We start from the raw sequence: 57,671 nt of genomic DNA, 5'->3' as shown, positions 1-57,671 counted from the left end.
CCACAGCTGTTTTATTCTATTACTTCAAATATGTATTGGGTCAACCAACTCAATTCTGGATCGTGGGCTTAGTCGCAGCTTTATTAGGATTAGTTGCTGTACCTTTATTCCCAGCTCTTACTCGTCTGATTTCTCGTCGTTACGTTTACCTTGGCGGAATTACTATGATGATTCTTTCTTACTTCTTCTTTTCGATCGCAAACAATAGTCTACCTGTAGTCATTGTGGGACTTGTCTTGTTTTACTTCCCTCAACAATTAATTTTCTTGTCAGCGTTAATGACGATTACTGATTCTGTCGAATATGGTCAATGGAAAAACGGAATTCGTAATGAAGCAGTAACTCTTTCGATCCGTCCATTATTAGACAAGATAGCTGGCGCTTTATCAAATGGGATCGTTGGTTTCGTAGCCATTGCAGCTGGTATGACAGGAGATGCTACTGCAAATGATATCACTGCTCATGGAATAGCTACTTTTAAGGCCTACGCTTTTTATGTTCCTACAGCTTTAATGATTTTTGCCGCACTTATTTTTGCTTGGAAAATCACTTTGTCCGAGAAAAAACATGCACAAATCGTCAAAGAATTAGAAACAAAGCTTTCATCTGCCGAAACAGTTGAAAACGATTTTATCGTTCCTCAACCTTAAGAAAGGATAGATATCATGTCAATTACAATCAAAGATTTTGGAAAAGGATATCATTTATTGATTTTAACCAATAAACGGGGTCTGCAACTAGCTGTTACAGATTTAGGCGCTCGAATCGTCAGTTTGAAAGCTTTCGATCGAGAATTGGTATTAGGATTCGACACACCAGAGGAATACCTAGAAAAAGATGCTTACATCGGGGCATCGATTGGTCGAACAGCTGGTAGGATCGAGAAAGGACAGTTCACGCTTGGTGAACACACGTATCAGCTAAGTACCGATCCTGCTACAGGTCACTCCTTACACGGAGGTTCTCCAGGTTTTGAAGCAAAGAAATGGGCTTATCAGACGATTGAAGATGAACAAGGAGATTCTGTTATTTTCACTACCGAAAGTCCTGACGGAGAACATGGTTTTCCAGGTAATCTAAGAGTAGAAGTTCGCTATACATTGACTCAAGATGATATCTGGCGGGTAACCACTCGCGGTATAAGTGATCAAACGACCCTATTCAACCCGACAAATCATGTCTACTTCAATTTAAGCGGTGATATCACCCAACCAATCGATCAGCATGTTCTTTGGTTGGACAGTGAAGAGTACGCCCCTTTGAGAGCAGATAGTATCCCATTAGGAAAAAAATCTTCGGTAGCCAATACGCCATTTGATTTTCAAGAGCCAAAACAGCTTGCGACTGTTTTTGAAAGTGATTTTGATCAAAAAATGCTTTTCGATGGCATCGATCATCCGTTTTTCTTAAAGGAACAAGGATTAGACAAAGTAGTAGCTTTTCTTGTCAGTCCAGATGAAAAAATCAAAGTAAGTGTAGCAACAGATTCGCCAAGTATTGTGGTATTTACAGCAAACTTTGGAGAAAATACACCTGAAATGCGGGGAAAAAATCTGAGTGATCATGGTGGGATCACATTTGAAACGCAAATTGCTCCTGGGGCAGAACAGTTCTCGGATTTTGGAGATATCAAACTTCCACCAAATACCCCATTTGAAACAACAACAGAATTTAAAATCGAAACAAGAAAGGCTTTTTAATAATGGAAATCAAACGTAGCTTAAATACAAAATTTGCAGAAATCTTCGGGCCTAAACAGACAGCTCAATACTTCTCACCCGGAAGAATCAACTTGATCGGTGAACACACTGACTATAATGGTGGGCATGTCTTCCCAGCTTCGATCACTTACGGCACTCAAGGTGTCGCAACTTCTCGAAAAGACAATAAAGTCTTAGTGTATTCAACGAATTTTGAAGATGACGGCGTAATCAGCTTTACATTGAATGAGTTAGATTATGATAAACAAGCTGGTTGGGCAAACTATGTCAAAGGAATGATCCTAAAGTTAAAAGAAACAGGGTATACATTCGATCATGGCTTCGAATTATTAGTGGAAGGAACGATCCCTAATGGTGCTGGCTTATCAAGTAGCGCTTCTTTAGAATTATTAGTAGGTGTCGTATTAGAAGATTTGTTTGATCTAGCTATAGATCGTCTTGCATTAGTGCAAACAGGAAAAAAAGTAGAGAATGAATTTATCGGTGTCAACTCAGGGATCATGGATCAATTCGCCATCGGATTTGGAGAAGTGGACAAAGCAATTTTACTCGATACAAATACCTTAAAATATGAGATGGTTCCAGTGAAATTAGATGGCTATGCAGTGGTTATCATGAACACAAACAAACGTCGTGAATTAGCAGATTCTAAATACAATGAACGTCGAAGTGAATGTGAAGAGGCGCTTAAACGTCTACAAACACAATTAACGATCGATGCATTAGGTGACCTAGACAGCGAAACCTTTGAAGCTCATACAGATTTGATCAACGATGATACTTTGATTCGCCGAGCACGCCATGCAGTAACAGAAAACCAGCGCACACTAGAAGCAAAAGCAGAATTAGAAAAAGGAAACTTAGCTGCGTTTGGCAAATTATTGAATGCTTCTCATTATTCATTGCGTCATGATTACGAAGTAACTGGGATTGAATTAGACACTTTGGTAGATGCCGCCCAAAAACAAGAAGGTGTCTTAGGTGCTCGAATGACTGGTGCTGGATTCGGCGGATGTGCCATCGCATTGGTCAAAGAAGAAAACATTCCAGAATTTGAAAACAATGTCTACGATGCTTACTTGAAAGTTGTTGGTTATGCACCAGAGTTTTATGTCGCTCATATCGGTAATGGCACGACTAAAATCGATCCTGATGTAGCCACTGCTTGATTTCAGTCGAATTCAAATCAATACTAAAAAGAAGTAGAACGATCCTAGATTATCCCTTGGATTCGTTCTACTTCTTTTCTTAGTGAGTTTCGATCTACTTGATTGATTTTATTGAAATAAATACGTATTGTTTGTCTGTTCTTCAATCATCTTCTGCCACTCCGTATTCACACAAGACTCTTGTTTTTTTTCTGTGAATTTATACGTTCCTAAGTCAAAAAATTGTTTTAGGATTTGGTTGACTTGTTGATACAACTCTGGGGTCTCAATCAAATTTTTGACAGTCAACGCTTCATGATCCTTTTGAAAATGAATCAACCCATCTTCTTGCCGAACCTCCACGCATTTTCCTGCATGTCTTAATTGCCGTATCTCTCCAAGCATCTCGTAAATATCTTCCCCTTCAAATCCCTCTAACAAGGCCAAGCTATCAACTAATGATCCTACGGACAATTCTGCTATCGTTGCTTTTTTCCCACATAAGTCAAGCTGATAAATCGTAGAGTCAATGATTCCACACGCATTACAGCCACCTTCTGTCAGATCACTTTTCTTGGTTAATTGAACTTCTTTCATTATGGACTCCTCCTTTTTTATGATGATTTAGATATTTTTTTGCTTTGTAGTTCTTCCTTCTCTTCATTTCTCGTCTTGCAGCGTCTCTTAAACAACGAACCTGACAGTCGACATACGACAATACGATCTCATCTGATTCTTGTTCAAAGCCCCAAAAAGACATAATGATCCTCCATTCACATTTATTTATACGAAATCCGCTAGTGGGCTTTTTTTACTTTTACCGTACCATTTCTCATTTTTTTCAGCATAAGAAAAAAATTTCCACTAGTCAATAAAAAAAAAGCAAGTATAAAAAAATAAAATAGATATATTTCTTTTGATTATGAACCGATACATTCAATAAAAATAAGGAGTACCGCAGATACCGTCTCATTAGATGATAAAAAAAGAAAACACGCGAGACAAAAGCAAGGAATGCTTTTACCTCACGTGCTAAACAAAAACAAATGACAGAAGCAACTCTTTCTCAAATAAATCGATAGCCAATCGGGCAAGAAATTTGCATGTATCCTTCTTCTTTCTCGGAGTTAGCCTCTTCTGCCACAACCTCTTTTCGTTCAATATCATTCCTTACTTCTCATTCAAAAAAGAATGATTGTCGAAAAGTAAACAGCCACTTATAATTTTTCTACTAATTCTTCTAGTTCATTCAAGCGTTTTTCAAATATGACCATTGCATCTTCGATATAATTTGCTTTCGTCATATCGACACCCGCTTTTTTCATTACTTCAACGGGATAATCACTACTTCCAGACTTCAGATAAGTAAGGTAGTTTTCTAATGCTTGCGGTTCTTTCGTCCAGATTTTCTTCGCTAAAGCAGAGGCAGCTGAAAATCCAGACGAATATTGATAAACATAGTAATTGTAATAGAAATGAGGGATACGTGACCATTCATACTTGATTTCTGGATCTTCTTCTACAGCTGGTCCATAATATTTAGTATTCAGTTTCCCATAATTTTCACTCAAGTATTCACTTGTCAACGGAATACCTTTTGCATCTTCTTCATGCATAAAATGTTCAAATTCTGCAAATTGAGTTTGACGGAATATCGTACCTTTGAATCCATCAAGGTAATGATTCAAAACATACGCCCGTACTCGAGGATCTTCTTCTGTTTCCAACAAGTACTCCGTTAAAATATTTTCATTCGTTGTTGATGCAATTTCAGCTAAGAAAATCGGATAATCCCCATACACATAAGGTTGGTTTGAACGAGTGAAGTAACTGTGGACACTATGTCCCATTTCATGCACCAATGTGAATAACTGATCCAAGGCATCATGCCAATTCAATAGAATGTATGGATTTGTATCATAGCTTCCTGAAGAATACGCGCCACTACGTTTGCCTTTGTTTTCCACTACATCGATCCAGCGTTCAGAAAAGGCTTTTTCAACGACTGCCAGATATTCCTCACCCATTGGTTTTAAGGCTTCCAATGCTTTCGCTTTTGCCTCTTCATAGGTAAACTTGATTGGTGCTTCACCTAGAACTGGTGTATATAGATCGTACATGTGTAGTTTGTCTACACCTAAAAGACGTTTACGAACAGACATATAACGGTGTAATAATGGCAAGTTTTTATTGACAACTTCAACTAATGTATCATACACGCTTTCTGGAACATGGTTGTTACTTAAAGAAGCTTCACGAGCTGACTTGTAATGACGAATTTTTGCTTTATAATTATGGCCTTTGATATGCGCACTCAATGTAGATGCAAATGTATTTTTAAATTGTTCATATACACTATAAAATCCTTTGAATGCCGCTTCACGAACATTACGATCCGTACTTTCTAACAATTGACCGTAAACACCGTGAGATAGTTGGATTGCTTTTCCATTTTCATCTGTGATCGTAGGAAACTCTAGATCAGCATTGTTCAATACCGCAAAGATATCACTAGAAGCACCAAATATTTCACCTGCTCCTGCAAGTAAAGATTCTTGTTCAGCAGATAGGACATGCGCTCTATTATCTACCATTTGTTGGATATAATGGCGATAAATTTCTAGTTTTGGTTCTTGTTCAAAGTACTGCCAGATTTGGTCATCTGAAAGTTGAAGTACTTCTGGTTCGTACCACGAAATAGCTTCACTCACTTTTGCTAATAAGCTGCCAGCTCGGGCATACAACGCTTGAGAAGTTGTATTTGCAGTATCTTGATCATTTTTCATACTAGAATAAACATAGATACGTTCGATTTTTCGATAAACATCTAAAACAAATTCAAGTGCATCCAAAAATTCTGTAGTACTATTTGCCAAAGTTCCTTTATATTTATCAGAATTTTTTAATTCTTCAGTCAATTTTTCATAAGCCTGATCGAATTCTTGATCGTTTGCAAAGATTTTCGTTAAGTCCCATGTTAGTTCTTCAGGTAATTCTTCTCTTTTTGGTAATTTGGTCGTTTCACTCATTGAATACACTCCTTTTTTTCAATCCTATCGCATCTTTTTTACAATCAAGATGTCCACCTTCATAGCACTAGCTATTGAAATCCATTTTAGCACAACTTAATTCGGTTTACACATAGAATATAGGCGACATTCTTCATAAAATGAAGAATAAATGATTGATTCCCTAACAAGCGGGAATTGCCAGCTTTTTTTATACGCAAAAAGTTTTTGTAACCATCTTAGGTATCGCCCATGACTGCTTTTATGTGCCTCGCTAATAGAAACCTCCTCATACAAGATTCGATAAAGAAATACTAACTCTTTAAAATAGAAGAAAAAGTAACTATCACGATACATCCAATCTGGTAAATACAGCAAGTGCCTTTGATAGGTGTAACAGATACCTTGTAACTTGATATATTTAGGATGTCGCGAAAATAGTTGATGCTGGAGCCATCTTTTATAGGTTACTCTTTTAGATAATATTTCAGGTTTTATATCGCAAACGATTTCATTAAAAAGATTTGGCAACACACCACTGAAAAACAACCACGATTTTTTTTCATAGGTGATTTTACCATTAATCGTTTCTTTCATATGATAACGCAGAATCAATTGTTTTTTTTTCCAGTCCAATTGCCATAGATGAAGCCCACAACTTTCATTAAATGCACAAAAACGTTTTTCGATCATCGTTAATTTTTTATTTTTTAAAAAGTTGTTTCCTATGATCCACCACACTCCATAGCCATTTTTTCGATATGTGTTTGTTCGTTCTTCTAATCTTCTGTATGGTAATGTGGAACACTGAATTTCTATTGCTAATGTTTCGTAAAGAACGTCCGGTCTTTGACGAATTTTCGGCAAGTATCCCTCTAGATGAATCGCTGAATTTGGTGAATGTCTCTGAAGCCAATCAAACACGACTTGTTTTAAGTTTAGGTGTTCTTCCGTTTCGCCTTCACTAAAACCAGTACATACTTTACAGCTTTTATGCGCAAAGTGCGCACTTTTTTGTTTCCCATTTTTTAAAATCACCCGCCCTTGACACACCGGACAAAAAAGCAAATGCTCTTTCGTCACTTTTTGAGCAGGAAACTGTTTTCCCTTCTTATCGATGGCATAAAGCATTATTCTCACCTCCAAAAAAACATACGCAAAAAAAGAGCGTGGGACAAAAGTAAAAAACACTTTTGTCCACCCTCTTCTTATCTATTCTAAACTGGTGGAGAAATTTTATTTTGATCAAGCAAAATAAAATCGTGTTCGTTCTAATGCATTTCTTTCCATAATGAGTTTGGCATACTCATTCAGTGTTTCATTTGTACGATCACTTTTTTCTGCGTACTCCAAAATGCGTGCAATTTGGTTTTCAACGTCCATTTGGGATAAATTTTCCATCCAAAAATGAACAACTAAGTAGTACACATCATCTAATAGGTAGATATCCGTCCACGCTGATTCTAGTTCTACATTATTTGCCAATTGAATCATTTGTTCAAAGTCGTCAAAAGCAAAAATTGCTTGGTGTTCAATTTCATCGGAAATGCGTTCGTCCGATTCTTCTACTTCATTATTCAGAATTTGTTGTTGAATAAACTCAGTCACATCATCAGAATCCAACGAATTTTCATCATTTTGGAGCATTTCTTCATTTGGAAGATTTTTGCTGATAAAAAGTTCTAAGCCATCTCCTTTTGGCAACACCTGAAAAGTAACAGCCTCACTGCTGCGAAACTCATCTTCAATATCCACTTCTTCCAGAATACTATAGAAAAAGTTTTCAATTTCTCTATGGTTTCCAAGTAGATCCAAAAATGAGACTCCTCGCTCTTCTAAGTCTTCATGCCCAATCATTACTCGTATTGTATTTTCGTTAATATGTTCCATTTCCATTTTGCTACACCTCACTTTGCCACAACAGTCAATATATCTTCATTGTATCGAAATAAGCTTAAATGTAAAGAAAAATAATTATCGCTTAAAAACAAACTAAATTTTTTCCATTTACTTGACACTCTTGGCAAATCCTTCTTCTTTTCTCTCATGCCACCATACAAAAAAATGATTACTTTTCTAGTATTCCATCTGTTGATCATAAGGATATAAAAAAAACTTAGAAAAACTATTTGAAAGTTTTTCTAAGTTAAGATTTTTTTCTATAAACCAGCCATCAATTGTGCTTGACGCAATTCTAACTGACGTACATCTCGTGGTAAGAAACGACGGATTTCATCTTCATTAAAACCAACTTGCAGACGTTTGTCATCGATCATAATTGGACGACGCAACAATCCAGGGTTATTTTGTACAAGTTCCAATAATTCTTGCAACGGTAATTCATCAAGATCCATGTTTAGTTTTTGGAAAACTTTAGATCGTGTTGAAATAATTTCTTCTGTGCCATCTTCTGTCATTTGTAAGATTGCTTTTAATTCTGAACTGTTTAGAGGTTCAGAGAAGATATTACGTTCAACAAATGGAATCTGATGTTCTTGCAACCACGCACGAGCCTTTCTGCAGGAAGTACAACTTGGGGAAGTATATAGTGTTAACAACGTGCACCACTCCTTTTTGTGGCTATTGCCACTTTTTTGTAACAGAAGATCATTATAATCTTCCATCTGTTTCTATTATACATAATCAACTTTTAAATAGCTACCTTTTTTCATAAATTTTTTTCAAAAAATGAAAGTTATCTAAGATTTATATTCCGTAAAACCAGCGTTTAGACCTTGGTTAACCATTTAAAAATGAGAGTTTTCAAATCTAATTCAAATGAACAAAAACAGTAAAACAGCTATTAAATCTGTGTCATTATTTTATATGAACTACTATCAGGTAACGTTTTCATTAGGATAATTATGTTTTTTATTTATTTTTATCCAAAATAATCTTGATTTGCAAGTACTGATTAGAATTAATATAACGCTTATTTTCTCAATAATACAACTGATTTTTTTTATTGCTGGATGTATCATACAGAATAAAATTTACTTATTTTTTCATATTATCGTTATTTTATTTTTTAATTAATTTATTTTTTCTGTATTAGAAAAACAAGTGTAACTGTAAATATACCCTTTCTTGAATTAAAATTCTTGATCGACTTTAGTCAATAATGATTAGTTTGTTCATCAAACTATGAATCATTTTTCTATTTTTAGTGAAAAAAACTGAAATTTTAAAACCTTATCCTGTCAACTAATTCGAAATATAGTAATAAAAACCTTTATTTAACAAGCTTTTAAAGCTTATTTTTCTGTTACAATAGTCGAGGATTTGTGAAAAAAATGATGAAAACCGAAAGGCGTGTAAAATTTGATTAAGTCAGTTGTGTTTGATGTTGATGATACGATGTACGATCAGCAACAACCATTTAGAAATGCGGTAAAAAGAGTCGTTCCGCTTGTTTCGGATGAAGATATGCATCCATTATATATCCGTTTCCGCCATCATAGTGACGAAAATTTTCCTAAAGTAATGGCAGGTAATTGGACATTGGAATACATGCGAGCACACCGGATCAGTCAATCACTCAAAGATTTGGACTATCCCCATATCACTGAAAAAGATGGCCTTTATTTCCAACAAGTTTATGAAGAAGAGTTAGGTAATATTTGTCTTCATAAAGAAGTAAAGAAAACATTAGATTTTTTGAAAGCAAAAGATGTTCCTCTTGGAATCATCACAAACGGCCCTACTGATCATCAAACAAAAAAATTGAATCAGCTTCAATTAAAAAAATGGATTCCTGCTGAAAACATGATCGTTTCTCAAGCAACAGGTTATCAAAAACCTGAAAAAGAAATTTTTCAACTCGCTGAAAAGCAATTCAATATGACAGCATGTGAAACATTATATGTTGGCGATAACTACGATAACGATGTGCTAGGCGCAAAAAAAGCAGACTGGCAAGCTCTTTGGTTCAACCATCGCGAACGAAGAATTGATGAATCACCAACTTGCGACATCGAAATCACCTCTTTTGATCAATTGTTAGAAACAATGCAAGCTATTTTTAGCTGATGTCGTTACCCTAACTTTATAACGCAAAAAAATAAGCCAAATAATCTTTAAAATAGCATTTGCAAGCCAAAAGATAGTCACTCTATCGTTTGATTGCAATTCAGGAAAGCTATTTTAGATTATTTGGCTTCATTCATTTTAGTAACTTATCTTCTAAATCTAACAGTTTATGATACTTCCTATTCTTCCAATTCTCCAACACTGAGGATCATACGAATATCTTCTTCTGTTAATTTAGTCAATTGTTCCTCATTCCCTTGGATGACTTTTTGGAATAATTCTCGTTTCTCTTGTTGCAGAGAATCCATTCGTTCCTCGATCGTTCCTTCTGCGATCATTCGCCACACTTCAACGACATTCTTTTGGCCGATCCGATGGGCTCTACCAGCTGCTTGTTCCTCAATTGCTGGATTCCACCATAAATCGTAAAGAATCACGGTATCTGCGCCAGTCAGGTTCAATCCAGTCCCTCCTGCTTTTAACGAAATCAAGAAAACATCTCTTTCTCCTTCATTAAACGCATCAACCATCGTTAAACGATCTTGTGGCTTAGTACTTCCTCTCAAATAGAATGTGGAAAGACCCAATTCAGCTAATTCCTCTTGCAAAATTGTCAACATTCCTGTGAATTGTGAAAACAATAGGACACGACGATTATTTTCTTTTGCTGCTACAAGTAAATCTTTTACTTGCTCTAATTTGCCAGAACCACCTTGATAATCATCAATGAATAAACGCGGATCACAGCATATCTGTCGTAATCGAGTCAGTCCTGCTAAAATACCGATTCGATTCTTTTTGAATGTTTCAGAATCCATTGAGGTGATTTCTTCTCTCATTTGACGCAGATAGGCTAGATATACCGTTTTTTGTTCTTCAGTTAATGCTGAGTAAAGATTCATCTCAGTTTTTTCAGGTAAGTCTTTGAGTACCGTTTGTTTATCGCGGCGCAATACAAATGGCCGGATCATCTTCGCAATTTCTTCTGGAGTCAATTCCCTAAATCGTGTTTTGTTCGGGAAAAATCCTGGCATGATTGTCGCAAAAAGTGACCATAATTCTTCTAGGTTATTTTCTATTGGTGTCCCACTCAACGCAAATCGTTGTGGAATACTTAGTTCTCGTAGAGCTTGAGCGGTCTTTGTACTACTATTTTTAACCATTTGTGCTTCATCTAATATCAGATAGTTGATTATTTTTTCTTGGTAATCTGCTAGATCTTGCCTCAAACTTGCATAGGATGTCACTCTTATATCTGCTTCAAGTGATAATAGCTCTTCACGTTCTTTTTTGTTGCCGTTAATCACTTGGATACTTAAAGAAGGCGCAAATTTTTTCACTTCTGCTTGCCAGTTGTAGATCAAACTTGCTGGTGCAACGATCAAAGCAGATAGATTTCCTTTTCCTTCTTTTTCAGAAAGTAAGTATGCAATCGTCTGCAACGTTTTCCCAAGTCCCATTTCATCTGCTAAGATTCCGCCAAATTGATAGTTTCCTAACATTTTTAACCATTTAAACCCTTGTTTTTGGTAATCTCTGAGCTCAGCATGCAATATTTCAGGTAATTCTACCTGGTATTGTTCCGGTTGGATCAGATCCTGGATCATTTTTTGGAATGAATCACTAAAGGTTGCATTACTACCTGACAATTTATCTTGGATGATCAATCCTTGATTTTTCGGTAGATGTATTGTCCCTGAATCTGAGCGGATAGATTCTCTAAATTGTTGTAATACTTGACTGGTTTGTTGAAATTCTTCTGAATCGAATGATAATACTTGACCATTTTCTAGGGTATAAAAAGCATCATTACGTAATAAACTTTGTAAAACTTGGTCAATCTCATGTTCATTGATCCCCGTCACGTCAAATCGTATATCTAACCACGAGCTTGTTTCTTCTACCTCTATTTTTGGTTGATGTCGCTGCGCATCTAAGTACAATTCACGAAGCTTTTTACCAAGCCGGACTTCACCAAATTGACGGAAAACTGCCAATTCTGTACGGAAAAAAGCATACAATTCTTCGCCTGATGGCAAAGCACGTTCATAACCAGTTTCATTTTTTCGGTAACGATACATCTTGAATAAATCCAGAACTCGTTGTTCTTGTGCTTTATCCCTCAATACTTCTGAAGAATCCCCAGCACTCACTTCATGTTTTGCATCGGTTGAAAAAATCACTTTATCATAGACGAAATCAATACGTGTTTGTATCTTTCCTTTTGATTTACGGAAGTAAAAAACAAATTCAACAGGAATATCCGTCACTTCTGCTTTCACTTCATCAGCTACCTCTACCTCACCAACCTCGGAAAGTAACGGAATGATCTCTTTAAATAAAGAAGAAAGCTCTTTTTTCTCAAATAATACTTCTGGTTCTGTAAATCTTCGCATGAGTTGTTTCCAAGTTAAATAGACAGCTTGCTGCTGCTTATTTAATGAATAAAAAGTTCCTTGGATCATTCCCCACTGGTAATGTGTCAAAAATAAATCAAAATCATTTTGTGCAACTAATCGATAAGACTCATTTTGCTTTGTTACTGTGAATATCAATGGTTTCTCATTCTCAGAAAATTGGATGCCTTGAAACTTCAACTCATTGATTTGTACTTGCAAGCGTGTCGTTTGATTCATCTTTGACAGCAACGATTTAGCTTGTTCGATCGGCAATAGTAGAAAACGTTTATCAAGTTTGCCTTTCACTTGCATCCCACTTGAGCCTAAAAGAAGTTGCGTTTGGGCACAACCTGCTAATTGAGATAAAATCTCCTGATCCTCACTCTGGAACGCACGATGATCTAACTGAAATTGATACTGCTTATTAACGGTATAGTTCTCATTTTCAGTAAAGGATTGAAGAAAATCAAAAATATTTTTGACGATATATGTTTTCTTTGGATTATCTAAATAACCAATACGTAAATAGAGCCCTAAGATAGCTAATTCTGGGTGATAATGATTTGTTTCGATTGCCTCTACCTGATATTCAACAATCAAGGGTTGTATTCTTTGAGCAGTATTTTTGATTTTAAGCCGCGAAAATCCTTTTGATAAGATCTCTCCCTCACTACTTCTTTTCACTGGTTCGATCATTGCCTGATCTGCTTGAATGATTCGTGAAAGATTCTTGGATCGCAAGTACAACTCCACTGCCACAGTATGCTTGCAATACTTATGCTCTTCCCAGTAAGGACATTGACAAAAATCAACTTCTTTTGCTGTGCCATCCAAATCAACCATGTATAGTTCGCTACCTAAAACTTCTGCATGCCATACTTTTTCTTCTTGGTCAGGGACTACCGATAACACCCGTCCTTCTTGCAGGTACTGACGTCCTCTTGCAATGACTTTTTCCGGTATACTCCATTTCATCGTTGTTCATCCCCCTATTATCCAAGATGATAGCGTACCTTACTTTGGCCACTACCTTCTGTACTGATTCTTATTTGTTGTACAACTCTTTCCTTTAATTCCCTTACATGACTGATGATACCAATCATTCGTCCTTCACTTTCAATCGTTTCCAATGCCTCAATAGCCATTTCAAGTGCTTCTTCATCTAAAGAACCAAAGCCTTCATCAATAAATAAGGCCTCAATGGTTACTCCACCTGTTTGTGCTTGGATCACTTCGGCTAATGCTAATGCTAATGAAAGAGCTGCAATAAAACTTTCCCCACCTGAGAGAGTATGCGCACCTCGAGACATTCCCGCTTCATCATCGTAGATATTGATTTCAAGACCCGTTTTACCACGATAACTACCTACTTCTTCGGCTAACTCAAATTGATACCGATTTTTTGTTAAACGTTGCAACTGTGAGTTGGCCACTTGAAGTACTTCTTGTAAGTAGACTTGTAGCACATATCTCTCTAAGCTAGTCTTTCGAGGGTTCTCACCATTGATCGTTTGTGCAAGTTGTTGCAGTTCGATCAGTTCATCTAACTGTTTCTGACTGGTTTGATAAATCGAAGAAAACTCCTCAATAATCTGTTGATTCTGATTCTTTTGTTCTTGCCAACGATAGCAACTTTCTTGCTGTTTCGTTACTTCTTCTTTTATTCTTTCTAACTGTTCCTTCAAATCATTTAAATCCTGAAGCTCTTCTTCCAGAGAAATCGTTGCTAGTTGTGCAAGTCGGTCATCTACAATCAAGCATTCTTCTTCATAGGCATCGGTGGATTGAACTGCTTCATTGTATACTTCTTCTTGTTGCACAAAAGAAAGAATCTCCTCAGTTTCTTTGAAGTAGTCCTGTTCCTTCATTTTTTCTGAAATTTTCTCTTGGATGCTTTCAAGTTTTTGATCATTTTTTTTCTGCTGTTCATGGATCGTATCAAGCTGTGTTTTCAATAAGTTGATTTCTTGTGAATAACTAAGACCTTGCTCCATTTCTTTCGATAGCCACTGCATTTTTGAAGAGATTTGTTCTTCTAAGTATTTGACGTCCGCCGATAATGTATGGGTATCGATCTTTTCCAACTGCTTGGCCAAACTGGCTGATTCACCTTGTGTTTGTTGGATTTTTTCTTTATTTTGATCAATGTATTGTCCGATTTCTTTTAACCTATCCGTGATTTCTGGTAATTTCTCCAGTATTTCTTGTTGGGCTTTCTTTGCCTGTGCAATAACACTTATCTGAGCCGTTAAATCACGGTTGATTTCCTTTAAGGATACAACAAGATCGCTCACCTTCGCAAATCTGAAAGTTTTTTTGATTTTCGTTTTCAATATTTCTTCGTTTTTAGCAATTTCTTCTCTCTTAGATGAACACCATTCAGTAAGATTTGTTAGTTGCTCAGAAATTTTCGTTCGATCTGCTTCGTTTCGACCAATTTCTTGATGGATTTGATCGATCGTTGATTCTGTTTGCGCTAATTTTTGTTCAAGTGCCACGATTTCTTCTTTTTCTGGCAGCTCATGCTGATCCTGTTGATTAGGATGTTCTATCGCCCCACATACTGGACAAGGTTGTCCTGGAAGTAATAATAGCTGTAGTCGTGCAATTTGTTGGCTCGCCCACTGACTTTTCAAGCGGTCTAACAGTTCTGTCTGTTGACTTAGATACTCTTGGTTTGCTTCAAACTGACTATTGATCTCATTTAACTGTACTCGATAACTTTCAATCTGTTCTTTCTTTTCGTTCCATTGTTCGATCATCTCTTGATGTTTTTCATATTCTTGGCGGAGTTTTTCATAATGAAGTCGATTTTCTTGTAGCTCCTCTTGTTCTGCCAGTTGTTCTTGGATTTTTTGTTGTTCCAATAGAATCTGCGCTTCTTCTTGGCTGATGACCCTTTTTTTCTCTTGTAGCGCTTGCTCTTCCTCTTGTAACTCTTTTAGGTCCACTTGCTTTTGTTGCCATTGATCAGTGATTGGCAATAATATTTTTTTCTCCTGAAAATCTTTAGATAACCCGTTGATTTCTTTTTGGAGAGCCATTCGTCTTTCTTCTTGTTCTAACCATTTTTTGTAGAGCTGTTCTTTATGCGTAAGTTGTTCAAAATAAGTTCTTTCTTTTGTTGCCATTTCAATCTGATCACTTACGTATTCCTGACTTCTTGCTATAGTATCCTGTAATTTTTGGGCAAATTCATATTGTTTGATCCATTGCCTTTTTTCAGCGATCACTGTCTCTTTTTCGTCTAATTCTTTTTTTCGTTGGATCAATCTTGTTTTTTCTTTATAGCTTTTATTCAAAGATTCTGAAAGGTAATAATCATTTTCTATTTGTTTTTGTTGCTCTTGTAATTTCAAAAGTTTGGCTTTTTCAGCCAAGATGATTTCTTCAAGTGCTGTCTGTTCATGCTGCCAAAGAGCAATCGTTTCTTCATAACTCACATTTTCAGTTGGCTCTTCATTCATCCTCACAAAACGTTTTCGAAGCAACGTTAGTTCTTGTTCCAGATGGTCCAACTTTTGCTGTTGTAACTTTGCCTTTTCTTTCAATTGTTCATTAAATTGCTGAAAGAATTGTGAACCAAATAAATTACGGAGAACCCCTTCTTTTTCACTACTTGAAGAAATCAAAAAATTACGAAATTCGCCTTGCGGTAATAACACGATTTGCGAGAACTGCTTCGCATCCAGATTCAACAATTCTTTGATCAATTGATCGGCTTCGCTACGCTTCGTGTACTGTTTGACTTCTTTGCCTTTCTCATCAAAAATTGTTAATGACACTTTAGCAGCTTGCTTCCGATTGCCATTGCCTTTACGTTTCGCAAGTACCTGTTCTGGTTTTCGTTCTATTTCGTAACTCATCTGCTGATGTTCAAAAGAAAACAAGACACTCGTTTCCTCTTCCGGTGTTGCAAAAAGGGAACGCATTTCTTTCGCTGAACGAATCTTACCCGAAGTTTCGCCAAATAGTGCGTAGGTCATACCATCAAAAATCGTTGTCTTTCCTGCACCTGTTTTACCTGTGATCAAGAAAAGTGGTGCATCCGTAAGTTTAGAAAAATCAATGGTCTCATCAATAAATGGACCAAAATTTTTTAATGTTAATTTTTTAGGTTTCACTATTGATCATTCCGTTTCCGTAAGTTCTTGTAATGTTTCTGTCAGCCACTGGTTTTGTTTTTCTGTCAATTCTTCATTTGTCATCTCTTTGAAGAATCCCTGCACTAATTTTTGCGGATCTTTGGTCACCGCTTTTTTCGAATTTCTCTTTACTTGAACTTCACGACCATTTGATCTTTCTACCCCTAGGATCCTCGGATAGATTTTTCGTAGTTGGTTCATCATATTCGGAATGATCGTTCGGTCTTCCAAATAAATCTGTACATAATTTTCTCGATTGATTTTCTGATAAAATGTTGGATCTAACAATTCTTTGAAGGGTGCAGTGATTTCTTCAATTTCAAATAGCGGCGTCAATTCGCGAAAAGTTAAAGATAATTCTTCCTCCAGATCAACGATCCACACGCCCTTTTGCTGATTGATTTCTGAAAGAGAAAATTTTAGTGGAGAACCGCTATAACGAGCGTTTTTTTGATGCAACGCTGACTTATTGTGCAAATGTCCTAATCCCACATAATCGAAGGGTTCAAACAGTTCTCCAGGGACCGCATCTAGCCCACCAACTTCGATCTTTGTTTCCGAATCCGATTTTGTACTTCCCATGACACAAAAATGACTAATCAGTATATGTTTTTTATTCGGATCAAATGCTTCTTGCATTCGGTCCACTACTTTTTCAATGGCTTGTTGAATCGTCTTGATCGTGTCATCTTCAAAATAAATCCTTGCTGCTATCGGTTCAAAATAAGGCAATAAAAAAAATTGACTGTTTTTAAATTCGATCGGTTGGAATGATTCTTCAAATCGTGTTTGTAAAAAATAATTGGAGTGACTAAACCAAGGTGTTCCCGCAGATAAACGGATATTACTATCATGGTTTCCTGAGATCGCAAAAATCGGGAATTTCTCGTGCAAGTTCCACTCGACCATCAACTCATTGAAAACTTCGATAGCATCAACAGCAGGCACGCTTCGATCATACAAATCACCTGCAATAACGATTGCATCCACTTTTTCTTCTTTTGCAATTTCTAAAATTTGTGCTAGTACATATTTTTGATCTTCAATCAAATCATAGCCTTGTAATTTTTTCCCTATATGCCAATCGGCTGTATGTAAAAAACGCATCTCATCACCTCAAAAAATGTCCTTCTGACTATTATAACACTTTCAATAACTACATGACACCTGTGATATTTTGTGAAAGATGTAAAAAAGAATATAGGACAAATCTAAAAATCTGTTTTGCTACAGACTCTCGAATAAACGGCGTCCAAAAAATCAGGTTTTTCGGAAATTTCAAAAAAAAAAAAGCAATACAAAAAACGTATTGCTCGTTTTTCTCTCCAATTTCTCAAACCTAAACGACTTTTGTCTCGACCGCTTTGGATAAATCATTTCTACACTTGTTAGATCAATCTTTCTTTTGGATCTCATACTTGAAATCAGGATTGACTTCTTTATCTAAACGATCAAATGCAGCTTGTGTTCGACGTTCGATTTCCGCCATTCCTTCTTTATCTGTTTTTTTGATATCTGATAAATCGATCGGTTCGCCAAAGCGGACGGTCACACGTTTTCGTTTGAATAAATCGCCCAAAGTAAGCGGACCTTGATAGACCGCTGGAACGATTTTTGCTTTTGACATTCTAGAGATCAACGCCATGCCGCCTTTAAGCTCCGTTGCATGCCTTGTTCCACTCGGAAACATGATCAACCCTAGATTCGTTGATTTCAGAATCTTGACTGGTGTTTTGATTACACTTGGACCTGGGTTATCTCTTTTTACTGGAAATGCGTTGGAATGAGTCAAAATAAAACGTAATACTGGATTTTTGAATAGCTCTTCTTTTGCCATAAAGCTAAACTCTTTTGGCGCAGCCGCCACAGCAAGATACAAGGGATCCCACCACGTACGGTGCGGAGCAACTAGTATGTAATTCTCATCTTGTGGCAATACTTCTTTATTTTCATATCGAGCATTTCCGTTGACCAAAGCTAAAATCACACGGACAATCCCTCTCATAAATCGATAAAACATAGTCTCTTCCTTTCTGTGCTTATGGTCATAGTATGCCTAAATTTATTTGACTTTACAAGCTACCTTTGTTCTTTTTTATAAAAATAGTATAATACAAACAATTAGTTTTTTCATTTTGGAGGGAATCTATGCTTCACGAATACGAACGAATCGACCAATTATATGCGGAGGATATCAAAATCATCCAAAGCTCAGAAGTTTTCTCTTTTTCTTTAGATGCTGTTTTACTCGCTAATTTTGCACGAGTACCAAAAAAAGGCCAAATCGTTGACCTCTGCGCTGGGAATGGAGCTGTGGGGCTGTTTTTAAGTAAGCGGACTAACGCCCACATCGATGCAATCGAACTCCAACCACGACTGGCAGATATGGCAAGGCGAAGTATCGCTTTAAATCAACTCGAAAAGCAAATGACGATCCATACAATTGATTTAAAAGACAGCCTTTCTGTTGTACGTCACAATTCATGTGATCTGGTTGTCTGCAATCCACCTTATTTCAAGGGATTACCCACGAATAAAAAAAATCCTAATGAACATCTGGCAATAGCTCGTCATGAAATCCATACCACCTTGGAAGAAGTCATTTCGATCTCTAGTAAGCTTTTAAAAACAAATGGCAGATTTACGATGGTCCATCGACCAGATCGCTTTTTGGAAATCATAAAAGTAATGGAGAAACACCGAATCGCTCCCAAAAAAATCCAGTTCGTCTACCCTAAAGCTGGAAAAGAAGCAAATATTTTATTAGTTGAGGGAATCAAAGAAGGAAAATTAGATGGATTCAAAGTAGCTCCCCCTTTGACTACCTATGATTCAAGTGGTGAATACACTGCGGAAATACGTGGGATGCTTTATGGCCAATGAACACTATTTTTATGTTTTGTATTGCAAGGACCACACATTTTACGGGGGCTACACGACTGATTTGACTAGAAGACTAGGAGAACACAATCGTGGTGTTGGAGCTAAATACACACGATTGCAAAAACGTCGTCCTGTCAAAATGATCCATGCCGAAGTATTCGCTTCTCGCAGTGAAGCAACAAAAGCTGAGGCAGCTTTCAAAAAATTAACTCGACTACAAAAAGAGCGCTACTTAACTTCTCACTCTTCTTGTCCCCTACCAGAAGAAAGCAAGTAAATCAGATGCTCTTTTCTGACTTTGTGAGAATCCTGATCCTATTGATTTCAAGACGCCAATTCAATGTACCTATTCAGGTGATTTAAGCTCGTATTTAAATAAAAAAAGAGTATAGACAAAAGCATTCTCTACTTTTGTCCATACTCTAAAAACGAACGGTGGAATCAGAAGCTACTCCTTTGAATAATAAGTTGACATCTACAAAAATATGAAAAAGCAATTTTCGTGAATCCCTTCCTAATTCTCGGAGTGAAATTCTTCTATTCCGGTTTCTTCTTACTGTTGTTCATTTATAGTGCTCTCGCTGATAGAAACATCTGTATCACTCTTTCCGCCCGTTGTATCTTTCGTTGTTTTCGTGTCTGTTTTGCTTTTGCCTAGCAACGCCTCACTGACTAGATGGATATAGTGTTTCATTCCTTCTGGGTTTGGGTGAACCTGATCATCGTAGAACCAATCACTATGGCCATTACTATAGTCATACCAATCAATCAAAGTGAGGTTGTCATACTTCTTCGCCATATCCGCTAGCATCGCATTCACATCATTTTGCCAACGTTTCGTAGGTACGCGAACGTTTACCCAGTAAACTTTTCGGTCACCTAGAGCGCTCATGATGGTATCGAATTGAGCTTCCGTAAATGCTCCATTTGTACCAAGTCCAATCAATACAGTATCTTTTAACAGATTTTGTTTTTTAAGTTCTTCAATGTATGGTTCACTCGCATAAAGTTGGCGACCAACATCTCCATCCACAACGACATGTGGATATACCTCTTTCAAATCTGTTGCTGCATCTAGCATAACAGAGTCTCCGAAAGCAGTCAGTTGCAATTTTTGTGCTTTCTTCCCTTGCTCTACAGTTAGCTCGTACTTATCAAGAATTGCTTGATCCACTATCCCGTCATTCTTTTCAGAATCTTTTTGGCTTTCTTCTGCCAATTTTTTACTCTCAGCAATTTTTGCTTGTAACTGTTTCTGGTCTGCTGTCACTGAGTCTTTTGGCGCGGTCACAAAACCAACTAAAGCAACGATAACTACCAAAGTTGCAGGGATAAGCCATGGTTTTTGTTTGCTGATGATCGGTGTTTTGAACCAACCTTTGACTACTTGAAGTGTTCTACTATAATCAAATCGAGCTAATGGTCGTTCAATATAGCGATATGACAATTCACTGATGATCAAAATCAAGGAGATTTCGATTACCGTGTGGATCAAGACATGATCGGCAATATCTGACACTTTTGCTTCATAAAAAATCATCACTGGAAATTGATATAAATAGATTCCGTAGCTTCTTTTTCCGATCCATGTAAATACTGGATTTGTCAGCCAACGATCTAAGCTTGCACCGGGATGAGCCGTTACAGCAACTAAGATGACACAAAAGATGCTTACTAAGAACATCCCACCATAATAGACGAAACTATAATGATCATCTAAGAAGAAAAAGAAAAGGATCAATGCAAGTAACGAAATCAATCCCGCTAGATTCAAAATACGTTTTGCTTGCTTTGGAATATTTTTCTTTAAGCGCGTACTCGGCCAGACAAACGCAAGAGCGCTTCCTATCCAGATAGAGAATAGACGTGTATCGGTTCCATAATACACACGTGTCGGATCACCACCTGGAGTGTACAAGATCATCATCAAGATCGCTGATAAAACAGAGGTCCCTAAAACCGTATAGAAAATCCATTTTCTTTCACGAACAAAAACCATCAATAGAACAAAAATGACCGGCCAGATCAGATAGTTCTGTGCTTCTACTGCCAACGACCAAATATGTGTAAACGGGGATTCGTTGGCGAATCGATCAAAATAAGATAGTCCATTGTTGATTTGCCACCAGTTATTGACATAGAGCAAACTACTTACAACTACCCCTCGCAGATTGTTCAATAACCCTCGTTGAAATAAGGTGATGTACGCGGATGCAGTAATCAATAGAAATGCTAAACCGGGGTAGAGCCGTTTCATTCGCCGGACATAAAATTGCCAAATGTTGATTTTTCCATTTTGTTCCCATTCTTGTCGCAACAAATCAGTAATCAGGTAACCTGATACAACAAAAAATATTGGAACACCCAAGTAGCCGCCTTTCATACTGGTTGGTAATAAATGGTATAAAATGACCCCTACAACGGCTAAAGAGCGAATACCATCAAAGCCAGTAATATAGCGACTTTTTTTTAACCTTTTCTTTTTTTCCATTCAATATTCCAACTTTTCATAAACTTTTTTCATTCATAATATACGTGTATTAAGTGAAAATAGCAAAATAAATTCCAGCCATTTTACTATTTTTCCTATCATCCCATAAACTTAAAAAAAAAGAACATATTTTTAATAATTTTAACAAAATTTCAAAAATAACGATAGCAATCAAGAAGAATTTCTTTCATAGAAAATGCCGTAAACAGCCTTACGACTGTCTACAGCGTTTTATTCGTTGTTCACTCTAAATACCATCTTCATAAAATCGACCAAGGATCTGGACGTTTTCTGCGATACTAACGAACGCATGCGGATCAGAGGCTTTCATTGCTTCTCTCAATAGTGGTAATTCATATCGTGTCACAATAGTCATCAATACAGTTTGTTTGTCATGCTTATATGCACCTTCTGCTTCATTGATGATCGTGATTCCGCGACGCATGCATTTTTGGATTTCATTGACCACTTTTTCTGGATGTTTTGTTACGATCATCACTTGCATTTTCTTTTGTTTCGTGTAGACAACATCCGTGACTTTTCCACTGACAAAAATCGAAAGCGTACTATAGAACATGTACTGCCATCCAAAAAGAAGTCCTGCCACAAACACGATCATCGCATTGAAATAAATCGAAATGGAGCCAATAGATTTACCAGTTTTCTTACGAATTGTGATACTTACGATATCCAATCCGCCAGAAGATATCCCATTCCTTAAAACTAGGCCGATACCCAGTCCCATAACAGCTCCACCAAATAACGCACAAATGATTGGATCAGTTGAAAGAACTGTTTGCGGTAAAATATGGATAAAAAGCGAAGTCAAAGTTACAGTGATAAAGGTAAAAATAGTAAACTTCTTTCCGATTTTTAACCAAGCCAAGATGAATAATGGAACATTCAAGAGATAAAGAGTTGTTGACACTGGTACTTCAAAACCAATCAATGATTTCGATAAAGTCGTCAGTATTTGAGCTAATCCCGTAATACCACTTGAATAGATATGCCCAGGTTGATAAAAGAAGTTTAGTGCTACAGATGCAATCAATGCATACACGATAGATGCCGAAAGTTTGGTCGTATAATCATGGTACGTCCAATTTTCGAAAGTTTTTTTCATGGAAAAGCCTCACTTTATATGTTATGGCTTAATTATAAAGGGTTTTAGAATTAAATCAAGGAAACATCAACACAAAAAAGTGGCTAGAACCAAAGGAATATACTCCCGAAAAAAATAAGCAAGAATTAACGAAAATCACGGTTCAAATCTTTGAAAATCTCGACTTCTCTCAAGCAGATTTCTTCTTATCGCTTATGTTTCTCCATATCGTTTACTCAAAAAAGAGAGTGGACAAACAATCTTGTCTCACCCTCTAAAAGAAGTTATGAAAAAACAACTCAGCTCCAATAATAAGCAAGAAAGAATTTTTTTCAACGACTTTTCATTGTTGAAAAACTTCTAGCTTATTTCTAAGAGTTTGCTCTCCCGCGACACACATGCTTCTCGTTTTAATTACATTTATTCTACACTTGTTACGTCAATATTCAAATCGAACAGTTGTGCATCGGAAACGGTACTTGGTGCGTCACTCATTACATCTGCAGCTTTTCCGTTTTTAGGGAATGCGATTACTTCACGGATATTTTCTTCACCAGCCAGTAGCATGACGAAACGATCTAGTCCTAGAGCGATACCGCCATGTGGAGGGAATCCGTAATCTAAAGCTGTCAATAGGAAGCCAAACTGTTCTTCCATTTGTTCTTGAGAAAATCCTAATGTTTTTAATACTTTTTCTTGTAGTTCTCGTGTGTGGATACGGATAGAACCACCGCCTAATTCGTAGCCATTCAAAACGATATCATACGCTTCTGCATATACTTTTCCTGGATCAGTACTTAATAATTCTACGTCTTCTGCTTTAGGCATTGTAAATGGATGGTGCGCAGAGACATACCGTCCTTCTTCTTCTGAATATTCAAATTGAGGCCATTCTGTGATCCATAAGAAATTGAATTTTGATTCATCGATCAAGCCTAATTCTTTCCCTAAACGAGAACGGATCGCACCTAGAGTTGCTGCAACGATCTCTTTCTTATCCGCACCAAACAAGAGGATATCGCCGACTTCAGCGTTTGTTGCTGCAACGATTGCTTCCGTTGCATCACCCATGAATTTAGCAATTGGTCCTTTCAATCCATCTTCTTCCACTTTTAGCCATGCCAAGCCTTTTGCACCGAATTGACTAGCATACTGACCAAGATTATCTAAATCTTTACGGGAATACTTACTTGCAGCATTCTTCGCATTCAGAACTTTCACCACGCCACCTTTTTCAAGTGCCATTTGGAATACTTTAAAATCAACATCTTTCACGATATTGCTCAAATCGATCAATTCCATGTCAAAACGCGTATCTGGTTTATCACTCCCATAACGGTCCATTGCTTCATCATACGTCATACGAGGAAATGGTAAAGTAACATCAATGCCACGAACATCTTTCATTACTTTAGCAATCAATCCTTCCGTATACGTTTGGATTTCTTCAGTTGTTAAGAAAGTTGTTTCGATATCGACTTGGGTAAACTCAGGTTGACGATCACCACGTAAGTCTTCATCACGGAAACAACGAACAATTTGGTAATACCGGTCAAAACCAGCATTCATCAGTAATTGTTTAAATAATTGTGGAGATTGTGGCAGCGCATAGAAATGACCTGCATGGACACGAGAAGGAACTAGATAGTCACGCGCTCCTTCTGGTGTTGATTTACCTAGATATGGTGTTTCGATATCTAAGAAGTCGTTATCATCTAAATAGTGACGGATTGCTTTCGTTGTTTCATTGCGCATCTTGATATTTTTTGTCATTTTTGGACGACGCAAATCCAAATAACGGTATTTCATACGGATTTCGTCACCGACTGTTTGATCATCTTCGATTAAAAATGGTGGTGTTTTTGCTTTATTCAAAATAACGATCTCGCTAGCAAATACTTCAAATTCACCTGTTACCATTTTTGGATTGATTGCTAGTTCTTCACGTTTTTTCACAACACCAGTGATCTCAATGACATATTCACTACGACATTTGTCAGCGATTTTCCATGCTTCTTTGTTTACTTCCGGGTTAAAGACGATTTGGACGATTCCTTCACGGTCACGTAGATCAATAAAAATCACGCCTCCAAGATCCCGGCGTTTTTGGACCCATCCTTTTAATGTGACAGTTTGATCTAATTCTTTTTCAGATACCAAACCACAATATGTTGTTCTTTGTGTCATTTTTTCATTTCCTCCTACTCGAATAAAGTCATTTCATCATAGACTTCATCAAAATGTTCATAAACTTCTGTTAATGGGAAGCTTTTTTCTTTTCTATTTGCCATGGCTTTGACAGTCACTGTCTGATTTTCCAATTCATCTGCTCCAATGACTAAAACCAATTTTGTATTTACTTTATCTGCCGTTTTGAATTGGGCTTTTGCTTTACGATTCATGAAGTCACGATCCGCAGAAAAGCCAAAATTCCGAATTACTTGTACAAGCTTCAATGCTTCGATGTTTGTTTCCTCACCTAACGCTACAACATAGGCATCTAATTCATTAAATGCAGGGATCACTACTTCTTCTGCTTCCATTGTCAACAGCAAGCGTTCGATACCCATCGCAAACCCAAATCCAGGCGTTTCTGGACCACCTAACTCTTCGACAAGATTGTCATAACGACCTCCTGCGCAAATCGTTGCTTGAGCGCCCATTTTGGGTGCATCACTCATGATTTCAAAAATCGTATGCGTGTAATAATCTAAACCACGTACCATATTATGATCGATTTCATAAGGAATATCCAATGCGTCTAGCATTGTCACCACTGTATCGAAGTGTTTTTGGGCTGACTCGCTTAGAAAGTCCAAAATAGAAGGTGCTTCTGCTACAAATCGTTGATCGCGTTTGTCCTTGCTATCTAATACACGCAAAGGATTTTCGTGTAGTCTTCGTTTTGAATCTTCACTTAATTGCTCTTCAAAGGGAACAAGATAGTCGATCAAGGCTTGACGATATGCTTGACGTGTTTCTTTGTCTCCTAAAGAATTAATGACTAAACGGATTTGATTGATTCCTAATTGTTTAAAGAAATCAAGTGCCATCACCATGCTTTCAACATCAGTCGCTGGGTTTTCAGAACCAAACGCTTCTACGCCGATTTGATGGAATTGACGCAGTCTCCCTTTTTGCGGACGTTCATAACGAAACATTGGTCCCATGTAAAAAGTTTTATACGGTTTTGCGTACTCTGGTCCAAATAACTTGTGTTCGACAAAAGACCGCACGATTGGAGCTGTTCCTTCTGGTCGAAGGGTCACATGTCTTTCACCCTTATCATAGAAATCATACATTTCTTTTGACACAATATCCGTCGTATCACCGACACTTCGAGAAATCACTTCATAATGTTCAAAGATAGGCGTGCGGATTTCATTATATTGATAATCTCTAAATAACAAGCGGGCAGTTTCTTCTACAAATTGCCATTTTTCTGACTCACCAGGTAAAATATCATTTGTTCCTTTTGGTCTTTGGAAACTCATTTTTTTCTCTCCTTTTATTTTCTATGTAAAAAAAATCCGCCCTCGTTCATCTTGAACAAGGGCGAATGACTAATTCATACGCGGTACCACCTAATTTTGAAAGATTGCTCTTTCCTCTTACGATTAACGCTCGTACACGGAACGGCTTTTCACACATTCATCTCCAGAGTGTCTTTCAGAATCGCCCCTTTAGATCATTCTCAGCCTAGATGATCCTCTCTTGTAAAGTCTCAGAAACCTACTCGCTCTTTCATAGATATTTTCAATATTAACTATAACCTTACTAAAAACAAGTCTTAAAGTCAAGTAAAATCGGAAGAATAGGCCAGAAACACCAAAGAAATTTATGCCAAACAACTATATTCCATGACACTTTTTCATTTTTCTTTCAGAAAGACCTTTTAGTTCAGCTTTTTCCAATTTTGTTTTAGACTAGACGAAAAGGAGGCCTGTACAATGGTAGAAATAAGAATCGGACACTCACAAGTTTACGCAGAACAACTTGGATTAGGGGCAAACGCTGTAGGTGGTCACAATCTCTTTACTGGCTTAGAAGATGAAACTGGAAAACAAGTTGTTCGCACTGCTTTAAATAATGGGATCAACTTGATCGATACAGCATTTGCTTATGGTAATGGTCGTTCAGAAGAGTTGATTGGTGAAGTCTTACGAGAAGAAGAATATGATCGCTCGCGTATTGTGATTGCAACGAAAGCAGCACATGTACCAAATAAGAAAGGTGTTTTTGATAACTCCCCAGAATTTTTGACGCAGTCGGTCGAAGATGCACTACGCCGTTTGCAAACAGATTACATCGATATTTTTTATATCCATTTTCCAGATGAGCACACACCTAAAAATGAAGCAATTGCAGCATTACACCAACTAAAAGAAGCTGGTAAGATTCGCGCGATAGGTGTTTCTAACTTCTCACTAGAACAGTTGAAAGAAGCCAATTTAGATGGCTATGTAGATGTTGTAGAAGATAAATTCAGTTTGATCTATCGAGAAGCAGAAAAAGAATTGTTTCCTTATCTTAAAGAAAACAACATCAGCTTCGTACCTTACTTCCCACTTGCTTCTGGATTGTTGACTGGCAAGTATCATCTAAATAGTCCCCAAGAATTTGGTGCTCGTGACCCAAGAAAAAATAGACCTGATTTTCAGGGAGAACGTTTTGAAAGGATCATTCAAGCTGTGGATCAACTTCATCCGTTGGCTGAAAATCACCAAGCAACAATCGCACAACTTGTGTTAGCTTGGTATATGAAGAATCCACGGATCTCTGTTGTCATACCAGGCGCAAAAAGACCGGAACAAGTTGCGGATAATGCTCGAGCGTTGGATCTCCATTTATCGAATGAAGATTATCAAACAATCGATCAGCTATTTCAACAGTTTAAATAATCAAACCTAATACACTAAAAAACAGCTGATAGCTACTAGTTAAGAATAAATGGAACCTTCTCTATTTATCTTGCTAAAGTAGCTATTCGGCTGTTTTTATTATTTTTTTAACAATGTCTGCAGAAACGATTGGCTCAGAAGTATTCCGCGATTTCCTCCAAGTTCTACCTTGTTCTAGTATCAAAAAAGCAAAGTGACCAAGATAAGCTACCCTGATTGATGTAAAAAAAAGTCGATACACTTGAAAATCGCTGACTGATTTTTCAAGTTTACCGACTTATAGAATATAGAAATCATTTTTGAATGATTCTTCTGCACTATTTGTTTTGCGAATCAATAATGATCGTCACTGGTCCGTCATTCACCAGTGAAACAGCCATATCTGCGCCAAATTTTCCTGTTGCTACAGGAATACCTCTTTGCTTGATTCCTTCATTGAACGCTTCGTAGAGAGGAATTGCCGTTTCTGGTCGTGCTGCTGCAATAAAACTTGGACGGTTTCCCTTCTTCGTATCTGCAAAGAGCGTAAATTGTGAGATACTCAGTAACTCTCCTTGAATATCTTCGATACTTCGATTCATTTTTCCTTGTTCATCTTCAAAAATACGCAGTTGTGCAACTTTTTTTACTAAATAGTCAACATCCGCTTGCGTATCTCCCTCATGGACACCTAATAAAACGACTAATCCACGTTCGATTTTACCAACTTCCTGTTGCTCAATGGAAACAGAAGCTTTACTTGCACGTTGGATCACTGCTTTCATACTTGTACCTCCTAGCCATTTGTTCGACGTACGCTGTAGACATCTGGCACGGCTTTGATTTTATCCACAATACTCTTCAAGTGGGAAAGATTTTGGATGCCTACAGTTAAATGAATGGTCGCCATCTTATCTTTATTTGTTCTAGCTTCTACGCTATTCAAATTTTTAGTCATGGTGTTCACTGTCTGCAAGACATCATTTAACATACCTGAACGATTATAGCCATAGATTTCCAGATCCGCATCATATTCTTTTTTAGTATTTGAAGTATCTTCCCATTCCACTTCAATCAAGCGTTCCGCTACATTTGGCTTGTCTGCTTGGACATTTGGACAATCTCTTCGATGAATAGAAATCCCTCTACCCTTTGTGATATACCCAACGATATCATCACCAGGAATTGGATTACAGCAACGACTGATACGTATCAGCAGATTCTCGACACCTTGGATGACCACGCCACCCTCATGACGAACTTTCATTTTTTCCGACTCTTTTTTCGGCTGGTTCATGATTTCTGCTGCTTCTTGTTTTTGTTGTTCTATTTTTTGTTCTTTTCGTTCTTTTTCTGTCAAGCGATTCGCCATAGTCAACGGACTAACTTCACCATATCCAATAGCTGCATACATATCGTCTTCCGTTTGATAATTCAAACGTTCCAGCGCATCTTGCAATTTAGCTTTAGACAAGATCTCTTTAGGGGTGAAGCCCAAGTCAGCGATACATTTTATTACTGCTTCATGACCTTTAGTAATATTTTCTTCTCGGTCTTGCGCTTTGAAGAAACGCTTGATTTTATTTCTAGCTTTACTAGTAGCAACTAGTTTCAACCAATCTCGACTTGGTCCAAATGAATTAGGCGAGGTCAAAATCTCTATAATATCTCCATTTTTGAGCTTGTAATCCAATTGCACCATTTTTCCATTGATTTTGGCACCTGTCGTTTTATTCCCGACATCCGTATGGATACTATACGCAAAGTCTAACGGACCTGATCCCTTAGGAAGTTCTGTTACATCCCCCTTAGGAGTAAATACGTATACTTTATCACTAAAGATATCTCCTTTGACGCCTTCCATAAACTCAGAGGCATCATAGCTTTCATCTTGAAGTTCAATGATTTCATGGAACCAGCTTAATTGTTTTGTCATGCCGTCTGGCTCTACTTTTTCATTCTTTCCTTCTTTGTATGCCCAGTGAGCGGCTACCCCGAATTCTGCGATTTCATGCATTTCTTGGGTACGAATTTGGATTTCCACCGGATTTCCGGCTGGTCCAATAACAGTCGTATGCAATGATTGATACATATTCGCTTTAGGCATCGCGATGTAGTCTTTGAAGCGGCCAGGCATTGGTTTCCATTTTGTGTGGATCGCCCCTAAAACAGCATAACAATCCTTGATTGAATCAACGATGACACGAATAGCTAATAGATCATAGATTTCATTGAATTGTTTCTTTTGATCTTTCATTTTCCGATAGATTGAATAAATGTGTTTTGGTCGCCCATAGATTTCTGCGAAGATTCCTAGTTCTTCTGTAGCTAAACGGATGTCTTCTACTGTCCCATTCACATATTTTTCTCGTTCTTCACGCTTTGTTTGCATCAAGTGCACGATCCGATAATATTGTTTAGGATTCAAATACCGCAATGCTGTATCTTCTAATTCCCATTTGATACGACTGATCCCTAAACGATGAGCTAACGGTGCATAGATTTCCAACGTTTCCTGAGCAATACGTCGTTGCTTGTCTTCCCGAAGATGTTTCAACGTACGCATATTATGTAGTCGATCGGCTAGTTTCACCATAATTACACGTAGATCTTGTGCCATAGCTAACAGCATCTTGCGGTGGTTTTCTGCTAATTGTTCTTCATGTGACTTGTATTTGATCTTACCTAGCTTCGTTACGCCATCAACAAGCATCGCAACGTCTGGGCCAAATTCCTCTTTCAAATCATCTAGTGTAACATCTGTATCCTCTACCACGTCATGTAAGAAACCAGTAGCGACCGTGTGGGGGTCCATTTTTAAATCGGCTAAGATCCCTGCAACTTGGATTGGGTGGATGATATAAGGCTCTCCTGATTTTCTAAATTGTCCATCATGAGCAGCAGTAGCGTAATCACATGCTTTTTGGACAAATGCAACATGTTCGGGTCCCATATACTGACTAACCAGTTTGATTACACCAGGGCCTGTTAAAATTTCTTCTTTTGGCATAGGAAATCCCCCTTTCAAAGGTTATAAAACAGTTCTTATGGACTGTTTCTTTCATTCTCAAACAAAAATAGTGCCTGTTTACAATAAATAATTGCTTTTATTATACAGATTGTTGGGGTTGTTTTCAATTTTTCCTGATCTTATCATACATTTTTTCATGTTTTTTTCACTTGTTTAATTCCCAATGATAACTTGCTGCACTTAATAAATAAAGTGGTGCTGTTTCTGTACGCAAAATCCGTGGTCCTAAACCACAAATAATAGCACCTGCATCAACAAATTGGTTGATTTCTTCTGCCATCAATCCGCCCTCTGGACCAAAAATCGCCAAAATTCGACTGCCAGCGGCCACAGAGTTGAGTACTTTCGCCAGATTCGCCAGTTCGCCCTGTTTTGCAGATTCTTCATATGCGACCAAAATCACATCATAATCAGAAAGCTGCGTGAACAATTCTTTCTCTGTATCTAGTAACTCTACTTGTGGTGCAATTTGGCGGTGTGATTGTTCTGCCGCCTCTTGAGCTATCTTGATTAAACGTTCTTGCCGCTTTTTTCTTTTTTTCGCATCCCATTTCACCACCGAGGTCTTTGCTGGAAAACCAATAAATGCATGCGCCCCTAACTCTGTACCTTTTTGAACGATCCACTCTAATTTGTCACCTTTAGGATAGCCACTAGCAATCGTGATCATACTTGGCAATTCTTTTTCCATTTCTTCTTTTTCGATTTCAGTCAAGTAAACTTTTTCCTCAGTGATTTCTATGATTTCCGCAATGATCACTTGTTGGTCGCTGAAAGCCAAGTAGACTCGGTCTTTCGGTTTCATACGCATCACATGTACGATATGGTGAAAAGCTTCTGCCGAAAGTTCAAATTTTTCAGATGGTTGATAGGCTTCTTCTAAAAAATATCGTTGCATTTATTCCACCTCAGGCTTTTTTAAAATAATGGCATACCAATCTTTTTGCTGGAAGATCTGTTCGACAACAAATCCTTGTGTTTCCATTGCATCAATCACCATTTGCTTTTTATCTTCAATAATACCTGAAACGATAAGTGAGCCTGTTTGTTTCAACAAACGCCAAGCATCAGGGATCATCAGCAAAATAATATCTGCCAAGATATTAGCCACGATGACATCACTTTCGATCTCGATTCCTTTTAATAAATCATTCGCCGCTACGTGGACATCGTTTGCCACTTCATTCATATCCATATTTTCTTTTGCTGAGCGTACAGCTACTTCATCTAAATCATAAGCATAGACATCTTTTGCACCTAAATATTTTGAAGCAATACTTAACACCCCAGAACCTGTTCCCACATCCAAGACAGTTTCCCCACCTCGCAATACAGTCTCTAACGCTTGCAAAGTTAAAGAAGTGGTCGGATGTGTACCTGTACCAAATGCCATACCTGGATCTAGTGTGATGATTTTTTCTAATGAATCATTTGTTTGATAATTTTCCCAACTAGGAACAATTGTCAACATTCTGGTAATGCGTACGGGATGGTAATATTTTTTCCAAGCAGTCGCCCAATTACTTTCTTCCACCTCGCTAGCTGTCACGCTATTTTTACCTATCGCTAACCCATATTCTGGTAATTTTGTTACACGTTCCTTAATAAAGGGCACAATTTCTGGTAAAAAAATCGTCTCAGGAAAATAAGCCATCACAATGGCTCCTTCCTTTAAATAAGTAAAATCTTCTTTATTTAAGATTTCTCCATATTGATCTGACTGAAAATTTTCAATGTCCAGTGTATCCTCAATTGCTACACCGCTAGCTCCTGCTTCCATTAATATGTTCGCAACTGCTTCTACAGCTTCACTCGCTGTTTCTACTTTTACTTCATTCCATTTCATGAAATTCACTCCTTAGTAACTTGGATACGGTAAATATGCATCTGACTGATTTTGTTGTTTTTCTTCGACTAGTTCAGCTAATTTTTGGTTATCGAATGTCAATTCAAAAACAGTAGTTTCATCATCTGTATCTAGAAAATCCAATAAATCGCTTTGTCCTTCAGCTAATACTTCATTTAAGTACTCGATCAAGGCATCAACTACAGATTTTTTCAAGCCTTTTTTCCCTTCATAAGGAATGACTGCCAAATAGTCTGCTTCATCAAAATTAGATTTTTGTGGATTGAATAATAAGATACCATCTTCAAATTCAATGACATCTTCTTCTGATACGACACCTTCTGCATCATCAATCTCAAAGTGTGCTTTATTCTCAGCAAATAGACGTACAATAATCTCAATCGTATGATTTTTCGTATCCCAATCGAGTGATACATCATAATCAGTAATCGTTTTTTCAATCGCCTGATCTAAATAATCAAGTAAGTTTTCTTTTTTCATTTTGCTTCCTCCAGCCCCAGTCTTCATCGATCTGGCTCTTTTTTTGTAACGAAACGTACGGATTACCGGAAACAACAAATCGTAATGGCATTGCTGTCCATTCTCCCTTGTTAGGTATTCCAATCCTAGGCAACGCACTAATTTTTTTCGGTTCTCTTTTTTTCTCATAAACCAAATGTAATGGACTATCTATAATCGATTTTCCATAAAGTTCTTGCGGTATTCCTAATGCGGCAACTAATTTTCCCGGTCCGTTACTGATGTCCGGACCTATTTTTCCACCTCTATTGGCACTCATCTGTTCGATACCTGTCACAGGCTCGATTGCTCGGATCATGACCCCTTGAGGAATTCCTTCAGGTTGCGTAATAATATTTAAAATGCGGTGCGTATGCATAGTGTAAAGATAAATCGTTCCTGGCTTTTCATACATTGCCGCTACTCGTGGTGTCCTTCGCATACCAAAACTGTGTGCAGCCTCATCATCTGGTCCAAGATAAGCTTCCGTATCTACGATATATCCGCCAACAATTCCTTTAGGTGTAGAATATTCTAAATACATACCTAGTAAATCTCTTGCAACTTCAGGTGTTGACTTACTCCCTAAAAGTTCATCTAAATTCCGATTATCCATCATTCTATTCACCTCCCTTATCATACACAAATTTAATCGGATAAGCTATGAAAACAGAGGCGTAGAATAGTAAAATCAACTATCTTTCTTCTACTGATAATATCTGGGAAAACAAGATAAGGAGACGCATAAAAATATGCGCTCTCCTTATTCGTTGATCTACCTTTATTCAAAGAAACCTCTACTATTTGCCAATCACCAATCTTCTGGTATACACTGCTTGACCTGAATGCATCACTGCATCATCAATGATGGAAATGATTCGATCTCCTCTTGTTACTGGAGGTGTCCAATTCGTATCGATCACTTCGCTAAAGCTTGCTTCATCTACATTCTCTAGATAATCATTCGCCAAGTGGATACTGTCATTTAAGTAATCAATAAGCAATTGTTTTTCTTTTACGACCACTTTTTTAGCTTCTTCAGGAGTATGCTGCCAATCTTGCGTATCGTCAGGTAAATCCAATGAAAATTTTTTATTCCAACCAGCGCTTACCCATAGTGGTTCGCTTCCGTTCAGCTCTGAAATCTGATAATCGATTTCTCGAGCTGTATGCCAGATCAGCCATGTAACGGATTTGATCAATGGCTTAGGCATCGTATTTGCTTCGGTTAAATCCATTTGATCCAATGTTTCTTCAAAACGTTCACTCGCTCTTTCCAATAGTTTGATTTCAAATCGTGTATTCCCCATTGTTTCCCTCCTGATCCATTTTTTATTTGTTTATTCTATTTTACACCAAAGAAAATAAAAGAGAACGAATTCTGTTTTTCTATGTAATCACTCACACCTTCCAACAATTATGAGAGTGGGACAAAACTAAAAATCAGTTTTACCACAGACTTTAACTTCGAGTAAACGGCGGCCAAAAATCTTTTTTTTTTTTTGGAAATTTCGAAAACCTAAACGACTTTTGTCTCGACCTCATCCTCTCTTTAGTATCTAAACTTACCTAGTTCACAGTATCTTTTCTACTATGCTATAATTAACGTACGAAAATCAAAAGGAGGAGTTTTTTATGCAACAACCCTTAGCTTATCGCATGCGTCCTCGAACGATTGACGAAGTTGTTGGGCAAATGCATTTAGTCGGTGAAGGCAAAATCATTCGCCGAATGGTTGATGCAAAAATGTTGTCTTCCATGATTTTATATGGCCCGCCTGGAACCGGAAAAACTAGTATTGCTAGTGCGATTGCTGGCTCAACGAAATTTGCTTTTCGAATGCTGAATGCGGCCACAGATTCAAAAAAAGATTTGCAGATCGTGGCTGAGGAAGCAAAAATGAGCGGTACAGTCATCCTTTTACTTGATGAAGTCCACCGTCTAGATAAAACAAAACAAGATTTTTTACTTCCTCATTTAGAAAATGGGCGGATCATAATGATCGGTGCCACAACCGAAAACCCATATATCACTATCAATCCTGCTATCCGTAGTCGAACCCAGATTTTTGAAGTCAAACCTCTAGATGAACAAGATATTGAAAAAGCGATCCATACAGCTTTACATGATAAAGATCGTGGTCTTGGTCAGCTTAGCATAGAGTTGGACGATCAAGCATTGCTTCATTTATCACGCGCCACGAATGGAGATCTTCGAAGTGCGTTGAACGGATTAGAGCTTGCCGCACGTTCAACTAAACCGAATCAATCAGGGATGATCCATCTAACTCTTCCTGTCATTGAAGAATGTGTGCAGAAAAAAGCATTGACCCATGACAAGAACGGTGATGCCCATTATGATGTGATTTCTGCATTCCAAAAATCTATACGCGGAAGTGATGTAGATGCCGCCCTCCACTATCTTGCCCGCTTAGTCGAAGCAGGAGATCTAGCAAGTATTTGTCGGCGTCTGATGGTCATTGGTTATGAAGATATCGGTTTGGGGAATCCTGCAGCAGCTGCTCGAACGGTCAATGCTGTTTTAGCTGCGGAACGTCTGGGACTTCCGGAAGCACGCATTCCACTAGCAGATGTTGTTGTCGATCTATGTTTGTCACCTAAATCCAATTCTGCTTATACTGCGTTGGATGAAGCAATCTCTGATATCCGCGCCGGAAATGCTGGCGAAGTCCCTGATCATTTACGTGATAGTCATTATCAAGGCGCTAAAGCATTGAATCGAGGAGTGGGCTATCAATATCCTCATAACTTTGAAAATGCCTGGGCGAATCAACAATATCTACCTGATAAACTGAAGCATGCGCAATATTATCATCCAAAAGATACTGGAAAGTATGAACAGGCACTAGGACAACAATATTATCGTATCAAAGACTGGAAAAAAGAACTTCCTAAACATGACTAAGTGTGTATTCTATTTTCCTGAGCGCTCTCATTGCTCTTTTTATTTTCCTGTGCTACTATAGAAGTGGGAAATCTGTGATGTTCGAATTGTCCTCTTTGTGTGTTGACCGAACATTTTTATTGATATCTTGGGACCTGTCTTGTGTCACAGCTGGTAACACGCCTTGTCATTTGGTAGTTCGATGCTACGACCATGGGACCCACCTGCTTGAATTCGCGGGATCAATACTACAGGACGAACACCGGCATTAACGGAGATTACCATTTTTTTAAGATTTAGGGGGCTATGCCATTTTTGGTACAGCTCCCTTTTTCATCTTTGAAAACTATCTAACCTATGATCGATAGTTAGAATTTTGGAGGAATTCATATGATCCAACTGTTAATGGGCATTGCCGCACTACTATTATTATTTGTCAGCTATTATTTATTAAAAAAACAGTCTATCTTTTTTGTATTAATCGAAAAAACAGAAAAAAATCAAGGTTTCTTGCAATTTTTTGGCGCCATCTATGCCTTTTTAGGAATCTTAGGTATAGTCGTAGCTTTTTTCAATCAACGGTTTATTGCTCTATCCTATTTGATCCTCGTCATTCTCGTAGCTTCCGTGTTCAGTATCAATTTTGCGAAAAAAATGGCTAAACCAAACAGTAAATAATTCTCTTTTTTTCAGAATTGTTTTACAATAGGTGCATAAAGATGTTTTATCTGAAGGAGTGAACGCATATGTTACAACAATACAAAAAAATCATGGTCGCCGTAGATGGCTCTGAGGAAGCAGAATTAGCTTTTCAAAAGGCTGTTAACGTCGCTATAAGAAACAACGGGGAGCTATTATTAGCACACGTCATCGATACTCGTTCTTTCCAAACAGTCTCTTCATTTGATGGGATGTTGGCTGAGCAAGCAACTGAAATGGCTAAACAAACTCTTGCTGATTATGAAACCAATGCTAAAAAAGCTGGGTTGAGTAAGGTGACTACAGTCATCGAGTACGGGTCTCCTAAACAAATTATTGCAAAAGAAATTCCTGAGGATAACCAAGTAGACCTTATTATGTTAGGTGCGACAGGATTAAACGCTGTTGAACGACTATTTATAGGTTCTGTTTCAGAATATGTTATTCGTAATGCTTCTTGCGATGTCCTTGTTGTACGTACTGATTTAGAGAACCAATTACCCAAAAAAAAGGATAAATAAGCATAAAACTGTTTGGTGAGAGAATTATTCTTCCATCAAACAGTTTTTTTTGTATTTTAAGTTCACTCATTGATGAGCATATCTGAACACAACCACTTACATAAAATCTCCTCCACTAAAATAGGATTTTAGCGAAATAAGCAAACAAACTGTGATACTGCGTTGTATTAGCGATGTTTTTATCTTTGCGCTTATATCTTTTTATAGAATAAATGAGCGTCAAAAGGGATATGGCAAGAGTTGTCATATCCCTTTTTAAATAATTAGCGTTCTAGAAGTAACTTCTATCACAATCTCTTTTTTCCCTTGAAGGGGAACTTGCTCCATGAGCATTCGCTTTTAAGATCAAGCTTATTTGCGCAAGCGTTCAACATCACGAGCAATCATTAGTTCTTCATCTGTTGGAATCACTAATACTTTTACTTTTGAATCTTTTGTTGAAATATCTAAATCTTCACCATGGAGTTTATTCAATTCAGGATCGATTTCACAGCCAAACCATGTCATTCCTTTAATGATTTCACTACGAACATGTCCATCATTTTCACCGATTCCGGCAGTGAAAATAATTGCATCTACACCATTCATGGTTGTAACATAACCACCAATGTATTTACGTATACGGTCGACAAAAATGTCATAGGCCAAGCGAATATGTTCTTTTTCATAATGTTTCTCAAGATCACGCATATCACTTGATAAACCTGTTAAACCTAAAAGACCTGATTTTTTATTCAAGATATCCATCACTCCATCGATATCGATCTCTAATTTCTCCATCAAATACGGTATGACAGCTGGATCAATATCTCCAGAACGTGTACCCATCGTTACTCCTGCGAGTGGTGTAAATCCCATAGAAGTATCTACTGATTTCCCACCATCAACGGCTGTGATCGATACACCATTTCCGAGGTGACAAGTAATCAACTTCAATTCTTCAATCGGTTTGTCGAGTAATTTAGCTGCTCGTTCAGAAACATATCGATGGCTCGTTCCATGGAAACCATATTTTCTAACTTTGTAATCTTCGTAATAAGAAATAGGTAAACTATATAAATAATTGTGCTTTGGCATTGTTGCATGAAATGATGTATCAAAAACAGCTACGCTAAGAATGTCTGGTAATATTTTTTTGAATGCTTTGATCCCCATTAGATTTGCTGGGTTATGCAAAGGTGCAAATTCTGCTAATACTTCGATTCGTTTCATGACATCTTCATCAACGATCACAGAATCTCCATAAGTTTCACCACCATGTACGACACGATGTCCTACACCAGTGATTTCATCATACGAGCTTAGAATATGCAGTTCAATCAAATGATCTAATAGCATTTTTACTGCTATTTCATGGTCTTCAATATCCATAATTTGTTCGAATTTTTGATCTTCGCCATACTTAATAGTAAAAATAGAATCTTGTAATCCAATTCTTTCCACAATTCCTTTAGCGACTACGGTCTCTTCTGGCATTTGATATAACTGCCATTTCAAACTTGAACTTCCAGCATTGATTGCAATTGTTTTAGACATATTACTCTCCTTCTAGTTGAATGATTACAGAGAAGACGATTTCCATGTTTCAAATTCTTTAAAAAATTCGGTCACCTTCTCTGGTTTCTTTAGTGAATCAAGTTTTACAAGCAACACTTCTTGTGCTTGTTTTGCATTTGGCCCTTTTCTTTGTAAAATCAAAATACTTTTTTGTGATTGCTTGTTGCGGAACAATTCGTCTGGTAATTGAATCATCCCCTGTAGATAACCTTCCTCTTTAAACCATTTCTTCACATTTTCACTTTGTTCTGTTTCTAAAAAGTTACTTGGCATCAAAAATAGACCAAATCCATCTGGTTTGACATATTTCATCGCTTGTTCTAATAACAGATGATGTGCATAGCTGTGGCCTACCTTGGCGCTTGTTAAAAATTCTTTTGCTTTTTGATCATTCGGATAATAACCGATCGGTAAATCACTGATTGCAACGTCAACTGGATCAACCAGTAAATCTTGTAATCCATCTTGGTGGAAATATTGTACATTTGCTTGGGTCAAATCGCTCGTTGAAGCAGCAACTGCTAGCAATGTATCATCAATCTCTACACCAAACCCTTCCGTTTGATATCCTGCGTTCGTTAGATTTAAAAGAACTGTTAATAACAAGTTACCCATTCCTGCCGCAATGTCTAAAACTCTGACTGGCTCTGTCTTTTTTGTGAACAGTTGTTCAATTAAGAAGACGAATAAAAAACCAATACTATCTGGAGTCAACTGGTGGTTTGCTTGCAGATGTTCAGTCTGTCCCCCCTTTAGTAACAGTAGTTGAGACAGACGACGCCATTCTTCTGGCTCAAAAGATAATTGACTGAACTCTTCATAGATCGCTGAAATCTGTTTTGTGATCTCTTCAGTCGGCACCTCATCCACCACACGTACTTGATAGTTGTCGATTAAGTTCTCAGCATTTCCGACATAGGCTTCTAAAAAGGAAGTTCCCAATGCATTTTGTAAAAGCTGAATCGCTTTTAGGTTTTGTTCAAAACCCTGTTCCATTTTTTCTGGTAACATGGTGCACCTCATTTCTAGATATATTATAACAATTATTTTACCTGTTTAATTTTAACGAAGAATCGACAAAATTTCAATCGTTTTCACACTTTTTTATTTGTGAAATAATAAACAAATATATCAGAAAAACAGCGCTATAACAGAAAAGAGGGCGTTTTCATAAATTTAGTCACAAACTGTATCACAATCTGTACCATTATTTAACTTTTCCGTAAATTTGAAGGTATATGGTAGAACTTCAATGTGGAACTCTACTTCGTTATTTTGTTGAGTGTACAAAACGATACCAGTAGAATATTGATATTTTCCCTTTACTTTTTCATTGGTGATTCTTGATAATGCTAATTGTTTCATTATTTTGGCTATATAATATTTCTCAGTTCGCTGATTGATGTCGATAGTGAGCCGATAATTTTCTAAAATAACTAACATCAAGGAACTACACACTAAGAAAATCAAAAGTGTGGTTATTAAGATATTCGCTTGATTATGCCGTTCCATTTTTACTTTTTGTCCAAACTCCTTCATACTCCTCCCCATTTTCAAAAGATATTAAAAAAGTCACTGTTGTCTCATTTTCTTTTACGATCCATGTATTGACAGCTGTCAGCATGGGTTGATGGCCTCCATTTCGACCTCGTTTGCGTATCATATTTTTGTATTGCTCGATATAATAAGCTTTATCGGAGATTTCATAATAGACACGATTATCTTTGACTAGGATATTTTCACCATGTTTTATTTCTTCTTCAAACTGCACTAAAAAAATCAACCATTCTTTTTGGTCTTTTCTTTGTAAATACTTATTTACTTGATTTGCTTGATTGATCAACAAAATCATCGATAGGAAGATACTGCTTAAAACAACTAATGAAACCAGACATTCGATCAGTGTAAAGGTAGGTTTATTTTTGGAGGATCTCAATGGTATCCTCCTCCTGCGTGATTTTCACTTGTTGTATCTCATTTTGTTTTGACTCAATCACTGTTTTACTTTTCGGTTCAACGATTGTCCTACTAGGTAACTGTTGATGTTTCCGAAAAGTTTTGACATCTTCATATAATCTACGTACTAGCAAAACTCTTCGATTGTTCTGCTTGTCTAACTGTAATAAAAATCGATTGCTTGAACTTACCAAATAGATACAGGCAACTGTGACTGTTAACGCCATCAGCGTTTCTAATAATACAAAACCACTTTTATTCGACTTTTTTAAGATAATGACCACTTCCCATTTGGAATTGATAGCTGATCAACTGTTTTTCTTTCTTCCAGTAAAACTGATACACGTTTAAGGAACTTTCGTTTCCAGTTTTTGCAGCAAATATAATTGTTGAGGCCCTTCTCACTTCAATTTCTTTGGGTATCTTCAACATTGACCAACTGCTCATTTGCTGCGGAACTGTAAAAATAATCTGAGCTTGTTTGTTATCATAGGCGATCGTTGTGTTTTCCTGGTTAACAATTGCTGCTTTTTGTGTGGCATAAATTCTTCTTTCAAATTGATCAAAGAACTGATAGGCAGCTAATCGTGTTTGCCACGATGAAATAGAAACGAATGGAAAGATAAACAGAGTTGATATAATGAATAGAACAAGTAGAGTTTCTAGTAATGTATGCCCAGGCGGGTCATTCTTACTTTTTATTATAAGCATCTGCATGTTCTTGTTTGATGTACCCTTCTTTCAATAACTCAGCTATCGTAGGAACCTTTCCGTTATTTTGTAACGAGTATAGCTCCTTTTGTGCATCGATCAATTGAAGCACAGCCGCCCTTCCTTCTTTATTTACATGATCCCGATACCTCGAAATATTAGGAATAAATAACAAAACTAAAGCACTGATCACCAGTAACACAATAAGCATTTCTATCAGTGTGAAACTGACAAGTTCCCGATTAAGAAAAAGTCTTTTTTTCTTGGTCACGCTCATAATAAAACCTCCTCGATGTTTCCATATACAGGCAGTAGAATTGCAGCATAAATCAGTAGGATCAAACCAGCGATCCCGAAAAAAAACAGTGGTTGTATCCAATGGAGTATTCGATTGATCTTTTGAAAAAAATGCCGTCTGGTCAATGAGCTATAAAATAATAACTCCTTTCCAAGTTGTCCCTTTGCTTCACCTTGTAAAATAATTTGACTAAAATCTTCGGTAAAGAATGTATAACTTTGAAATTGTTCAGCCAAAGGAATCCCTGATTCAAGTCCTTTAGTTAGTCGAAAAGCCAGTAATTGGATCAAACTTCCTTGTCTTGTTTCCTTCAAACAATAAATGATTTGACGTAATTCTAATCCTTCATAGAATAATTTTCCTAATTCAAGAGCAATATAAGAAGATTGATAGAGTGAGAACATTCGCCCGAAAAATACTAGTTGACTAAACCAAGTATATTTTTGTATAACATCCATTTTAGTCAATCGAACCTGAATAAAAATCAGTAGAAGTCCCCCGACCAAAAATGCTCCAAGCAAATACCAATGGAAAGTTTTTAGAAATACTATCCCCCAATGAGAAGCTGCGACCATATCCGTAGCAAGGAGTTGTGGCAAAACCATTTGCCGTAAAGCAGCAAGTATTCCCAGTAAAAAAAACAATAATAGACAGGGATAACTGATCATTTTTTTCAATTCTTTACGAAATTCTTCAACCAATCGAAATTGTTCAGCTATTCCTTTCAATGTTTCAATTAAATTCCCATGCATCTCTGCTAACTCGACTTGCACTAATTTTTCAGAGCTGAATCCCATTTGTTGCAATACATCATAAAATGGATGTCCTTCCTGTAGCAACCGCTGTGCATTTTGTAAATGGATCTTGGTTATTGCTTGGATTTTTAAGAGGATCGTTATTGCCTCTTGGATACTGAATCCATTCAAGAGTAATTCTCCCATCAATTGAATATATTTTGCTTGTTCTTTGATAGGCATTTTTTTAAAACGTTGTGGTCTGCCAACACGCTTTTTTTGCCTCTTCACGACTTTCTTCCCACCTCTTCTTTACAAATCCACTATATGAGAAATCATAGGCCCACAAAACTGCTGCCGATTGAAATTGATCCAACAAAATTTCTTGATAGATCACTCCTGCTAAACATTCAAATAAATCTTGGTTCTTTCCCATCAATTCAGTCATCCTGGCTTCTACTCCCTCTAGACAACGGGCGTGTACAGTAGCATAGACACGATGTCCAGTCAATGCTGCTCTCACCGCAGTATCCGCTGTTTGTTTATCCCTTATCTCCCCTATGATCAATAAGTCCGGACGGTGCCGCAATGAAAGTTTCAGGAGTTGTTCATACGTTTGGTCGATTTTATTGTTAACTTGTAATTGCAGAAATAATGGTTCTTCGATTTCTACTGGGTCCTCAATTGTAATGACTTGGAGGGTCGTTTCACGTGCTAAATAATACATCAAGGATGTTTTTCCTGAACCAACAGGACCACTGAATAAATAGAGACCTCTTTCTTTCGTATAAGTATCGATCATTTTGAAATCACTTGGGCAAAAACAACGAAAATGCTTTGCTGACAAATCGTACAATAAACGAATAACTAAGCTTTCTCTTTGTAAATAATCACCCACCGAAGACAAACGTAATCTAATTTGTCTTTCTTCCAACGGATAAGTCAACGAACCTAGTTGTGATTTTCGCTTTTCACCAATATCCATTTCTCCTAAATACTTAAATCGAGAAATCAATTGTTGTCCTAACTCAAAAGATACTTCTTGTTGAAATGTTCGCTTTTTACTATATCGATAATAAATAGTAAACCCTGATCCACTTGGTAAAATATAGATATCTTGTACATTCTTTTCAAAACTCTCTTTGATTAGTTCATTCGAAAAAACTTTTATGTCCATTCGCTTCCCTCCATAAAAAACATACGTCTTTTTCCAAATTTTATTTGTATTCTGAATTATTCTTTTAAAAATCATTGGCAAAATCCGAATTTATGTTATACTAGTAAAAATTTATTTTGGAGGGTCTAAAGTGGATTCATTACTCGAAAAACATATTTTAATTGCTGGAAAAAAACAACTCGCAGATCTAGTCATCAAAAACGCAAAAATTATCAATGTTTTTACAAAAGAAGTCATGGAGGCTGATGTTGCTATCTGTGATGGGGTGATTGTTGGAGTAGGAGACTACGAGGGAAAACAAATTTATGATGCGAAAAATAAATATCTGGTACCAGGTCTAATCGACGGCCATGTACACATTGAAAGTTCCTTATTGTCACCAAAAGAATTCGCGAAAGTTTCACTGATCCACGGGGTTACTTCCGTGATTACTGATCCTCATGAAATTGGAAATGTTGCTGGAAGTACAGGCCTTGATTTTATGATTGATGATGCTAGAAGTGTTCCGATGAATATATTTGTCATGTTGCCTTCTTGCGTCCCAGTCACACCATTTGAAACAAATGGAGCGACTCTCGATGCTGCTTCATTTATCCCATTTCTGGAACGGCCGGAAGTCCTCGGACTTGCAGAAGTCATGAATTATCAAGCAGTCGCAACGAACGAGGCAACAATTATCGATAAATTACGATTAATGAAGAATAAAAATAAAAAAATCGATGGTCATGCTGCTGGTATAAACAGAGACGATCTAAACGTTTACTTGGCAGCTGGAATCCGTACAGACCATGAGGCAACAACTGCTGAAGAAGCAAGAGAACGTCTAGCATTAGGCATGTATTTGATGATTCGTGAAGGAACCGTTGCAAAAGATCTTCACGCATTATATCCAGCAATCACTCCCGAAAATTCACGTCGCTGCTTATTTGTCACTGACGATAAATTGATTGACGATCTCGTTTCTGAAGGATCAATCGATCATATTATTCGGCAGGCGGTCCAATTGGGAATGGACCCACTACAAGCTATCCAGATGGCTACTTTAAATGCAGCAGAATGCTTTGGACTTGACCATTTAGGGGCGATTGCTCCTGGATATCAAGCTGATTTCTTCTTAACCGATGATTTAACTACTTTACCGATCGTTGATGTCTTCATCCAAGGAAATTTAGTAGTGAAACAAGGCGAGATAATCCAAGATAGATTTCCCACACAACCAAATCCATTTACAGATAACTTACCAGCAATGAATGTCAAACCCTTATCTAACACCTCTATTGCTCTACCGATACACTCAGAGCAAGCACATGTGATTGAAATCATTCCCAACAGCTTATTGACGAATGATTTGATAGAAAAGGTTTCTGTAAAAGACGGATTCTTTGAACCTTCGATCGAAAATGATTGGTTAAAGATCGCAGTTATTGAACGCCACCATCAAACAGGAAATATCGGTGTCGGTATCGTCAAAGGATTCCAATTGAAAGACGGTGCGCTTGCAACGACAGTCGCTCATGACTCCCACAATATCGTTGTTGTAGGAACGAACGATGAGGATATGCTCTATGCGGCAAACCAGTTGATCAAAAAAGGGGGAGGAATGATTGCTGTCAAAGCTGAAAAAGAATTAGCTTTCCTCCCATTACCAATTGGCGGCCTAATGTCCCAAGCTCCTTTTTTAGAGGTGAACACGCAGTTGGTTTCTCTAACCAAAGAAGCCTATAAACTAGGAGCAAGTCAAGCCTTCGATCCCTTTTTGACTCTTTCTTTTTTAACTTTGTCTGTCATTCCTGAGTTAAAAATCACTGATAAAGGGTTGTTCTCCTTTTCTAAATTCAATTTGATCGAACCTTCGATCGAAAAAGGATAATCTACTTTTCTAGGTACTTAATAAATAAAAATTGAAAATACAAAGAATGTAGGACAAATCTAAAAATCAGGTTTGCTACAGACTCTCGAATAAACGACGTCCAAAAATCAGTTTTTTCGGAAATTTCAAAAAAAAAAAAACGTGGGACAAAAGTAAGAAACACTTTTGTCCCATTCTTTAAAAACGAATAAACGGTGGGAACAGAAGCAACTTTTTCGGAAATAAGCCGAAATTCTCAGAGTTAAACACTTCTGCCCCAGCCTCTTTTCTCTCCAATTTCTCAAACCTAAACGACTTTTGTCTCGACCTCTTTATATTTTTCAGTAACGCTAAATCATGATAAACGATACTTCAACTTATTTTGTTTTATCTATAAATTGTGCTTCAACTCGATAAATCCTTTGTCCTCTTGAAGAAAATTTTTCTTCATATTCAGTCATGATATTTCCTTCAAAATCACTTTGGTGCAGATCAAGCCATACTTGCTTGATGACCATTCCATATTGAGAAAAACTTGCTAGTGAATATTCAAATAACCCTTGATTGTCTGTTTTAAAGTGGATCTCCCCTTCAGGACGTAAAATCTGTTCATCCACAGCTAAAAAAGTTTTGTAGGTCAAGCGACGCTTTTCATGTCTTTTTTTAGGCCATGGATCAGAGAAATTCAAGTAGATTTGGTCTACTTCACTATCTGCAAAATACTCTGTCAGTGCTGAGCCATCGACATGCAATAGTTTCAAATTAGGTAATGGTTCTTCAAGAAGCTTGTCTAAAGCGATCGACACAACGCTCACTTGCATCTCCACCCCGATATAATTGATTTCTGGATGTGCTTTTGCCATTCCTGTGATGAATTGTCCTTTTCCCATACCAATCTCGATATGGATTGGTTGATCATTTTCAAATAGTTCGTGCCATTTACCTTTCCATTTGGTAGGCTCACTGATGACAAGATCTGGGTGTGCTGCTAACATTTCTGCAGCTCCTGGGCGATTTCGTACGCGCATGAAACTTTCCATTCCTTTCTTAGTTAAAAAAATAAAGATCAGATAAAGTGAAGTTAAACTCTTCTGATCTCAAATTAAAAATACACATGTTTTATTTTTGTTTTTTTCTGGTGATGCATCGGTATTTACGACTTTTATCAACCGCTGAATACCCGCTTCAGCTGTAGAATTTCTTCGTTCATTCTCCGGTGATCATCCCGTTTACAATATCTAGTGATCTCTTGAAGCAGATTCATTGCAGCATACCAATGCAATTTCTCAAGTATTTCATCTGTCGGTCTGATGCCATAACTGATAAGCCACTGATTCCAATTAGACAACGGTACATAATTCCCTAAAATCGTGGCGAGATCGACCGCAGGATCCGCAAACATGATTGAATCCCAGTCAACTAGATATAAATAATTTTTACATACTAACCAGTTACGATGATTCACATCTCCATGTACCACTGCAAAATCTTCTTTATCCGTATGTGGAAGCTGTTGACGTAAAAACTGATGAACAATTTGTAAGAATTGATTGTTTTTAAGCATCTCAGGTAAATCTAATTCATAGTGCTTCAACATTTTTTCTGGAGTCATTACTTTACCGCCAATACGTGTCAGCATTGTCTTCAATGATGTTGAGTGATGCAAATGATACAATACATCAATGACGTCATTTCTTTGCCCGATTTCATTGGGTGTCAATAAACGTCCTTCTAACCATTCTTGTGCTGTTAAAGTATCCCCATTCCCAGTACGTTTTGTCCATACTAGCTTTGGCGTGATTCCTTCTCGGGATAGTGCAGCAAGCATTGGAGTCGTGTTTCGTTTAATAAAGACCTTGTCTTCATCACGCATGCCTATGTATGTTTTTCCCGTATCACCTTTGATGGGGCGTAAACGCCATTCTTGGTCTAACTGAAACTCCATCATGCATTCTCCCGTCCTCTTAACTCTATGTTTTGCAGTACTTATTATTCTAGTCGCCTAAGCCGCGAACGTCAAGCACATATACGTTCTTTTTCCATCATTCAGCTTCAAAAAACCATCTTTTATCAAAAAAAGAGAACGAAAAGAGGTTGGGACAGAAGTGTTTAACTCTGAGAAATAAGCCGAAATTCACGAAAATTGCTTTTCAAATTTTTGTGAATTTCGGCTTATTTAAGAATGAGTTGCTTCTGCTCCCACCGTTTATTCTTTTTTAAAGAATGAGACAAAAGTATTTCTTACTTTTGTCCACGCTCTTTTTTTCCGTTTTTTATTCTTGTATCTCTTCAGTCATCCATTTTTTTGAGTCTAGCGGGAGCATACAGCCCAACAAACAGTCCCGCAGCCACTAGATAAATGATCAGAGGGATCACCTTTTCTACTCCGCTTAGGACGATGGCAGCCAACAACCCAAAAAGAATTGCTACTGCAAGAAGTACACCTAATAATAATTTTTGAATCGCTCGTTTCTTCTGCTCTTCTTGGACTGGGTATAGTTTAACGAGTGTCATATAGCGAAATTGATTGTATAAAGGAAGAAGCTGAAATCCAATCAGGTAAATGAATAATGCTCCGATACCACTGATAAAATAAATGTCAGACATACTGGCTATCAGAATACCACCGATCAATGTCAATCGAAAAACAAGCCCACTAAAATCAGTTCCTCTAACAAATCTTCTCATATAAAGGTAATAATATGTGTTCGCTGGTGTTTTACTGATTCTTTCTAACAAAGAATCGAAGTACTTTCTTCTTTTAACTTTGGAAGTGATTTCTGGAACATCCGTAAAAAGATTGATGAATTGATAAATTTGATGTAAACGATGTTCTTCGATCTGCACCATTTTTTCCCAATCCAAACGGCGATCCATTTTTTTCCATAAGAACCAGCCATAGATAACAGCTTGAGCGATTGCACCTACAAATCCTATCCAAATCCAGTACAAAGAGAAAAAGAGCATGAGTAAGCTAGACACAGCCCATGCACCTTTCCACACAAGTAACTGGCGGTTGTCGATCCGAAACACTTCTGCTCTTTTAATTTGTAACTGACTACTTTTCATACACCAGAGCATAATCAAATAAAAAAAGAAGACTGTAAAAGGTCGCCCCGTAGAAACAACGAGTAAAGGCATAGAAAAACCACAGATCAAGCCTAAAAAGATGAACGGAAAAATACATGAATAGCGAAAGGCTTGCTGTAAATAGCCGCGCATTTCTTCTTCTTTAGGTAATAGAAAAACAATATCAGCCGCACGAGTAAAAGAAGCAAACTTTCCAAAATATAGGCAAAGAAGCCAAAATACAGAAAGGATCACTCCGCCTAATTGAAAAGGAGCATTTAGCGTTTTTAACCAATTAGAATAATAGAAACCTACCCCACCGATTAGAAATAAACAGATCAGTACAAAGTGATCATTTAGGACATACCGCATATATTTCATCATTTTCTTCTGATGCTTCGCTAATCGTAATTGAAAAAAATTATTCATCTTGCTGCTCCTTTGTTAAAGAAAGATAGATTTCATCTAACGAAGAACCAGGTAGTTTAAATTCCTCTTGCAGATCGTTCAACGTTCCATCCGCACGTATCTCTCCATTATGCAAGACTACAAAGCGATCACAATATTTTTCTGCTGTTGCTAAAATGTGTGTGGACATCAAGATGCCCGATCCTTCATTTTTCATTTCCACCATCAATTCCAGTAACGCATTGATTGCCAAAGGGTCTAACCCTAAAAAAGGTTCATCAATGATATATAAGGAAGGCTCAATTAAAAAAGCACATAAAATCATTACCTTTTGCTTCATTCCTTTTGAAAAGTTAGCTGGAAACCATTCTAAGCGATTCTCTAAGCGGAAGGTATGCAATAATTTTTTCGCTCTTCTCATCGCAGTTTCAAGTGGAATATCATATGCCATCGCAGTAATTTCAATATGCTCTCTTAAAGTGAGTTCTTCATAGAGAGAAGGGGTTTCGGGAATATAACCGATTTGCTTTCGATAAGCTTCCGTATTTTTCTTCAAAGTAAGATCGTTGATTGAGATCGTTCCCTTTTTTTGTTCCAAAAGCCCGATAATGTGTTTGATCGTTGTACTTTTCCCAGAACCATTCAACCCGATCATTCCCACCATCTCACCTGGATTCACCCTGAAACTGATATCTTTTAAAACGGCTAGATGACCGTAGCCCCCCGTGACATTTTCTAATATTAAACTCATAAATTTTCCTCCGTAAGTATACTGCTTTTATTATACCACGAAGAAAATCGAGTCAATTTATTTTTTTTCATACATTCCTTTGAACTTATGGTAAAGTTAAACTAAAGAATTATTTCTAATGGAAAGGATGTTTCAAATGGAAAACTGTATCTTTTGCAAAATTATCAATCAAGAAATTCCTAGCTATAAAGTCTATGAAGATGAAAAAGTATATGCCTTTTTAGACATTTCTCAAACAACAAAAGGTCATACTCTTATTGTTCCCAAGAAACATGTTTCAGATATTTTTGACTATGATGAAGAATTAGCAGCAAATGTTTTTTCACGAATCCCTAAAATTGCTCGCGCAATCGAAAAAGCTTTCCCAGAAATGGAAGGTCTAAATATCTTAAACAATAATCGAGAACTTGCTTATCAGTCTGTCTTTCATTCACATATCCACTTGGTACCTAGATATAGTAAAAAAGATGACTTCTCTATTCATTTTCGCAATCATCAAGAAGATTATACAGATGAGACCTTGGCTAGTATCCAAAATGCCATCCAAAAGCAGGTGAATACCCATGATTAAAAATTTTCTCAAAGGTCTTGTCTTTGGCGTAGCGGTTGGTGCAACATCGGGTCTACTATTCGCACCGAGAAGTGGAAATGAGACCAAAAAAAAACTAATCACTGAAGTCGACGAAGCAACTGCTTTGACGAACGAATTAAATAACAGTCTTAATCATTTTAGGCATGCCTTAGTAGAAACAAAAGAAACCGCAAATTCTGTTATTCCTGCTTTCCAAAATGCTATGAAAAAGGATATTGAAAATTTTAAATTCCAAGCAGAACCAAGGATTGCTCAAATCCAAGAACAAGTAGAAAAATTGTCTCAAGAACTTCCGAACTACTTACAATAATACGTTTTTTTAATAATCAAGGGACATATTTTATCATTTTTTAAAATTTAAATGGTGAATGTGATGAAAATTTGAATTTTATTTGAAACTATCGTAAGAACGGTTTTATTGAGAATTTTATGTGGTATAGTTATATATGTAAAAATAATAATAAATTACAGGAGAGCAGAATTGAATGAAAAAAAATAAAATAATTTTAGCAGCAACTAGTGCGTTGGCTGTGTTGGCACTAGCAGCTTGTTCAGGTAGTACAGATAAAGATATTGCAACAATGAAAGGTGGAACCATCACTGTTTCAGATTTTTATGATGAGGCAAAAACTTCTTCTGCCAATCAACAGTTAGTTCAAAACATGATCATTTATAAGGTTTTCAATAACAAATATGAAGATAAAGTATCTGACAAAAAAGTCAATGCCGAGTATGACAAACAAGCAAAAAGCTACGGAGATACATTCGAATCTCAATTGGAAGCAGCTGGCTATACAAAAGACAGCTACAAACAAACAATCAAAAATAATCTAGTCTTACAAGCTGGAATCAAGGATCATATCAAGCTGACTGACGAAGATTTGAAAACTGCATGGAAATCTTTCCATCCTGAAGTAGAAGCTCAAATCATTAAATTAGGTAGTGAAGATGATGCGAAAGATGTAAAAAAAGCAGCTGACAATGGTGATGATTTTACAAAATTAGCAAAAGAAAAATCAACTGACACAACAACAAAAGAAGACGGTGGAAAAGTCAAGTTTGATTCTCAAAGCAAGACTGTTCCTACAGAAGTACAAGAAGCTGCATTTAAACTGAAAGATGGCGAAGTATCTGATGTCATCACTGCTACAAATGCAAGTACCTACTCAACTGATTACTATGTAGTAAAAATGGTGAAAAACCAAAATAAAGGCAATGATATGGACAAGTACAAAGATGAAGTAAAACAAATCGCTACTGATACAAAACTGAATGACCAAGATTTCCAAACAAAAGTCATTTCAGAAGAATTAAAAGCAGCGAATGTTAAAGTGAAAGATGATTCCTTCAAAAATGTCCTAAGTGCATTTACTACAGAGTCAAGTAGCAAGAGCACTTCCGATTCAGAAAAAGAATCAACTAAATCTTCTGAAACAAAAGAAACTGAATCAACAAAAGCTTCGGATACTGAAGAAAGCACTACAGAATCATCAAGCAAATAAACAAAGGGCATGTGGGACAAATCTAAACATCAGGTTTGCTACAAACTCTCAAGTAAACAGCGTTCAAAAGTCAATCTTTTTGGAAATTTCAAAAAAAAGAAACGAACAATACAAAAAACGTATTGTTCGTTTTTTTCTCCAATTTTTCAAACCTAAACGATTTTTGTCTCGACCTCTTTTTACCAATTGATTCCTAACATTACAGTAACGATGAGTGAAAAAGTCATTACGATTCCTAGAAATATCCCTATCGTTGTCAATGCAATCAGTCCGATTTTTGAATGATTTCTGATTTTATACGCCGTGTATAGCAAACAAAGGGCAAACAATAATCCTAGTAACAAAATCAATAATAGCTTTTTCCGATCATCAAAACTTTGAGTAACTTGTTCCAATCGTCCCACGCCCCAACTGAATGATTCTCTAAATAAGTATAATCATACACATACTTGTTTTACAATAAAAAAATGTTTAAGACGAAATAAAAGTACCTATCATGCTAAAAGGACCACCAAGAGTTAAATCAAAAATCTAACTCTTGGTGGTCCTTTTATTCCCGCAAAGTTGACTACGAACTTTCTATTTATATATCTTTAGGTACATAAAAACTACGATTGTCCATCCCAAAAATACGATCTGTGTATTTACCTGGCTCTGTTTGTCGTATAGAAGTCAGCATCATTTGCATTGAAGCATCGATGTTATCAATTTGATGTAGAACTTCTGCCTCCATTATCCGAGGTCTTACTGGCGATCCATATTCTAGTAACCCATGATGAGCCAACACCATATGTCGCAAAACTAAAACATCTTCATCGGCCTCATTGATTTTCAATGCCACACAAGCCTTTGTAATTTCCTCGTCCACTAATACCAAATGGCCTACAAGGTTACCAGCCAACGTATATTCTGTACTCATTGGCCCTGATAGTTCAATAACCTTTCCAAGATCATGCAAAATGATTCCTGCATATAATAGTGCTCGATTCAATTCCGGATACTCATCTGCAATGGATTTGCCTAAGTGAAGCATGGTCAGTGTATGATAAGCTAGCCCACTAGCGAATGCATGGTGGTTTCGTTTAGCTGCCGGAAACTCAAAAAATTGTTTTTGGTACTTGTTGAGTAAATGACGAACAATTCGATTCCAGTGCGCATTTGTGATTTCAAACAATAATTGATTGATTTCTTCTTCCATTGCTTCTTTTTTCATTGGTGCTCGTTCCATATAAAGACTTGGCTCGCTTGGTTCATCGATTTTCGTTAAACGCATGCGTAAAATTTTCACCTGAGGGTTTCCTTGATAAACTTCTCTTTTGCCATTAAGGAACACCACTGTCCCAGCAGTAAATTTCTTTATTTCATCTTCGGAGGCATCCCAATATTTTCCGTCAATTGTTCCCGATGTATCTTGAAAAGTAAATGCGATAAATTTTTTCCCGTTTTTTGCGATTCTAACATCAGCATTTTTTATTAGAACAAACAGTTCAAACTGTTCATCAATAACTAATTCACGAATTTTTTTCATTATTTGCTCCTTCTAGTATATTTACAGCTTGTTTTAGCTCTTGATAATAGCTTACCATTTCTTTGTCAGAAGAAAAACAAATTACCTGATACTTTTTCCCAAATTCGGCTAAAAGTTTTGCCAATTGGTACTTCCGCTGATGATCGTAATGCAACCAACCATCATCTATAATGATCGGACAAATGGAACGCTTAGCTTCTAATGATAGATAAGCAAATCGCATAGCCATGATCAGCTGATCTTTCGTGCCCGTTGATAGCTCATAAATTGGATACTCCGTACTACCATCTGTTAATGTCAATGTGTCATTTTGTAATAAAATTTCGTGATAATGTTCTTTAGTCAATATCCCTAAATAATCACCTGCAATTTTTAATAGCTGAGGAAGTTGCCGTTCACTCATTTCGGTTGAAAGATCACCTAAAAATGTCGCTGCAATCGCTAAGCCGCCCCACTCTTCGAATAACTGTTCCAATTGTGATTTTACTAAACTAGCTTCTTGGTATAACTCGTCTAGCGTCCCATCTCTTTGAAGTTCCTCTACTTGTATTTTCAAGCGTTGGCGTTTTTCGATGATTTCTTTTTCCTCTAATTGATAGCGGTACTGTTCTTGCTGATACGTATGCAATTCTTGGCTCAATTGTTCTCTTGTCTTGCTCTTTGGGAAAAGCGACGTTAGCATTTCCGTTAATTCAGTCAATCGCTTAAGATGAGTTTTTGTTTGTTTTGCCTTTTGCAGATACACAGGTACTTCTGATGGATACATAAGTCCAGCTTTTTGTAATTGTCCGTTATACTCAGCCAACAATGTTTTCTGTTTCTTTTTTAGCTGATTGATTTCTTGCTTCAATAATGTATTTTGCTGATAACTTCTCGCAAATTTCAACTGTTCCATCGCTTCGACAAACTGAGCAAGTAATCCCATTTTTTCAGTCAACTGCCGATCATGTATTGGTAGCCATTCCTTCACGATCTCCAATTTGCTTTCGACTAGCAATAGCTTTTGTTTGATTTCCTTTACACGTACCTGTTTTTGTTCAAATAGCTCCAGTAACCTTTGGTAATCGGATACTTCCTGCCCATAAGTTCTCATCGCTTCAAATGTATTCATCTGTGCCAAGTGATTCCTAGAAGAAAACTCTCCTATTTTTTTTTCGAATACTTGCTGTTCAGTGAAGCATTTTTTATTCTTCTGGTTAAGTTCTTCTATTTGAGCAAGTACACTGTCTAATTGCCCCAGTTTTTCTTGCCACATTCCTTTAACTTCAGCTAGATTGCTCTTTTGTTCTGTTTCTCTTTGCTTGTACAAATAATAAGCCACGTTCCCTACTACAAATAAGAACGGCACGAGCTTCCAAGGCATGGGAATAAAAAACGCAATCACTATAATTATCGCTGAAATGACAATTAACTTTAGGTTCATCTTCGGCTGACTACTTACCGGTTGGCTATTTATCAATTCTGGATGCTCTTCTTCTATTTTATTTATTTCCGTTTCAAGTGCTAGTTGCTGTTCTTCTACGATCTCAGAGCGGATAGACAATTGATTCATTTTTTCACTTAATGATCGGTGCTCCGTTAACAGTTGCTGCCATTCTTCAGTATAAAAGAATTCTTTTGGTGCTTGCTGCCTCAACCAGTGCCAACGTTGCTCTAAAATTTTCAGTTCAGATTCTGTCTCTCTTTCTTCTATTTGAAGTCTTTCCCACTCTTTGAGAGATTGTTCCACTTGATTTTGTTGCTTTAGTATTTCTTTTAATGTTTCTTCATTTTCTAAATAAAAATAATAGCGAGCAGATTGTTGATCCATGCCACTATGTTTTTCGAGAGTCGTTTCTAATTCATCTAGGCGCTCCGTCATCTGTTGATACCGTTTAGAAAAATCCTCGAGGTCTATTAATAATTTTTCTTCTGGAACTTCTGATAATGACTTGCTTTTTAAAGTTTGCCATTCTTCATATAAAGGATAATTAAGTTCTTGCTGTTTGATCTGACTGATTTTTTCATTTATTTTTTGAAGTTTTTCTTGTAATACTGTTTGTTCTTGACTATAACTTTGTTCTTGTTGCACTAACTGACTGAAATAAGCTTCTTGATTTTGTTTTTGTTGAACTTTTTCTTGCAACAACTTCCATTCATTCAATTTCTGGTTAATGAGCAATTTTTGCCCCTTTTTTTTAAATAGCTGCTGGGCTTCTTGAAAATAATCCTGTCTTTTTTGGAAAACTTGTGAGCTACCAGTAATACCTAAAGAAATCAAAGCATCATGTAATTCCTTTTCTCTCAAGTATTCCAGCTCGGTCAGCTGTTCTTGTTGGAAAGTAAAAACCTGTTGAAAGAGTTCCTTTGTTAAAGGCGTGATCAATTTTTCTAATAATTCATCACTGCCTACCTGCTCATTAAAACGTACCTTAGCTTTGCCTCGATTTTGTTGCTTGTAGCGTTCAACCATGATCTCTCCATAAACAGGATGTTCAAGCCAAAGCTTTCCTCCATAAGCGGATCCATCTTTAGGTGTGTAATCCTTTTTCTTCTTTCCCTTTGAAGGAAAGCCAAATAAGATGGCTTGAATAAATTGGTAGATTGTTGATTTACCAGCCTCATTCTCCCCATAAATCAACTGATTACCAGAAGTAAAGTCAAAGCTTTTTTGTCGCCACTTGCCAAAAGCAGCAATTTCTATTCTTAAGATTCTCATTCTTTATCCTCCTCGAACACAAAATCTCGAACGAGTAATTCTTTTGCTCTATTTAATGTTTGCTCCTGATAGTTTGGTATATCATGGATTAATCGAAGAGCTTCTGAATGACTGTACATTTCATTTAAGATTTGTTGAAAAATCTCAGGTGAATGATATGTCTCAAATAGTTGTTCCAATAAATCTTCTGACACCGATAAAGAAACTCGATTCGGCGATTCTTCATTCACAATAGTAATACGCCATACATAGATATTTATCAGATTAGCAGACAATTTATCTGTTAAGTAGTCCAATAGTTCTCCTGATTGGATTCTTTCGATGACTTCATGGCTCAAATGAGTGTAATCAACCACTTTGATATCTAGCAAAGACAGTTTTGTGGAAGTTGTTTCAAGTTGCGTTTTGAAGATACTCAAAATGTCTTGGGTAGTTTTCGCCAATTTCAAAGAGATCGTTTTCTCTTCCCAATAAACTTCTGCCACTTCGAGCGTTTCGATTTGACTTCTCCCTTGGTCTAATCCCACAAGTAAAATTGAGCGCGCACTCGTTTCTTTTTGTGTATGTCCTTGAGGTGCTCCAGGATAATTGATCGTTCCATGCTCATTTAAGTCCATAGGCACATGGATATGTCCCAATGCCCAATAGTCATAGCCTTTATCCTGCATTTGTGAAACATGAAAAGGAGCATAATTTCCTTTTTCATTTGCTCCTATTTCCCCATGATACATCCCTATATGATAGTCTACTGAATCCCTCAATGGAAAATCCACTACTTTATTCTGATGGATCCACTGATGAAGATAGCTGAATCCGCTGATTGCTATTTCTTCTTTTGATTTACTGATCAACTTTTTAGTTTCAACACTCTCTGAAGTAAAGAGATGCACGTTGTCAGGGAATTTAAACCAATACCTTTCCTGTTGGTAATAATCGTGATTCCCAAATATCATATATACATCAATATTACTTTGGTTCAAGCGTTCCATTTGGTCAACGAAATGTTTTTGGATTTTCAATGAAGGACGAGGTTGATGAAAGCTATCTCCAGCCAATAAAACAAAATCAACCGCATGTTTTATTGCTTCATCCACAATGTTTGATAAAACATTTAAATTAGCTATTAATAACCTTTCCTGTACTCGCTTATCCAAATTTACTAATCCCTCAAATGAACGGTCCATATGTAAATCAGCTGCGTGAATGAATTGAATCATCGAAAATCCTCCTTTTTGATCAAAGTAAGCTCCTCTAGAGCATTTTTCATTTTTTCTATTTAATAAAACTAGTGATATTTCGAGCTATATATCCTATTTATCATACCATTTTCCTTTATTTTTTTCATCTAAAACCGAAAATTTGTTCCCATCGTTTTTTTCTCTAATCAAAAAAACGTACAAAAAAGCAGATGAACAAAGTTCATCTGCTTTTACCATTTGCGTGGCGACGTCCTACTCTCACAAGGGGCAACCCCTCACTACGATCGGCGCTAAGAAGCTTAACTTCTGTGTTCGG

52 protein-coding genes, 1 rRNA gene, 1 other RNA gene and 1 other annotated feature (1 of these 55 running past the window's edge) are annotated in these 57,671 nt (G+C 37.0%); of the genes, 15 read left to right on the top strand and 39 right to left on the bottom strand.

Annotated elements, in window-relative coordinates:
• The 3 genes in view from DVW83_RS02100 to DVW83_RS02090 are tightly spaced (at most 15 nt apart) and all read left to right on the top strand, a layout consistent with a single transcriptional unit that may run on beyond the window.
• Nucleotides 1-650, top strand: partial view of a glycoside-pentoside-hexuronide (GPH):cation symporter gene (locus DVW83_RS02100; protein ID WP_104660682.1) — the 3' end only. Its footprint begins 796 nt before the window's first position; 650 of the gene's 1,446 nt are visible here — the last part of the coding sequence; its start codon lies beyond the left edge, outside the window; it ends in the stop codon at nucleotides 648-650.
• A gap of 15 nt (nucleotides 651-665) precedes the next feature.
• Complete coding sequence (locus DVW83_RS02095) at nucleotides 666-1,700, top strand: aldose epimerase family protein (protein WP_104660683.1); 1,035 nt, start codon at nucleotides 666-668, stop codon at nucleotides 1,698-1,700.
• 2 nt (nucleotides 1,701-1,702) lie between these two features.
• Nucleotides 1,703-2,890: a galactokinase gene (locus DVW83_RS02090; protein WP_104660684.1), complete on the top strand. Its 1,188-nt coding sequence runs from the start codon at nucleotides 1,703-1,705 to the stop codon at nucleotides 2,888-2,890.
• A gap of 108 nt (nucleotides 2,891-2,998) precedes the next feature.
• Here DVW83_RS02090 and DVW83_RS02085 read toward each other — a convergent pair whose 3' ends face one another.
• The 6 genes from DVW83_RS02085 to spxA all read right to left on the bottom strand — a co-directional run bounded on the left by DVW83_RS02085 (nucleotide 2,999) and on the right by spxA (nucleotide 8,435).
• Nucleotides 2,999-3,466 (bottom strand): DUF4809 family protein, encoded by a 468-nt coding sequence (locus tag DVW83_RS02085; protein WP_104660685.1) that lies wholly within the window; start codon nucleotides 3,464-3,466, stop codon nucleotides 2,999-3,001.
• Complete coding sequence (locus DVW83_RS02080) at nucleotides 3,435-3,629, bottom strand: hypothetical protein (protein ID WP_081134918.1); 195 nt, start codon at nucleotides 3,627-3,629, stop codon at nucleotides 3,435-3,437. Before DVW83_RS02080 ends, DVW83_RS02085 begins: the two co-directional genes overlap by 32 nt.
• A 457-nt stretch (nucleotides 3,630-4,086) precedes the next feature.
• On the bottom strand, nucleotides 4,087-5,898 hold the full coding sequence (gene pepF, locus DVW83_RS02075; RefSeq protein ID WP_123863057.1) for an oligoendopeptidase F: 1,812 nt from the start codon (nucleotides 5,896-5,898) through the stop codon (nucleotides 4,087-4,089).
• Nucleotides 5,899-5,994: 96 nt separating this feature from the next.
• Nucleotides 5,995-7,008, bottom strand: a complete 1,014-nt coding sequence (locus DVW83_RS02070) for a competence protein CoiA (RefSeq protein WP_137238944.1) — start codon at nucleotides 7,006-7,008, stop codon at nucleotides 5,995-5,997.
• Between the two features lie 114 nt (nucleotides 7,009-7,122).
• Nucleotides 7,123-7,773 carry an adaptor protein MecA gene (locus tag DVW83_RS02065; protein WP_104660688.1) on the bottom strand — a complete coding sequence of 217 codons (651 nt, stop codon included), beginning with the start codon at nucleotides 7,771-7,773 and terminating at the stop codon, nucleotides 7,123-7,125.
• A 263-nt stretch (nucleotides 7,774-8,036) separates the two neighbouring features.
• On the bottom strand, nucleotides 8,037-8,435 hold the full coding sequence (gene spxA / locus DVW83_RS02060) for a transcriptional regulator SpxA (RefSeq protein WP_005877288.1): 399 nt from the start codon (nucleotides 8,433-8,435) through the stop codon (nucleotides 8,037-8,039).
• Between the two features lie 763 nt (nucleotides 8,436-9,198).
• On the opposite strand from spxA, the gene DVW83_RS02055 reads away from it, so the two are divergent.
• Nucleotides 9,199-9,906 carry an HAD family hydrolase gene (locus DVW83_RS02055; RefSeq protein WP_104660689.1) on the top strand — a complete coding sequence of 236 codons (708 nt, stop codon included), beginning with the start codon at nucleotides 9,199-9,201 and terminating at the stop codon, nucleotides 9,904-9,906.
• 179 nt (nucleotides 9,907-10,085) lie between these two features.
• Here DVW83_RS02055 and DVW83_RS02050 read toward each other — a convergent pair whose 3' ends face one another.
• The 4 genes from DVW83_RS02050 to DVW83_RS02035 form a co-directional block, all read right to left on the bottom strand.
• Complete coding sequence (locus tag DVW83_RS02050) at nucleotides 10,086-13,280, bottom strand: DEAD/DEAH box helicase (protein WP_104660690.1); 3,195 nt, start codon at nucleotides 13,278-13,280, stop codon at nucleotides 10,086-10,088.
• Between the two features lie 17 nt (nucleotides 13,281-13,297).
• Nucleotides 13,298-16,429 (bottom strand): AAA family ATPase, encoded by a 3,132-nt coding sequence (locus tag DVW83_RS02045; protein WP_104660691.1) that lies wholly within the window; start codon nucleotides 16,427-16,429, stop codon nucleotides 13,298-13,300.
• 6 nt (nucleotides 16,430-16,435) lie between these two features.
• The gene (locus DVW83_RS02040) at nucleotides 16,436-17,557 is read right to left on the bottom strand and encodes an exonuclease SbcCD subunit D (RefSeq protein ID WP_104660692.1); all 1,122 of its coding nucleotides are present in this window, start codon (nucleotides 17,555-17,557) and stop codon (nucleotides 16,436-16,438) included.
• A gap of 286 nt (nucleotides 17,558-17,843) precedes the next feature.
• Nucleotides 17,844-18,470 carry a lysophospholipid acyltransferase family protein gene (locus DVW83_RS02035; protein ID WP_005877298.1) on the bottom strand — a complete coding sequence of 209 codons (627 nt, stop codon included), beginning with the start codon at nucleotides 18,468-18,470 and terminating at the stop codon, nucleotides 17,844-17,846.
• 128 nt (nucleotides 18,471-18,598) lie between these two features.
• Here DVW83_RS02035 and DVW83_RS02030 point away from each other — a divergent pair, with 128 nt between their 5' ends.
• The gene (locus DVW83_RS02030; RefSeq protein WP_104661997.1) at nucleotides 18,599-19,333 is read left to right on the top strand and encodes a tRNA1(Val) (adenine(37)-N6)-methyltransferase; all 735 of its coding nucleotides are present in this window, start codon (nucleotides 18,599-18,601) and stop codon (nucleotides 19,331-19,333) included.
• A complete protein-coding gene (locus DVW83_RS02025; protein ID WP_081134901.1) occupies nucleotides 19,323-19,610 on the top strand; it encodes a GIY-YIG nuclease family protein in 288 nt (95 codons plus the stop codon). Before DVW83_RS02030 ends, DVW83_RS02025 begins: the two co-directional genes overlap by 11 nt.
• A gap of 276 nt (nucleotides 19,611-19,886) precedes the next feature.
• Here DVW83_RS02025 and DVW83_RS02020 read toward each other — a convergent pair whose 3' ends face one another.
• The 4 genes from DVW83_RS02020 to hisS all read right to left on the bottom strand — a co-directional run bounded on the left by DVW83_RS02020 (nucleotide 19,887) and on the right by hisS (nucleotide 26,420).
• Complete coding sequence (locus tag DVW83_RS02020) at nucleotides 19,887-21,824, bottom strand: acyltransferase family protein (RefSeq protein ID WP_137238942.1); 1,938 nt, start codon at nucleotides 21,822-21,824, stop codon at nucleotides 19,887-19,889.
• 247 nt (nucleotides 21,825-22,071) lie between these two features.
• On the bottom strand, nucleotides 22,072-22,947 hold the full coding sequence (locus DVW83_RS02015; RefSeq protein WP_005877306.1) for a YitT family protein: 876 nt from the start codon (nucleotides 22,945-22,947) through the stop codon (nucleotides 22,072-22,074).
• A 399-nt stretch (nucleotides 22,948-23,346) separates the two neighbouring features.
• A complete protein-coding gene (gene aspS / locus DVW83_RS02010; protein WP_137238940.1) occupies nucleotides 23,347-25,113 on the bottom strand; it encodes an aspartate--tRNA ligase in 1,767 nt (588 codons plus the stop codon).
• Between the two features lie 14 nt (nucleotides 25,114-25,127).
• Complete coding sequence (gene hisS / locus DVW83_RS02005; RefSeq protein ID WP_104662000.1) at nucleotides 25,128-26,420, bottom strand: histidine--tRNA ligase; 1,293 nt, start codon at nucleotides 26,418-26,420, stop codon at nucleotides 25,128-25,130.
• A gap of 54 nt (nucleotides 26,421-26,474) precedes the next feature.
• Nucleotides 26,475-26,683: a binding site (T-box leader), on the bottom strand.
• Between the two features lie 193 nt (nucleotides 26,684-26,876).
• On the opposite strand from hisS, the gene DVW83_RS01995 reads away from it, so the two are divergent.
• The gene (locus DVW83_RS01995) at nucleotides 26,877-27,827 is read left to right on the top strand and encodes an aldo/keto reductase (protein WP_104662001.1); all 951 of its coding nucleotides are present in this window, start codon (nucleotides 26,877-26,879) and stop codon (nucleotides 27,825-27,827) included.
• Nucleotides 27,828-28,144: 317 nt separating this feature from the next.
• On the opposite strand, the gene dtd is transcribed toward DVW83_RS01995, so the two are convergent.
• The 7 genes from dtd to DVW83_RS01960 all read right to left on the bottom strand — a co-directional run bounded on the left by dtd (nucleotide 28,145) and on the right by DVW83_RS01960 (nucleotide 34,512).
• Nucleotides 28,145-28,591 (bottom strand): D-aminoacyl-tRNA deacylase, encoded by a 447-nt coding sequence (gene dtd, locus DVW83_RS01990; protein ID WP_005877314.1) that lies wholly within the window; start codon nucleotides 28,589-28,591, stop codon nucleotides 28,145-28,147.
• Nucleotides 28,592-28,602: 11 nt separating this feature from the next.
• Entirely contained in the window at nucleotides 28,603-30,816 is a 2,214-nt protein-coding gene (locus DVW83_RS01985; RefSeq protein ID WP_104662002.1) for a RelA/SpoT family protein, read from the bottom strand.
• Nucleotides 30,817-30,982: 166 nt separating this feature from the next.
• Nucleotides 30,983-31,735 carry a 16S rRNA (uracil(1498)-N(3))-methyltransferase gene (locus DVW83_RS01980; RefSeq protein ID WP_104662003.1) on the bottom strand — a complete coding sequence of 251 codons (753 nt, stop codon included), beginning with the start codon at nucleotides 31,733-31,735 and terminating at the stop codon, nucleotides 30,983-30,985.
• On the bottom strand, nucleotides 31,736-32,683 hold the full coding sequence (gene prmA, locus DVW83_RS01975) for a 50S ribosomal protein L11 methyltransferase (RefSeq protein WP_104662004.1): 948 nt from the start codon (nucleotides 32,681-32,683) through the stop codon (nucleotides 31,736-31,738).
• A gap of 12 nt (nucleotides 32,684-32,695) precedes the next feature.
• Complete coding sequence (locus DVW83_RS01970; protein ID WP_104662005.1) at nucleotides 32,696-33,184, bottom strand: DUF3013 family protein; 489 nt, start codon at nucleotides 33,182-33,184, stop codon at nucleotides 32,696-32,698.
• A complete protein-coding gene (locus DVW83_RS01965; protein ID WP_104662006.1) occupies nucleotides 33,162-33,821 on the bottom strand; it encodes a DNA-3-methyladenine glycosylase in 660 nt (219 codons plus the stop codon). Before DVW83_RS01965 ends, DVW83_RS01970 begins: the two co-directional genes overlap by 23 nt.
• A 181-nt stretch (nucleotides 33,822-34,002) precedes the next feature.
• Complete coding sequence (locus DVW83_RS01960; RefSeq protein ID WP_104662007.1) at nucleotides 34,003-34,512, bottom strand: DinB family protein; 510 nt, start codon at nucleotides 34,510-34,512, stop codon at nucleotides 34,003-34,005.
• 325 nt (nucleotides 34,513-34,837) lie between these two features.
• Here DVW83_RS01960 and DVW83_RS01955 point away from each other — a divergent pair, with 325 nt between their 5' ends.
• The 4 genes from DVW83_RS01955 to DVW83_RS01940 all read left to right on the top strand — a co-directional run bounded on the left by DVW83_RS01955 (nucleotide 34,838) and on the right by DVW83_RS01940 (nucleotide 37,326).
• Nucleotides 34,838-36,127 (top strand): replication-associated recombination protein A, encoded by a 1,290-nt coding sequence (locus DVW83_RS01955; RefSeq protein ID WP_104662008.1) that lies wholly within the window; start codon nucleotides 34,838-34,840, stop codon nucleotides 36,125-36,127.
• A 66-nt stretch (nucleotides 36,128-36,193) separates the two neighbouring features.
• A non-coding RNA gene (gene ssrS, locus DVW83_RS01950) (6S RNA) lies at nucleotides 36,194-36,388 on the top strand.
• Between the two features lie 108 nt (nucleotides 36,389-36,496).
• Complete coding sequence (locus DVW83_RS01945; RefSeq protein ID WP_104662009.1) at nucleotides 36,497-36,784, top strand: hypothetical protein; 288 nt, start codon at nucleotides 36,497-36,499, stop codon at nucleotides 36,782-36,784.
• 68 nt (nucleotides 36,785-36,852) lie between these two features.
• Nucleotides 36,853-37,326 carry a universal stress protein gene (locus tag DVW83_RS01940; RefSeq protein WP_104662010.1) on the top strand — a complete coding sequence of 158 codons (474 nt, stop codon included), beginning with the start codon at nucleotides 36,853-36,855 and terminating at the stop codon, nucleotides 37,324-37,326.
• Nucleotides 37,327-37,677: 351 nt separating this feature from the next.
• Here the strand turns inward: DVW83_RS01940 and DVW83_RS01935 are convergent, their stop codons facing one another.
• From DVW83_RS01935 to comGA, 9 genes are all read right to left on the bottom strand, one after another.
• Entirely contained in the window at nucleotides 37,678-38,862 is a 1,185-nt protein-coding gene (locus DVW83_RS01935) for an acetate/propionate family kinase (protein WP_104662011.1), read from the bottom strand.
• A gap of 24 nt (nucleotides 38,863-38,886) precedes the next feature.
• Nucleotides 38,887-39,894 carry a class I SAM-dependent methyltransferase gene (locus DVW83_RS01930; RefSeq protein ID WP_137238938.1) on the bottom strand — a complete coding sequence of 336 codons (1,008 nt, stop codon included), beginning with the start codon at nucleotides 39,892-39,894 and terminating at the stop codon, nucleotides 38,887-38,889.
• A 165-nt stretch (nucleotides 39,895-40,059) separates the two neighbouring features.
• Nucleotides 40,060-40,422, bottom strand: coding sequence for a competence type IV pilus minor pilin ComGG (comGG, locus tag DVW83_RS01925; RefSeq protein ID WP_104662013.1), 363 nt, complete (start codon nucleotides 40,420-40,422; stop codon nucleotides 40,060-40,062).
• Nucleotides 40,382-40,819, bottom strand: coding sequence for a competence type IV pilus minor pilin ComGF (gene comGF / locus DVW83_RS01920; protein ID WP_104662014.1), 438 nt, complete (start codon nucleotides 40,817-40,819; stop codon nucleotides 40,382-40,384). Before comGF ends, comGG begins: the two co-directional genes overlap by 41 nt.
• The gene (locus DVW83_RS01915; RefSeq protein WP_205820629.1) at nucleotides 40,800-41,066 is read right to left on the bottom strand and encodes a hypothetical protein; all 267 of its coding nucleotides are present in this window, start codon (nucleotides 41,064-41,066) and stop codon (nucleotides 40,800-40,802) included. Before DVW83_RS01915 ends, comGF begins: the two co-directional genes overlap by 20 nt.
• Nucleotides 41,067-41,094: 28 nt before the next feature.
• On the bottom strand, nucleotides 41,095-41,550 hold the full coding sequence (gene comGD, locus DVW83_RS01910) for a competence type IV pilus minor pilin ComGD (protein ID WP_258079043.1): 456 nt from the start codon (nucleotides 41,548-41,550) through the stop codon (nucleotides 41,095-41,097).
• Nucleotides 41,531-41,827, bottom strand: coding sequence for a competence type IV pilus major pilin ComGC (comGC, locus tag DVW83_RS01905; RefSeq protein WP_104662017.1), 297 nt, complete (start codon nucleotides 41,825-41,827; stop codon nucleotides 41,531-41,533). Before comGC ends, comGD begins: the two co-directional genes overlap by 20 nt.
• On the bottom strand, nucleotides 41,824-42,873 hold the full coding sequence (gene comGB / locus DVW83_RS01900) for a competence type IV pilus assembly protein ComGB (RefSeq protein WP_123863043.1): 1,050 nt from the start codon (nucleotides 42,871-42,873) through the stop codon (nucleotides 41,824-41,826). Before comGB ends, comGC begins: the two co-directional genes overlap by 4 nt.
• Nucleotides 42,830-43,759, bottom strand: coding sequence for a competence type IV pilus ATPase ComGA (gene comGA, locus DVW83_RS01895; RefSeq protein ID WP_104662019.1), 930 nt, complete (start codon nucleotides 43,757-43,759; stop codon nucleotides 42,830-42,832). Before comGA ends, comGB begins: the two co-directional genes overlap by 44 nt.
• Nucleotides 43,760-43,889: 130 nt before the next feature.
• Here comGA and ade point away from each other — a divergent pair, with 130 nt between their 5' ends.
• Entirely contained in the window at nucleotides 43,890-45,629 is a 1,740-nt protein-coding gene (gene ade / locus DVW83_RS01890; protein WP_224784437.1) for an adenine deaminase, read from the top strand.
• Nucleotides 45,630-45,985: 356 nt separating this feature from the next.
• Here ade and trmB read toward each other — a convergent pair whose 3' ends face one another.
• The 4 genes from trmB to DVW83_RS01870 all read right to left on the bottom strand — a co-directional run bounded on the left by trmB (nucleotide 45,986) and on the right by DVW83_RS01870 (nucleotide 49,836).
• Nucleotides 45,986-46,636 carry a tRNA (guanosine(46)-N7)-methyltransferase TrmB gene (gene trmB, locus DVW83_RS01885; protein ID WP_137238934.1) on the bottom strand — a complete coding sequence of 217 codons (651 nt, stop codon included), beginning with the start codon at nucleotides 46,634-46,636 and terminating at the stop codon, nucleotides 45,986-45,988.
• A 137-nt stretch (nucleotides 46,637-46,773) separates the two neighbouring features.
• The gene (locus DVW83_RS01880) at nucleotides 46,774-47,556 is read right to left on the bottom strand and encodes a phosphotransferase family protein (RefSeq protein WP_016176902.1); all 783 of its coding nucleotides are present in this window, start codon (nucleotides 47,554-47,556) and stop codon (nucleotides 46,774-46,776) included.
• A gap of 341 nt (nucleotides 47,557-47,897) precedes the next feature.
• Nucleotides 47,898-49,106, bottom strand: a complete 1,209-nt coding sequence (locus DVW83_RS01875; protein WP_104661679.1) for an ABC transporter permease — start codon at nucleotides 49,104-49,106, stop codon at nucleotides 47,898-47,900.
• Nucleotides 49,099-49,836: an ABC transporter ATP-binding protein gene (locus DVW83_RS01870; RefSeq protein ID WP_104661678.1), complete on the bottom strand. Its 738-nt coding sequence runs from the start codon at nucleotides 49,834-49,836 to the stop codon at nucleotides 49,099-49,101. Before DVW83_RS01870 ends, DVW83_RS01875 begins: the two co-directional genes overlap by 8 nt.
• A 136-nt stretch (nucleotides 49,837-49,972) precedes the next feature.
• Between DVW83_RS01870 and DVW83_RS01865 the strand changes: the two genes are divergently transcribed.
• The 3 genes from DVW83_RS01865 (at nucleotide 49,973) to DVW83_RS01855 (ending at nucleotide 51,930) form a co-directional block, all read left to right on the top strand.
• Nucleotides 49,973-50,407 (top strand): HIT family protein, encoded by a 435-nt coding sequence (locus DVW83_RS01865; RefSeq protein WP_104661677.1) that lies wholly within the window; start codon nucleotides 49,973-49,975, stop codon nucleotides 50,405-50,407.
• Nucleotides 50,400-50,738: a YtxH domain-containing protein gene (locus tag DVW83_RS01860; RefSeq protein ID WP_104661676.1), complete on the top strand. Its 339-nt coding sequence runs from the start codon at nucleotides 50,400-50,402 to the stop codon at nucleotides 50,736-50,738. The genes DVW83_RS01865 and DVW83_RS01860 overlap by 8 nt, the downstream gene beginning before the upstream one ends.
• 175 nt (nucleotides 50,739-50,913) lie before the next feature.
• Nucleotides 50,914-51,930, top strand: a complete 1,017-nt coding sequence (locus DVW83_RS01855; protein WP_104661675.1) for a peptidylprolyl isomerase — start codon at nucleotides 50,914-50,916, stop codon at nucleotides 51,928-51,930.
• Between the two features lie 179 nt (nucleotides 51,931-52,109).
• Here the strand turns inward: DVW83_RS01855 and DVW83_RS01850 are convergent, their stop codons facing one another.
• From DVW83_RS01850 to rrf, 5 genes are all read right to left on the bottom strand, one after another.
• On the bottom strand, nucleotides 52,110-52,334 hold the full coding sequence (locus tag DVW83_RS01850) for a hypothetical protein (protein WP_224784436.1): 225 nt from the start codon (nucleotides 52,332-52,334) through the stop codon (nucleotides 52,110-52,112).
• A 179-nt stretch (nucleotides 52,335-52,513) separates the two neighbouring features.
• The gene (locus DVW83_RS01845; RefSeq protein WP_104662031.1) at nucleotides 52,514-53,458 is read right to left on the bottom strand and encodes a 3'-5' exoribonuclease YhaM family protein; all 945 of its coding nucleotides are present in this window, start codon (nucleotides 53,456-53,458) and stop codon (nucleotides 52,514-52,516) included.
• A complete protein-coding gene (locus DVW83_RS01840; protein ID WP_104662030.1) occupies nucleotides 53,442-56,156 on the bottom strand; it encodes an ATP-binding protein in 2,715 nt (904 codons plus the stop codon). The genes DVW83_RS01845 and DVW83_RS01840 overlap by 17 nt, the downstream gene beginning before the upstream one ends.
• Nucleotides 56,153-57,373, bottom strand: a complete 1,221-nt coding sequence (locus DVW83_RS01835) for a DNA repair exonuclease (protein ID WP_104662029.1) — start codon at nucleotides 57,371-57,373, stop codon at nucleotides 56,153-56,155. The genes DVW83_RS01840 and DVW83_RS01835 overlap by 4 nt, the downstream gene beginning before the upstream one ends.
• A gap of 221 nt (nucleotides 57,374-57,594) precedes the next feature.
• Nucleotides 57,595-57,671: ribosomal RNA gene (rrf, locus tag DVW83_RS16055) — 5S ribosomal RNA — on the bottom strand; the annotation flags it as partial.

It is taken from the genome of Enterococcus sp. VV15 (assembly GCF_005236045.1).
GTDB classification, from domain to species: Bacteria; Bacillota; Bacilli; order Lactobacillales; family Enterococcaceae; genus Enterococcus_B; species Enterococcus_B durans.
Note: the sequence above shows the minus strand (reverse complement) of the source record. Positions and strands in the feature narration are given on the sequence as shown.

Bases quoted from the DNA above. Each gene is read 5' to 3' on its own strand.
- DVW83_RS01945 (WP_104662009.1), top strand. From the start codon at position 36,497: ATGATCCAACTGTTAATGGGCATTGCCGCACTACTATTATTATTTGTC.
- DVW83_RS01875 (WP_104661679.1), bottom strand. From the start codon at position 49,106: ATGAATAATTTTTTTCAATTACGATTAGCGAAGCATCAGAAGAAAATG.
- DVW83_RS01840 (WP_104662030.1), bottom strand. From the start codon at position 56,156: ATGAGAATCTTAAGAATAGAAATTGCTGCTTTTGGCAAGTGGCGACAA.
- DVW83_RS01930 (WP_137238938.1), bottom strand. From the start codon at position 39,894: ATGTTACCAGAAAAAATGGAACAGGGTTTTGAACAAAACCTAAAAGCG.
- DVW83_RS01940 (WP_104662010.1), top strand. From the start codon at position 36,853: ATGTTACAACAATACAAAAAAATCATGGTCGCCGTAGATGGCTCTGAG.
- DVW83_RS01845 (WP_104662031.1), bottom strand. From the start codon at position 53,458: ATGAAAAAAATTCGTGAATTAGTTATTGATGAACAGTTTGAACTGTTT.
- DVW83_RS02085 (WP_104660685.1), bottom strand. From the start codon at position 3,466: ATGAAAGAAGTTCAATTAACCAAGAAAAGTGATCTGACAGAAGGTGGC.
- DVW83_RS02030 (WP_104661997.1), top strand. From the start codon at position 18,599: ATGCTTCACGAATACGAACGAATCGACCAATTATATGCGGAGGATATC.
- dtd (WP_005877314.1), bottom strand. From the start codon at position 28,591: ATGAAAGCAGTGATCCAACGTGCAAGTAAAGCTTCTGTTTCCATTGAG.
- aspS (WP_137238940.1), bottom strand. From the start codon at position 25,113: ATGACACAAAGAACAACATATTGTGGTTTGGTATCTGAAAAAGAATTA.
- DVW83_RS02070 (WP_137238944.1), bottom strand. From the start codon at position 7,008: ATGCTTTATGCCATCGATAAGAAGGGAAAACAGTTTCCTGCTCAAAAA.
- comGD (WP_258079043.1), bottom strand. From the start codon at position 41,550: ATGCTTATAATAAAAAGTAAGAATGACCCGCCTGGGCATACATTACTA.
- DVW83_RS01835 (WP_104662029.1), bottom strand. From the start codon at position 57,373: ATGATTCAATTCATTCACGCAGCTGATTTACATATGGACCGTTCATTT.
- DVW83_RS02065 (WP_104660688.1), bottom strand. From the start codon at position 7,773: ATGGAAATGGAACATATTAACGAAAATACAATACGAGTAATGATTGGG.
- DVW83_RS01965 (WP_104662006.1), bottom strand. From the start codon at position 33,821: ATGATGGATAATCGGAATTTAGATGAACTTTTAGGGAGTAAGTCAACA.
- trmB (WP_137238934.1), bottom strand. From the start codon at position 46,636: ATGCGCGTACGAAATCGCCCAGGAGCTGCAGAAATGTTAGCAGCACAC.
- DVW83_RS01870 (WP_104661678.1), bottom strand. From the start codon at position 49,836: ATGAGTTTAATATTAGAAAATGTCACGGGGGGCTACGGTCATCTAGCC.
- DVW83_RS01995 (WP_104662001.1), top strand. From the start codon at position 26,877: ATGGTAGAAATAAGAATCGGACACTCACAAGTTTACGCAGAACAACTT.
- pepF (WP_123863057.1), bottom strand. From the start codon at position 5,898: ATGAGTGAAACGACCAAATTACCAAAAAGAGAAGAATTACCTGAAGAA.
- DVW83_RS01980 (WP_104662003.1), bottom strand. From the start codon at position 31,735: ATGCAACGATATTTTTTAGAAGAAGCCTATCAACCATCTGAAAAATTT.
- DVW83_RS01935 (WP_104662011.1), bottom strand. From the start codon at position 38,862: ATGTCTAAAACAATTGCAATCAATGCTGGAAGTTCAAGTTTGAAATGG.
- DVW83_RS01880 (WP_016176902.1), bottom strand. From the start codon at position 47,556: ATGATGGAGTTTCAGTTAGACCAAGAATGGCGTTTACGCCCCATCAAA.
- DVW83_RS02090 (WP_104660684.1), top strand. From the start codon at position 1,703: ATGGAAATCAAACGTAGCTTAAATACAAAATTTGCAGAAATCTTCGGG.
- DVW83_RS01915 (WP_205820629.1), bottom strand. From the start codon at position 41,066: ATGGCGTTAACAGTCACAGTTGCCTGTATCTATTTGGTAAGTTCAAGC.
- DVW83_RS02035 (WP_005877298.1), bottom strand. From the start codon at position 18,470: ATGTTTTATCGATTTATGAGAGGGATTGTCCGTGTGATTTTAGCTTTG.
- DVW83_RS01985 (WP_104662002.1), bottom strand. From the start codon at position 30,816: ATGCCAAAAGAAGAAATTTTAACAGGCCCTGGTGTAATCAAACTGGTT.
- hisS (WP_104662000.1), bottom strand. From the start codon at position 26,420: ATGAGTTTCCAAAGACCAAAAGGAACAAATGATATTTTACCTGGTGAG.
- DVW83_RS02080 (WP_081134918.1), bottom strand. From the start codon at position 3,629: ATGTCTTTTTGGGGCTTTGAACAAGAATCAGATGAGATCGTATTGTCG.
- DVW83_RS01865 (WP_104661677.1), top strand. From the start codon at position 49,973: ATGGAAAACTGTATCTTTTGCAAAATTATCAATCAAGAAATTCCTAGC.
- prmA (WP_104662004.1), bottom strand. From the start codon at position 32,683: ATGAAATGGAATGAAGTAAAAGTAGAAACAGCGAGTGAAGCTGTAGAA.
- DVW83_RS02025 (WP_081134901.1), top strand. From the start codon at position 19,323: ATGGCCAATGAACACTATTTTTATGTTTTGTATTGCAAGGACCACACA.
- comGC (WP_104662017.1), bottom strand. From the start codon at position 41,827: ATGAGCGTGACCAAGAAAAAAAGACTTTTTCTTAATCGGGAACTTGTC.
- comGA (WP_104662019.1), bottom strand. From the start codon at position 43,759: ATGGACATAAAAGTTTTTTCGAATGAACTAATCAAAGAGAGTTTTGAA.
- DVW83_RS02015 (WP_005877306.1), bottom strand. From the start codon at position 22,947: ATGAAAAAAACTTTCGAAAATTGGACGTACCATGATTATACGACCAAA.
- DVW83_RS01970 (WP_104662005.1), bottom strand. From the start codon at position 33,184: ATGAAAAAAGAAAACTTACTTGATTATTTAGATCAGGCGATTGAAAAA.
- DVW83_RS01955 (WP_104662008.1), top strand. From the start codon at position 34,838: ATGCAACAACCCTTAGCTTATCGCATGCGTCCTCGAACGATTGACGAA.
- DVW83_RS02040 (WP_104660692.1), bottom strand. From the start codon at position 17,557: ATGCGTTTTTTACATACAGCCGATTGGCATATAGGGAAAAAATTACAA.
- DVW83_RS01855 (WP_104661675.1), top strand. From the start codon at position 50,914: ATGAAAAAAAATAAAATAATTTTAGCAGCAACTAGTGCGTTGGCTGTG.
- DVW83_RS01960 (WP_104662007.1), bottom strand. From the start codon at position 34,512: ATGGGGAATACACGATTTGAAATCAAACTATTGGAAAGAGCGAGTGAA.
- DVW83_RS02050 (WP_104660690.1), bottom strand. From the start codon at position 13,280: ATGAAATGGAGTATACCGGAAAAAGTCATTGCAAGAGGACGTCAGTAC.
- DVW83_RS02095 (WP_104660683.1), top strand. From the start codon at position 666: ATGTCAATTACAATCAAAGATTTTGGAAAAGGATATCATTTATTGATT.
- DVW83_RS01860 (WP_104661676.1), top strand. From the start codon at position 50,400: ATGATTAAAAATTTTCTCAAAGGTCTTGTCTTTGGCGTAGCGGTTGGT.
- comGG (WP_104662013.1), bottom strand. From the start codon at position 40,422: ATGAAGGAGTTTGGACAAAAAGTAAAAATGGAACGGCATAATCAAGCG.
- DVW83_RS02020 (WP_137238942.1), bottom strand. From the start codon at position 21,824: ATGGAAAAAAAGAAAAGGTTAAAAAAAAGTCGCTATATTACTGGCTTT.